This window comes from Alkaliphilus crotonatoxidans (assembly GCF_054658015.1).
The window spans coordinates 749,730-807,400 of record NZ_BAAHXS010000006.1 but is presented as its reverse complement, the minus strand read 5'-3'; the positions used below and the strand labels follow the sequence as shown (position 1 = coordinate 807,400).

The window sequence follows — 57,671 nt, the reverse complement described above, 5'->3', positions numbered from 1 at the left end:
AATCAGTCCAATGGCCCCTATGGAGTTCTTTAGTAAAAGTGAACAGCCGATTACTGTATCCATTGCGTCTGATAAGAAGCCGCCAACAATGGGAATGAATTTATCGACTGCGAATTTCGCCGTCCTGATGGTAACGCCGTCCACCGAGGCCGAGGTAATTCCCTGAATCGAAATGATCCCTACAAAGGCCGTTAAGATAAAGCCAAGGATTATGGCGGCAATTTGTTTTAGAAGCCCCGCTAATTTTGTTATTTGTATTTTTGAAGAAAAGTTATTAACAATGGACAATACTGCTGAAAAGAAAATTAAGGGCAGTACAACTGTTTTTACTACTGTACCGATAAAGCCAATGGCCCCCAGCAATATGGGATGAAAAAAAGCCGAAGCCGTTATCCCTCCCATGGCCAGCAGAAGCCCCAGCAGTACCGGCAGGAGAGCCTGCATAAAGGTCACCATAACATCAATGGTTTCTTTTCCAATATTGATGGCTATAAGAAAGCTCTTAATGGTCAAGGTAATAATCACCAGGTAGCATACACTATAGGCTAACCTGCCTACAATATCACTTTCAAAGGCGCTTTGCAGATTACTGAGCATAGCGTAGATGGTGGATAAAACAATAATTTGACCTAATAGCTTCCAGTTGGCAAAAACCTCTTTAAATAAAAATCTGAGGGCCCCCTTAATAAGCTCATTGAAGGAAAGGACTGCTTCACCCCGAACTAGCTTCAAGACAAACTCCTTTAAGTTAATTTTAGGCAAGTATTCATCCAGATCACGATTAATTGTGTCCATAATTTCCTGCAGATCACCGGTGTCTAATTTATTAATTTGGTCAAGTATAATATTTTCTGTATTCAGCTCCTCGGCTACAGCCCACCCATAGCTTGTCATGAATATGATAAACACAATGGGTAAAATAAAAAGTTTTTTCATTTTTTCACATCCTAAGGCACCATATTTATGATCAAATCCATTAATGAAACTAGGATTGGTACAGCCATTACCATAATTAATACCTTTCCTGCAAATTCAATTTTAGAAGCAATGACCCCTTCGCCGGCATCTTTGCATACCTGGGCTCCAAATTCTGCGATATAGGCTATTCCTACAATTTTTAATATGGTAGCCAGGTAAATATCGTCAATGCTGATCTTATTAGCCAATTGATTCAATATTTCGATTACTGACTGGAGCTTGGCCAGCACAAATATAAAAATCACAAAGCCCGTTACAAGGCTGATATAGATCCCCAGCTCTGGCTTTTGATTTTTGACCAAAATTGCCAAAACTGTCGCAACCAGACCAATGGCAACAATTTGAAAAATCTCCATGGAATCACATCCTTAATATAAACGAAACATGGTTTTGACGGTTTCAAATAAATTACTGATCAAATTAATCACCAACATTAATACCACCACTAACCCCACCAGGGTAGTCATCATGGCCTGTTCCTTTCTCTCGGCCTTCTCTAATACGAGGTTTAAGATCGAGACGATAATTCCGATGGCGGCAATTTTGAAAATCAAATCTACGTTCATCACCATTTGTGAATTCCTCCTAAATTAAAATAAAATTATGACGATTGTCAAACCTGCCAAAAACCCTAAATGCTTGTATAGGCTGACATTTTTATTTTGCAGGAGGACTGCCTCCTCGTAATTTTTTCTCAAGCCTTCCATTGTCAACCGAATATACTTAACTTGATTTTCCTTATCTGACGTACCTAGGTTGTTACCCAGATTTATTAATAGCTCTATATCTTCTCCCTTTAGCTCACTGCTGTTTTTTGCAATTTGCAGGCCTTTAGCCCAGGCCTCTGGGAAGGTAAAGCCATCTTTTTTAAGTAAAATTTCTGCAGTAGTATCAAACAAAATACTGATTTCTTTTTTGCTTTTGGCGGCTACTTTTTTCAGCAATATTGGCAGTGGGGTGGCGCCATAGACAATTTCCGTCTCTAACATTTGAAGGGTATGAATGAGCTGTCCCAGCAGGCGGGTTCTTTCCCGAAGTCCATTGGCTAAAATTTGCCCTACCATTCCACTGCAAATTATAATAATACAGGAAAATATAATTTTGGTTGTCATCTATGTCACCATCCTATTGGCAATCGGCTGATCGATTAGCGCCTTATAATGATTTCCTTCGAGCAATGATTCAATGGTACCAATGCCCTTCTGATTAGATAACACAATCATTCTATTAAATATTTTTGATTTTACCAGATCACCTATGACCGGTTTGGAGCGTATATCATCGAGGGATTGTCCATGTACAGTGGTGATGACTCTGGTGCCGGCCATTAACGCCTCTTGGATTGCATGAATATCCTCCATTCTGCCTATTTCATCGGTGGCAATTACCTGGGGTGACATGGATCGAATCAGCATCATCATTCCATGGGCCTTTGGACAGCCATCTAATAGATCAGTTCTAATACCCAAATCGTTTTGAGCTTCTCCCTGGAAGGAACCGCCAATCTCAGAGCGTTCATCCACCACTCCCACCTTCATGCCTTTAAAGTTCAATGGGGGTATGCCATTACTAAGATTTCTGATAATGTCTCGCAAAAGGGTGGTTTTACCACATTGGGGTGGAGATATAATCAGGGTATTATAACAGTCTGTCGGCCCTTTGATAAGGTATTCCATTACTGTGTCTGCTACCCCCTTTTTCTCTCTGGAGATACGCATATTCAGCCCGCTAAAGTCCTTCATTGTCTTTACACCGCCGGCATTATCTAAAACAACTCTGCCGACAATCCCTACCCGGTGTCCGCCGGGGATGGTAATATAGCCCTGCTTTAATTCCTCTTCAATGGCGTATAGGGAATAGTTAGATATAAACTGTAGGGTGTTTTCAATATTTTTTCTGTTTACCTTCATGGCCCTTTGAGACTCGAGGGTCAGTTCTCCCTGCTCTGTAACATAATATTCCCTTCCATCACCTAATAGCATTAGTGGACGATTAACCCTTAATCTGATTTCCTCCATCAACTGTTTAAAGGAATTTGGGATAGGGCTTACTATTTTTCGAATTTCAGGGCAGAGATATTGTTCCAGCTGCTGATGGGTTTGACTATACCTTTCTTTATCAATAAAGCTTGCCTCCATGAGAACCTGTCCCCCCTTCTTTATAATAGATATTTCAAAAGGAAATAAATTATGACCAAAACTAAAAGAAAAAACCAAAGGTCATGACCTTTGGTTTAATGGGATAAAATAAAAAAATCCAATGAAATTTTTGCATTGGATTTTTTATATTGCTTTTTAAAATTATTTTTCAATTTCCTCTACAATTTCTTCTTCATCAATGTGACAGCAGCCATCGTGGTGCTCATGATAATGGTCTTCCTCCATAATGGTAATTGTTCTATGGCATTGAGGACAGACCACTTCAACTTCATCATCCTCCAATAAATCTTCATCAACAAAAATCTCTTCTTCGCAGTAAGGGCACAATACCTCAGCAAAGTCTATATCGTCATCTTCTTCGTCAAAATCCTCATAGTCGTCAAACTCATCATCGTCATCATCTTCTTCAAAGAGTTCATCCTCTACGTCCATTAAATCTTCATCAAGGGCTTCAACGTATTCGGCTAATTCCTCCTGCTCTTCACCGATTTCAACAATAGCGTCTGCAAATTCCTCCAGGGTGTCGATAATATTCATCAATAGTTTGCCCTCTTTCGATGATTCTTTGATGTTTAAACCATCTGCCAATCCCCGCAGGTATGCAACCTTTTCAAATAAGTGATCCATTCTTGCTACCTCCTTATCTCATGTTTTTATGATCCATTTGAAAAGAAATAAGAGAACCATCATCTTTATCTTTCCAAATGTAATAAAAAAAACGCCTGTATTTTTATAATCTATAGGAAAGTTCACTTAACACAATTATATTAAAGAGAGCTTTCCAAATATAGATTTCAACAAAGTCATCCTTTAAATTCTCTGAAGGAAGACTTTGTTCTGACTAAAGGTCTTTAGGGCGTATCTGAAAACCCACTCTTAGGGCATCTTTCACCGCTTTTTTGTCCCACGAAGCGTTGCTTTTCCTTGACGTACTCCTGGTATGCCTTCAAAAAAGCGCCTTGCTTGGAACAAAAATTCAGTAAAATCTGCACCCTTCGGAGTATTCAGACACACCCTAGTTATTTTTCCTAATTTCGCTTAATTTTATGCCCTCGACATATACTCGCCGGTTCGGGTGTCTACTCGAACAGAATCACCTTCGTTTACAAACAAGGGCACCTGGATTATAGCACCGGTTTCAAGGGTAGCAGACTTGGTAACATTTGATGCAGTGTCTCCCTTGATTCCAGGCTCAGTCTCTGTTACAACCAGAACAACAAAGTTCGGTGGATCAACCTGGAAGGCCTTGCCTTGATAAAATTTAATTGTTGCTGAATCATTTTCCTTTAAAAATTTAATTGCATCCTCCACCTGATCAAAGGTTAAAGGAATTTGTTCGTAGGTTTCATTGTCCATGAAATAATAAAATTCACCATCATTATATAGATATTGCATTTCCTTTGTGTCAATATGGGCCTTGGGGAATTTGTCACTGGGATTAAAGGCCTCCTCACGAATAGCACCGGTTTTTAAATTCTTGTATTTGGTTCTTACGAAGGCAGCCCCTTTACCTGGCTTTACATGTTGAAAATCCAGTACTACATAGGGCTCTCCATTTAACTCAAATGTATTTCCTTTTCTAAAATCTCCTGCTGAAATCATTGTATCCCTCCATATAATCATTAATCATTCATAACTAGTGTGGTTAGTACCTGTCGCAATTAAATGCTAGGTACCCCTGGTTTATAGCCCGATATGGCTTCTTTTTCCACCTTACTTTTGGGAAATTCCCAGGCCTTATCTCGTCATTTAAATGACGCAGGATACTAGTTATCGTTTTAATGTATAAATTAATAGCTATTAACAATAGTTTAATAACTACTATTAGTTAATGATGAACAGACAATAAATAATTTTATACCTGCAGCTCCAGTAGATTTTTTTTGGATTTTGACAAGACCCTAAATCCACTTTCTGTGACGACAACCAGATCCTCTATTCTAACGCCGCCAAACTCTGGAATATAGATACCTGGCTCAATTGTGATAACCATACCGGGCTCCATATCTATCTCTCCTAATGAATTTACATGGGGTAGCTCGTGGATTTCAAGGCCGACACCATGGCCTAAGCCATGACCAAAGAATTCGCCATAGCCTTTTTGCTTGATAATGTCACGGGCAATTTGATCCAGTTCTTTACCCTTAATGCCGGGAGCCACTGCTTTAAGAGCGGCTTCTTGGGCTTCTAAAACTATATGATAAATTTCTTTTTGTTTTTCTGTTGCTTGGCCCAGTACAAAGCTTCGAGTCATATCAGAACAATATCCATTAAAAATACAACCGAAATCCAGGGTGATTAAATCTCCAGCTTCGACTATTTTATCTGATGCGACTCCGTGGGGTAAGGATGAACGTTGGCCTGAAGCCACGATGGATTCAAAGCTGAGGCCGGAGGCCCCTCTTTTTTTCATGAAATACTCAATTTCTAAAGCAATCTCTAATTCCCTCATACCTGGCTTAATGTAGGATAAAATATGGGAAAAGCAGTCATCGGCAATGGAGGCGGCCCTTTGTATCAGTTCAATTTCCTCCTGGGATTTGATGGAACGCAGTTTAATTAAGGCACCTTTAAGGGGAACAAGCTCTATTGCTGTTAGCTTTTCTTTATAATCTATGTATTTGCCATAGGTCATATAATCCTCTTCGATTCCCAAACGATTTAAATCTAGTTCTTTTAAGGCATCGGTTAAAGGATAGGTACGACTGATTTCAATGATTTTGTAGCCATTGCATTGCTGCTTGGCTTGAACAGTATACCTAAAATCAGTAAAAAATAGAGCTTCTTGTCGGGTGATCAGTACAGAACCGGTAGTGCCTGTGAAACCCGCTACATATCTTCTGTTTTCCGGTTTCTCAATTAAAATTCCATCAAGACTATTTTGGTGTAATAGATTTCGGATTTGTTTAATCCTTGTCTCCAAATTTCTCCCCCCTATTCCATATGGCCGATACAATGTCCTGGGATGAAAGGATCACTATAATACGGCAAGAACTTCTAAAATAGCTAATAAGCAGCTATTACCTTGTATTATATCCAACTGAACAATAAAAGTTTCAGCTTTAAATAGTGATTTTATTATTTCCAGGGTAGAAATGTTGTTCTGGTAATACAGAAATGCTTTATGCTGTCAGATATTTTACCACCAGTACCAAACCCTTCCTATAAAAAATCCTATTTAATCATAACACATTTTCTGTTCTTTGAATAGATTATAGTTTGTGTATATAATAAATATTAAGTCATTTTTTGAATATAATTTTCCATTTATTTTGTCAGCTAAATAATAAATAAAAGCTAATAATATAAAAATTATTAGCTCTAAATAAGACCCCTGGCAGTAATATTAATTGCCCTGCCTGTCGGGTAGTACAACTTTTAAAACATGTCTTTCTACCCTTCTTACCAGGGTAGTCCACCAAAATTCTTTACTCTTAATAGGTATCACCAGGATTGTCATAATCCCCATTCGGTTTCCTCCCAGTATATCAGTAAATATTTGGTCTCCTATAATGGCAGTATTGGTTATGTCGGTTCCCATCATTCTCATGGCTTTCCGGAATGCTCCCCTTCGGGGTTTAGTTGCTCGATGTATTGCCTGCAGCTTAAGTACTTCATTAAATTTTACAACTCGGTCTTCGGTATTATTAGACACCAAACAAACCTCAAAACCGGCTGTTTTAAGGCCCAGCAGCCATTCTTTTGTTTCTTCACTGGCCGACTTTTTATCCCAGGCCACTAGGGTATTGTCGATATCGATGATGAGCCCCTTGATATTTTTTTCTTTTAATAGATCTAGATTCAAGTGAAAAATAGATTCTACATATAAATCAGGAGTTAATAATTCTAGCATAGGCCACCTCTTTATTTTTACTATATATTACTATAGTATGGCCCTTTTAGTCAAAAAACAATATTTTTTTATTCACGGTAGGTTCTAAACCGCATTTTTCCCTTTACTTTAATTTCCACATCACCCATGTCGGACTTAGCTTTTTCAAGATCCTTTAGCATTTCATATTCACACTTAGGGCAATATTTATGGTGAGATGAAAGTAATAGACACCCACAACGCTGACATTCTACATTTAGAAATTCATTGGGAACTTCGATTAACCTTCCATCCTTGACGAAGTTATTCACTACATGAATAGGAATTCCAAGGCGTTGTTCAATTTCGAAGGCTGTGGCACCTGGGTATTCCCTTAAATACTCTCTGATTTGGTCAAAAATTTCTTCCACGTGCTTTAGACAGCTTGAACAAAAATCCTGTAGAGAATTTTCATGTATAATTTTTTTACACCTTCTACAGGTCTTAACCTTTATAGAGTAATTTTTCTTTTTCATAGAGGTACCTTCCTTGTCTATTATCTCATTATCATATTCCTATTAGTATGTTCATTATATCATATTACGCTGTAAAGGATTTCAGTTATTTTCTTGATTTCAGCTAATTCCTTCTATAGTACTAGATAAAGGGGCTCTACTTATGTGGACCTTTTTTGATTCGGCCTTCTTTTTTATTTTTTTCCTGATACATGGCCTGATCAGCTTCTTTAAACAGCTCCTTTACTTCTTTTTTAACCCCTTCTGTACAAATACTCCCGATACTTACTTCTAAAATAAAGGGAAGCTGTTTTTCTTTTTCCTCTATTTGTCTTCTAATTTCGAGTATTGTCTCGTCAAGCTTTTTATTATCTATTTCGGGCAATATGATTAAAAACTCATCGCCACCATATCGAAAGGCCAGGTCGATTTCTCTGATTGATTCCATAATGGCGTCTGCCACGTTTTTGATTGCTTGATCGCCAACTAAATGACCAAACTTATCATTGATTGCTTTAAGGTTATCAATGTCTAATATAATGAGGCCGTAACGGCGAAACTTTATCAGCATTTTGTTAGTGGTTATTTTTTCCCACAAATTTCGGTTATAAAGCATTGTAGCCTTATCAAGAAAGGCTTCCTCATAAAATGAATACCGGCTTTTCCACTGCTGCAAAACGATAAGCTCATACGTCTTACAGCATAAATGAACACTTTCTATTGAAATAAACCATTCCCCTTTAATTAACTCTGTAGAAGGGGAAATTTTAACTAGATCAAGGTCCTTTAATAATCTTAAGGCATATTCTTCATTAGTATTACTATAAATTAATTTTTTAGATGAATCTAATATACATGTAATAACTAAAGGATGCCCATTTTCTCTGTTTTGCATTTTTCATTCCCCTCTAATTTGTTTTTATTTCTACTTAACCAATAGGTTGTCCATAGGCAATAAATCTCCTCATCCCTCGGTGTCGTTTGACTATTAATAAAGAGGAGGATATTCCCTTTTATAAAGGCAATATAGGAATGTACGAAGGCTTCGATAGAAACTTCATTGAATTTTTTTGATTTCATACTTTCTGCTAACAGCTGCCTTAACTGATTTATGTACTTTTCCTTCCATGGCTGAATAGATGCCTTGATCTCCATTTCAAGGCAGGCCGGAGGGTAAAGGTAGTTCCTCATAAAAAAACAAAATATAAGCTTTTCTTCTTCTAAAAAATATATCAATGATTTAAAAATATGATAAAGTTTCTTTTCTAAGGGATTTTGACTTGTTTGATAATAGGACTGCTTCATGTAGGCCAATAGACTGTCTCTGCAGTATAAAAAGAGCTCCATATATAAATCCCCTTTTGTACGATATTTTCGCTCAATTTCTTGTAAGGAAAGGCCTGTCCTTTGAGCTAATTCAGTTAGGGTGCTATTATGGTAGCCTTTTTCTTCAAAGCACAGGATGGCAAGCTTTACTTGATCAATCATATTATCATTCTCCATACCTTCATAAATTAATCAAACGTTTGTTAGGTTAATTATAAATTATATTAGAAAAAAAGTTAAGGCCTTTATCTCGTATTTATCATAATAGATTTGATTTAATTGAAAAAATAATGTATTTTTCAATAATTCAGAGTTTAAATTAAATAAAAAAAGAAGAGATTATTTCTCTTCCAATCTTTTAAGGCTTGATGTCAAACTGATTATTAAAGGTCTTGACAATTTTGAATTCCATTCCAATAAAAACACCAAGAATGATATATTTCATCATCACTGGGGTCTGTTTCCAAGCTCATCCAATATAAAATATAACCACTCTGAATTGCAATAAAGGAATGGATTAGCTGTTGAATTGGTATATTCCTGATAACGCCCTTTTCAATACCTTCTGTAAATAGTTTCTTTAAATAAGGAATGCAGGATTCCATCCAGGATATGGTCTCATTTTTTAGACGATCTTTTAACTGGGTGGGCGGAAAGAAGACATTTCGCAGTAAAAACCTGCTCAGACTTTGATTATCGATATGGATTTTAATCAATCCAATAAAAAACAGATTTAACTTTTCCTCTACTGACCCTGAATCGTTTTCCTTGACTAATTTTTCAATGGCATGATTTTGGTGGGCCTGACTATCCTTTAAAAGGTCAATATAAAGATCCTCCTTTGAGGGATAATAATAGTAAAGGGAAGCGGCATTAATTCCTACTCTTTTAGCAATTTCCCTTAATGTTGTGGCCTCGTAGCCCTTCTCTTCAAAGTAAATTTGAGCGGAGTGTTTTATTCTTTCAACAGTTTCCCTTACCTTCATAGTTCATTAACCCCCGATTGTAATTACAGTTTTCCTAGAATTCCATTATACTTGATATATCCACAAATGTTAAGCTACATTGGGAAAGAGAGTATATATATGGATATAATACATTACTATATAATTATTAGGATGTCACTTTTTCAGCAGCATTATGCCAAGTTCATTCGATCACTATCTAATTGAGAAAAAAACCCTATGCTTTTTAGGAGTAACCCTTTTTATTTCAGGATCGGGTCTACTTACCAAAACACTGGGTTTAAATCATTTACATCAGGGATATGCTCAGGCAACATTTTTTACTTTTTAAATTGACGCTATGCTGGTATAAACTCTTTAATAACAAATTCACAGGCAAAAACCTCTGTTCCCTTGACCAGTTGACCCCCATAGGCATTTCCTTCTTCATCAGATAAAAGTATATGCAATTGAATAAAAGGTGATTCCTCTGTGGAGGATATACTGCCTGTTACATTTAGAATTTCCATCTGATTTGGAAAATGTCTTTCAATATATTCGCCTTTGTTTTGATTATAAAAGGCTACAGTTGCTTTGCTTGCTGATCCTGAGGCAGTAAGCTGACCTGCCCTGATCCTTTTATCCTTTACAAAATCCATTAAAAATTCGTATAAATCAGCGCCAAACGGAACCCTACCGATATAGCACTGTTTTTCATCGATTTTAATTGTCTTCATTTGATTCGCTTCCCCTTCAATATTTTCTTCGCTTTTTAAGCATAACTGCTTTTAGCGAAAGAATGCAATGATTCAATATTCCTATTTTTCAGTTTATTTCATAAAGAAATGATAAATTTTGTTATTCTATTTCTTATCATTTTTAAAGTCCCGATAGAGTAGGCTGGGCTGTATCCCCTTATTATTCTGATATTTACCACTTTTATATTTATCATATTCACCCTCTATGGCATGATAAAATATTTGACAAATTTCTACGCCAGGATAAATTTTGATTGGCTGTACGCAAAACATTTCCAGTGTCCAATAGCCATTAAAGCCGACATCACCAAAGCCTGCTGTAATATGAACAAATAGACCCAGACGGCCTATGGAAGAACGGCCTTCCAGCATGGGAACATAACAGTCGGTTTTTGTATATTCCAAAGTTCTGCCTAAATATAATCTGCCGGTCTGCAAAATTAGACCTTCGTCAGGAATAATTAATTTACTGGCCTTGTTTTCACATTTCATATCAAGACATTTATTGTCATATACCAATAATTCATGGTGTAATCTCAGGTTATAGCTATTAGGATTTAATTGAGATTCACAAAATGGTTCTATGACAATTTCCTTGCCTATTTTATTTTTGATTGCTTTTCCTGATAAAATCATTTTCTTCTCCCCTAAAACAGTATATTTATCTATTAATATTTCTACATATCTTAACCTTTTTCCTTCACAATTGATCGGTCAGCATATCCATTTTAATTGATAATATATTAATTAAAATATATTTATTTACATACTTTTCAAGAAAAGTAAATTGTGTTAAAATACTTAAGGAAAGTTTTGTCTCCTGTAAATTTTGCTCTGGTCGGCAATTTAAAGGTGGATGAGACTTTTTTAGAACTTTAAAAAGTCAGCAAGGGTACCAGATATAGGTGTCTTGCTGACTTTTTTCGATTCAAAAAATAGCCTTTAAATATTTCTAATCTTTTTAAAGTACAACTTGCTTTTTTCTAAGGAGCCCATTTCACAATATAGTTCCCCTAAAAGGGTAAATATTTCTCTGAGTTTGAGCTTACTGTTCCTTAGTTCTAATTGAGATTCTGCTTGCAATAGCTTAATCTCTGCCAGCTCCAATTTATCCTGTGATTTATAGATTGCTGCTAATGTCATTAAACCTGTAATTAATGTTGTTTCGTCCTTTTCCAGCTTAGCAGCCTCAATAGCCTCCTCTAAATAGTTTTTGGCGGTTTCTACTTCTTTAATGGCTTGATAGCCCTTAGAAACAGATAGGAAATATTGAGGAAGATCGTTATTGCTAATTTTATTTTTAAGAGAAACTGCTTTTTTTACTTGATCTAAAGCCTCTTCAGGATTGCCCAACAATTGATATAGATTAGCGGTTTCACAGTACATTCTTGCTAAATTTTCAACCGTTAAACCACTTTCTCTATTGATGAGCTTGTCATAAATTTTCTTAGCCTTTTCATAATTTCTTAAGGCTAAGTAGGTATTGGCTTCCATAAGTAGAACTTCATCAAGCTTTTTATCACTAATACCCTTTAATTCCTTATACTTGTCTATCTCTTGAAGTGCTAAATCATATCGTTTTTCATTAATATAACACCGCATTTTGTTATACAATGCTTGTGCCTTAATATCATTGCCATTTATCAGCTTAACCTCTACAGATAGGTTAAAGGCCTTGTCACTATAAAACAATGCCTGTTCCAAAAGGCCCATTTTTATATAGCAATTGGCAATTTTGATGTAAAGAAGAGCAATAGGACTGTTTTCCCTGACTTCTAAATAGTATTCAAGGGAATTAAAGTAATCAACCATTGCTAAATTATATTTATTACAATCGAAGTAATAGGTCCCTCTGGTTAAAAGTACCTCTGATTCTTTATCCCTTAATTTCCATTCCTTAGATAGGGTTAGCATTTTATTAAAAATTTCATGGACATGTTGATAATCTGATTCGTTTTTATTTTCAATAATTGGCGTTAAACCTTCCAAATAATAATTGATTATTTTTCTGGCCTGTTCTTCCTCAGACTCCAATAAGTACTCTGGCGTTACTTCTTTACCAAGATTTTTATAAAATTGATTCAGCTTATAGGCAATGATCGTTGCAGTTTTTCTATTAAGTCGTCTTTTACCATTTTCAATCATACTAATCAGGCTGCGGGTAATTTTATCATCTGTTAGTTGGTCTTGGCGTAGACCAATTTTTTTTCTAAGAAGTTTAATTTTTTTTCCAGGGCTTAATATTTCCATATATTTCCCTCCCTCCTTAAATACTATTATATATTGCACTCAAAGGGTAGTTCAAATACCCTTGAAGTGTTGAACATAATGAAATAACTCTTTGTCAGTGTTATTTTTCAAGTATTATCCAATTTCAAGATAATTATTCTATTGTGTCTTTTACTAGTACCTTGCGTCATATAAAAGATTTGCCAGGGTTAAGCTTAATTTTAAGTGACGCAGGATACTAGTATCCCGTCGTAATAAACATATAACTTCGTTGTCGTCAGACGTCATATTGCTCCATATGGTTTCCTTATCTGTCATATTCTATGAAAATTCTCCTCAGGAAACCACTCAGACTTTAACTACGACGTAGTACTAGCTTACTTTTAATTATATTAACAAATTTTTTTGTTCTTGTCTAAAGAAATTATATAATATTTTTTTGCAATAAAATATTTTATTCTATTAATCTTTAAAGAATTTAGGTTTTTCAATAGGTCTATGGTTTTACATTGTATTATTTTACCAATATTTTTTTATTATTAAGGTAACATGTTTGTATGGGTACAATTATATAGTATACTTCGACCTTTGTTATTATCAGCATTTTAACAGCACTTTGTACATTTTATAGCATAGTATAAAAAGAGCAGAAGGGAAATCATCTTCCCCTTCTGCCCTTTCTCTCTTAAAGGCTTAATTGTCTATATTTTTTAATAAGCTAATGCTGCATTAATGGCAGGTACAGCCTGCACAAGACCGTTTCCATAATGATTTGAATTTCCTAAAGGTGTTGCAGTGCTGTTAAGAATCTGTCTGATTTGGGTATTGCTTAAGTTAGGTCTTGCACCCTTTACAAGGGCGGCTACTCCCGCCACGTGGGGTGAAGCCATGGAAGTTCCGGTATAAGTTGCATAACCATTACCGGGAACGGTACTTAAAATGCTGACACCAGGAGCTGAAATTTCAACTGCTGGCCCTGTACTGGAAGAAGAGCCTCTAACGTTGTTAGAATTGGTAGAAGCTACGGCCATTACTGAAGCGTATCTTGCAGGATAGCCTACGGAATTCCCCGTTCCACTGGCATTTCCACTGTTTCCTGCAGCAGCGATTAATAGAACCCCTGCTTGATTGGCAGCATCGCAAATGTTTTGTAAAATTGTTGAGCTTGAAGGGCCCCCCAGGCTCATATTAACGATATGCATTCCATTGTTGACTGCCCATTGAATACCTTGGGCAATACCGGCATAGGTACCGCCTCCATTATTATTTAATACCTTTACGGCATACAAATCTACGTTATAGGCTACTCCAAGAACACCTATCGTATTATTTAAGGCTGCAATTGTTCCAGCTACATGGGTTCCATGACCGTCTCCATCATAGAAAGGGTTAGAATTGGCGCTATCAGTAAATACTGAGTATCCACCCCTAACGTTTAAATCAGGATGAGAACTGTCAATTCCAGTATCAAGAACGGCAACTTTAACGCCTGCGCCTCTGTATCCTGCTGCATGGGCTTGAGGAGCCTGTACTCGAGTTATGCCCCAGGGGACTGTTTGAGCATAGGCGGTAACCTCTGCATTGGGTTCTACTGCTACGACATTGGGATTGCTGGCCAATGCCTTTGCTTGGCTTGGTGTTAATTCAAGAACCTGTACGGGTAATATGTCTAGAGTTTGTTTGACCTGCTTCGCCTGAATACCATAGGATGTAGCCATGCCTCTGGCTGATACCCCTGATGAACCTTTGAACTGTACAAGATATTCCTGGGTACCCTGTTCATTTCCATACACCGCCGAAGGGATCAGTAACCCAAAGGATAATACTAAAATTAGCATAATTGATAAAAGTCTTTTCATTTGTCTTCCTCCTTTTCTATTTTGCTCTGGTCGGCAATTCAAAGGTTAATCGTTACTATCAAGTCGGTTGGTTCTCTTATGTAGCGCACACCTCCACCTCCTTATGGTTTGACTAGCAAAAATCGTTGTAGGTGGCTAGTCCCTTACCATAAATTTACACTACAAATTTATATTGCGCAAAATTCAAATTATTTCAAATATTATACTATTAGCCCAAAAAAGCCCATTTGCTTCCCTTTTCTCATGTTTACGACTTGTAACTATTGATATTATGCATTGTTAATTATATGAGCCAATAAGACCGACGAATTCAATCAGAAATAAATACAATAAAAATAAATAATTTTTTTAAAAAATTTTTGTTAACAATGGCCATAATGAGGTGTAACCGGTTGTCGTAGATGAAATATATAAAAAAACGACTCAAATTGGCTAAAGTACTGCCTCATTTGAGTCGTTTTTTTATACAATTTTAGTTGTCCAATCTTCCACATTCCAGACATCTGTTACCCAATCCTCATAGAAATCCGGTTCATGGGAAACCAAAAGAATAGTCCCCTTAAACTCCTTCAAAGCTCTTTTAAGCTCATCCTTTGCATCTACATCAAGATGGTTGGTGGGTTCGTCCAGTACCAGCCAATTGATTTCCCTAAGCATCAGCTTACATAATCTAACCTTGGCATTTTCACCACCACTTAACACCATCATTTGACTTGTTATATGTTCATTGCTTAAACCGCATTTGGCCAGGGCCTGTCGCACCTCAAAGTTTGTCAAGCCAGGGTACTCGTTCCATATTTCCTCCATGGCAGTTTGATTGTTATCACGACTGCTCTCCTGTTCAAAATATCCAGGATACAAATAATCACCAAGCTCTACCTTCCCCGAAACTGGTTTTAATTGTCCCAATAGGGTCTTTAACAGAGTTGATTTACCCAATCCATTTACTCCTCTAATGGCGACTTTCTTTCCACGTTCAAGGCTTACATTTAAAGGCTTAGTTAAGGGTTCATCGTACCCAATTACAAGATTTTCAGCTGAAAAAATGATTTTTCCCGGTGTACGGGCCTCTATAAATTGAAAAGTAGGCTTAATCTTTTCTCTGGGCCGCTCGATCCTTTCCATTTTATCCAGCTGTTTTTGTCGGCTCTTGGCTCTGCCGGTGGTGGAAATGCGAGCCTTGTTTCTGGCAATAAAATCCTCCAGGCGTTCAACCTCCTGCTGTTGACGCTCATAGGCATATTGCTGCTGTTGTTTTTTGATTTCATAGAGTTTCATAAACTGGTCATAATCACCTGAATAGCGGGTCAGGGTGGCATTTTCCACGTGATAGATAACATTTACCACTTCATTCATAAAAGGAACATCATGGGAGACCAGTATGAAGCTGTTCTCATAATTTTTTAAATAACGCTTTAACCATTCAATATGTTCTACATCCAGATAGTTTGTGGGCTCATCAAGAATGAGAATAGTTGGATTTTGGAGTAAGAGCTTTGTTAAAAGCACCTTGGTTCTTTGTCCTCCGCTGAGATCGGAAACGTCACGATCCAGCCCGATTTCCCTAAGACCAAGACCATTGGCAATTTCCTCTATCTTTGAATCAATCATATAGAAGCTGTTTCCTTCTAATATGGCTTGTATTTCACTTACATCTTCCATCATCTTCGTAAGCTCTGACTCTGAAGCATCTGCCATTCTTTCATATATTTCAAGCATTTCAGCTTCTAAATCGAACATTCCCTGAAAGGCCTCCCTTAGGGCTTCTCGAATGGTTTTTCCCTTGGTTAATACCGAATGCTGATCTAAATAACCCACCGTTACACGATTGGACCATTCTACCGTTCCTGCATCCGGCATCAGCTTTCCTGTGATGATGTCTAAAAAGGTAGATTTTCCTTCTCCATTGGCTCCCACCAGACCTACATGCTCTCCCTTCAGCAGTCGAAAGGATACTTCTTGAAAAATAGTTCTGGCTCCAAATCCATGACTCATGTCAGTCACTGTCAATACACTCATTTTATTCTCCTCTGCTTTCATCTTTAGAATCACTATATATTGTACTAAAGATGTTGTGTCAGAACAATCCCTTTTGTCATTCTTCCTTCCAGGATCAATTCAACTCTTTCTCAATAGTATTTCAAAGTCCTCAGGGGGAATAGGCTTATAGAAATAATATCCCTGGGCAAAGTCGCAATGCTTTTTCTTTAACTGAATTAATTGTTCCCTGGTTTCAACCCCCTCCGCCGTAACTGTTAGCCGCATACCATGGGCCATTGAGATAATTGCATCGGCAATAATGGCTTCATTGGAATCTTCATGAATATCATGGACAAAGGACTTGTCAATTTTAACCGTATTAATCGGCAGATGCTTCAGGTAGTTTAGTGAGGAATACCCTGTTCCAAAGTCATCAAGGGCGATGGATATGTTCATTTTTCTTAATTCATTTAGTATTCTAATGGTATATTTTAAATCCTGCATGGCTACTGTTTCTGTTACCTCTAATTCCAGCCAATGGGGTTCTAAGTTTACCTCCGTCAGAATTTGCCTTATGGTTTTAACAAGGTCTTTTTGCTGAAATTGTCTGGCAGAAATATTGACTGCCAGGGGGATTAGCTTTAATCCACTTTCTTGCCATTTCTTATTTTGCCGACAGACCTCCCTTAATACCCATTCTCCCAGGGCACGTATCATACCATTTTCCTCTGCCAATGAAATAAAATGAGAAGGGCCGATCAACCCCTTTAGCGGGTGCAACCATCGAATTAGAGCTTCACCGCCAACAACTTCATTTGTCCTCAGATCAATTTTGGGCTGATAGTAAACAATTAGTTCTTTTTTATCGATAGCATGGCGTAAATCTGTTTCTAATTTAGCTTTTTCCATAAAATCAGTTTTAAGTCTGTCATTAAAAACATAATAGCAGTTTTTACCTTTTTCCTTTGCTTCATACATGGCTACTTCAACATTTTTCAGTAGCCCTTCGGCATCTGTTCCATGAAAAGGTGACACGGCAAGACCAATACTGGTACTGACAAAGCTCTCATAATCTTTAATTAACAGTCCCATTTTAAAGGATTCTAAGATTTTATCGGCTAATGAAACAGCATCACGAATTCCCTCAATGGGTTTTAATATAACAAATTCATCGCCGCCAAAACGGCACAGGGTCCCGGTGTCGTCTAAACAGGCCTTAATTTGCTCTCCTACACGATGTAATAGTAAATCTCCATAGCTATGCCCCAGGGTGTCAATGGTTTTTTTAAAATCATCCAAATCAAGTAGAAGAACGGCAATGTTTTTGCCATTTTTCCTGCAGTTTATTAATTCCTGCTCCAACTGCTCTATAAAATAAAAACGATTATATAGACCTGTTACGGGATCAATATAGGCCAGGTGTCTTATTCTTTCCTGGGTTCCTTTCGTTTCAGTAATATCGGTATGGGAACCTGCCATACGAACTAGATTTCCCTCTTGGTCCCAAATTGACTGTCCCCGGCTTAATATCCATCGATATTCTCCGTTCTTTGCCAATACCCTGTACTCACTTCGATAATGGGAAATTTTTTTCTCAAAGTGATTTTTTAATTCCCGTTCAATATTTTGTAGATCACTAGGATGAACTAAGTTAAACCATTGGCTTTGGACATTTTCAATCTCATCGGGTTTATAGCCAAGCATTACCTTGGTTCGATCAAATACAAATGTGTTATTTTTTAAATCCCAATCCCAAATTCCATCATTCGAGCCCTCTATTGCCAGTCGATATCGTTCCTCTATCTGCTTTAAATCACTTTGGCTCTGGTTAAGGGCCTTTAGCTTTTCCCGAAGCTCCTCTTCTGTAGCAATTAATTCTTCATGGGTTGTCTCCAGCTCTTCGTAGCTTTCCTTAAGCTCTATTCTGGCAGTTTCAAATATTTTAATATTTTGTTTTATAATAAAATATAATATAGCAGCAGTAAGGAACATGTAGCTCCATCCCTTTAGGGTTTGATAGAGGGCAATTCTGCGTATGCTATCAGGGAAAATTAACAATAATATTTTATCTGAGAGAAGTATCCATGAGACTCCTAAAACAAAATAGATAATTGTTATTCTGGATGCCGTATAATGAGCATTAAAATCAATCACCCTACTATTCTGATGAATAAAATCCCTCTTTTGACCCTTTATACATGCCTTTATCCGGTTTATAAGCAGCTTCATTTCTTATTCCCCCACATTCGTTTTACATTTTTTAACCTTGAAATCACGAATATGTATAAATTGTTGTTGATTAATAGATCAATCTATGCTGCTAATAACTTAAAGTACATTTACATAATATCTCCACAATAACCTAATATTTACTTTAATTCTACATTTATTTTAGTTATCCTCTAAAAACTTAGAGAAAAATCCAAATTTGTGTCAAAAAAAGAAGCCTTGAATGTTAATTCACAGGCTTCATAGATTGATTCTTGGAGTTTCTTTATTATATTGTATGATTGTACTGCATTTTTTGCATTTTCCAGTATATCGCATAGGTTTATTTGAATTCTTTTCAAATTCACATTTTATTACATCATAGTCTGCTTCAAAACATAAGGGGCATACAAATCGATTTTCCAGTAAAATTGCCTCACGCTTAATTTTATTGATTTTTTTATGATTAACTCTGCCACTGATTTTTTCATTAGGAAAAGTTATTTTCGCCATTGGTCTTAAATCCTCCACCGCTATTTTATATCAATCAGTTTAATAGATTACTATAATTCCTTCATTAATTATAGCATATACTGTTTTTCTTGTGGAGTACGGGATGAATTCCTCAATATTACCTTGAAGAATCACCATTTCTTTTATTTAATAACTATATACTTCAAAATAGAAATTAAGCAGCTTAACTTAATGTTAATGGCTGTCATCCTTTGCGTCATGCCTTCTCCACTTCTCCATCTCCTCATACTGCCATTGATCAGGCTTAGTAACACCATAAATTACCTGGCTATGGCCAAGGGCATAACCAACTATGCTGCCAATGGTGGCAGGAACCCCCAGTCTTAAGCCTACCATTTCCACCAACATGATTGTTGCAGCAATAGGAACATTGGCAATACTGGCCAGACTGGCAGCCATTCCGGCTATTACCAGTGAAGCTGATAAGCCAATATCTCCATTGGCGGCAATGGAGGATATCATATTACCAGCGATGGCACCTATGTATAGAGCTGGTATGACAAGGCCGCCGCTACCACCAGAGGCCACTGTAAAGGAGGTTGACAGCATTTTACCAAACAGTAATAGGAGCAAAATACCAAAGGACAGATTAAAATCAATCATTTCCTGGATTACATGATTTCCGGTTCCACCTACCCTGGGCATTACATAGACAATCAGTCCTGTTAGAACACCTCCCAAGAGCGGGTGGATTTTTTGATATGGTAAGCCTTTAAAAATATTTTGAGCCCATCTAAAGATTGCCATAAATACTAATGATAGCAGTCCTGCTAATATTCCGGCTAAAATAAAAAAGGGGATATTGTAAACATTGGGCAGATAATCGGGGATAATAAACAAAGGTACAGAGCTCGACAGCATGCTGTAAATTACAAACCCCATGGTTGAAGATAGCAGTGCTGGAAAGAGGTCTGCATAGTGTAAAGATGAACGAAACAACACCTCAACTACGAATATACCACCCCCTAAGGGGGATCTAAAGATGGCACCAACTGCACCGGCTGCCCCACAGATGGTTAGTATTCTTTTATCCTCTTCATAAAAATAGTTTTTAATGATAGGCATGTTGGCTATCCCGTCGGCCAGGCCTCCCCCCATAACCAGCATGGGTCCTTCTACACCCCCACTTCCTTGAAAACCCAGGGTGATGGCAGTTGCCATTAGCTTACTGAAGAGGGTTTTCAGCTTCAAGAATCCAGCCCTTTGGTTGACTTCGCTAATATAATGGTTGGTACCAAAGCCAGCAGCAAAGGGGTCCCACAGGTATAATATAGATACCAACGCACCGCCTATCATAGGAGCAAAGACAAGGGGAACATATTGACTAATGGCTCCTGTAAAATCGATTGCCTTCTTTAAAACAACTGCTGAAAGTCCCCCGCCTATTCCTACTAAAGTAGCCACCACCAACCACTTTGTCATGTACTTTCCTACATAATGCATAATATTCTTCATCCTATTGCTCCTTTTAGTTAGCTTCCAATAATAGTATTAGATGAATTTCAGTAAAATAGTATTATATTCTATCTTACCTTTAGTTGTCAACCTTTGCCAATTTAATCGCTTCGAGGGGATGAATGAATAAAAAGCATATACACTTGCCATGGGAGGTTTTATCTAGATAGTTTATATTTCGTCCCTACAATTTTCCATTAATTTTCTTACTTATTTTAAAAACTCAATTAGTGGATTGATAATTGTTGCCCATTAGCATAGGACATAACAAAGAGTAAAATATAAGCACCTGGTTTGAATTCTCGCTGCTATTAAATAGAGGAAAAAACGGTACCAGAACAGCCTTTGCAGGCTGACAGGAAAGTTATTCCGTCCCTTGCTGAATGCTGGATAGTTTTCTACTATGTATAAACTAGAATTGCTTGACGCTTTGCGCAGTAGTGTAACTTGTATTTTAATCTATGTAAGTTGCTTATATTATTTTGTTTGTATCTAATGGTCTAAGTACATATAATTATAGTTAGTTGATTATATGCTCTTTCCATACCCGAACGATAGACATGGACTGTAGTTCAATATAGCCCAAAGCCCCTGCTTGAATAGAGTAAAGAGAATAACGGAGGTACACTATGAAAAAGAAGATTTTGATATTGGAAGACGACGAAAATTTAAGCCGTGGTATGACATTTACCTTTGAAAAGGATGGTTACGATGCAGTTTCAGCAAGTAGCATTAAGGACGGAAAACGGATATTGGAACAACATAAAATTAATCTTATCATACTGGATTTAGGGCTGCCGGATGGTAACGGACTTGATTTGTGCAAAGAAATCAGGACATATTCAAACGTCCCAATTATTATCCTGACTGTCTGTGACTTAGAAACAGACGAGGTATCAGGCCTCTTGGCCGGTGCAGACGATTATATTACTAAACCCTTTTCCCTATCCATTTTACGGGCAAGGGTTGAAGCCCTGCTCCGCCGCACGGAGGCTGAAAACCGGCATATTATCCGTTCCGGCAAATATAGGTTGGACACAAATCTTTGCAAGCTTTTCTGCGAGGATGAAGAAATATCCATCAGTGCTACTGAATATAGATTACTCTATTTTTTGATGATAAACAATGGGCAAGTGCTTTCAAAGGAACAGATATTATCTTCCCTATGGGACAACAAAGGGAATTTTGTAGATGAAAACACCCTGCCCGTCAATATCAGCCGTCTGCGAGCAAAGCTGGAGGACGATCCCAAAAATCCTCAGATCATTAGGACTATTCACGGAATCGGCTACATTTGGAATGGAGGGTTGTAGGGATGGTGACTGTCATTACCATTACAATAGCTGTCGCTCTATGCCTCCTAACTGTCCATTTCAGCCATCGTTATGTAAGAAAAACCTTTGATTCGATTGATAAGGTTTTAGACAGAGTATTAGCCAGAAATACAGAGCTCCCATTTGAGGCAGCAGCGGATAGTAGACTTTCCAAATTGACCCATAAAGCTGTTAAAATCATTCAGATGAACATAATAGATATTTCTCAAAGCAAGCGAGAGAAGGAAATTATACAAAGCTTTATTTCGGATATGTCCCATCAGATGAAAACACCCCTATCCGGCGTTGCCATGTATACCGACCTGCTGATGGAAGGGCATATTACTGAAGCCGAGGCGCAGGAATTTTTATCACGCATCAAAACAGGAACAGAAAAATTGCAATGGATGATGGACAGCCTTGTAAAAATGTCCAGGCTGGAGGTTGGAGCCATCGAATTGTCTCCCCTTCCAACAGGCATCAAACAGACTATTTCCGACAGCATCAGCGCTGTATATGCCGTAGCGGCCAAGAAAAACATTTCCATTCAGACAGCATATTTTGAAGATATTCCATTGCTGCATGACCGTAAATGGACAAGTGAAGCATTAACTAATATTTTGGAAAATGCTATCAAATATTCTCTACCTGACGGAGAAGTCAATATATCCTTGGAAACTCTGCCTATCTATACAAAAATCAACATTATTGATAATGGTATCGGAATTGCCCCCGACGAGTATAATTATATTTTTAAGCGGTTTTATCGGGGAAGAAATGCAAAGGACCTTGACGGCGCAGGTTTAGGGCTATACTTAGCTTCACTGATATTTCAAAAACAGGGCGGCTATATTCTAGTAGATTCCAAACCGGGGAAATATACGACATTTTCAATGTTCTTACAAAACTGTAAGAAATAATTTGATTTTGTTAGGAGCCTGTAAGAACTGTTGATTATGATGAAATCAATAGAGAAAGGAGGCATATTTCATGTCGGTTTTGAAAGCAGAAGCCTTAAAGAAATATTATGGAAAAGGCCCCAGCACCGTCAAGGCATTGGACGGTATTGATTTGGAAATACAGGAGGGTGAATTTGTTGCCGTTGTCGGTACGTCTGGCTCGGGGAAAAGCACCCTCCTGCATATGCTGGGCGGTTTGGACACGCCGACGGGCGGCAAGGTGATCGTGGGTGGCAAGAATATTTCGGGAATGACGGATGAACAGCTTACCATCTTCCGACGCAGGAATGTAGGCTTTGTATTCCAGCATTATAACCTTGTTCCCATTTTGAATGTTTATGAAAATATTGTCCTGCCCATTGAGCTGGACGGAAACGCTATTGATGAAGGCTTTGTGGAGAACATTATTGAAACCCTGGGTCTCTCAGAGAAGAAAAAGAATCTTCCTAATAATCTTTCCGGTGGCCAGCAGCAGCGTGTGGCCATTGCCCGGGCCTTGGCAACAAAGCCGTCCATTCTTCTTGCGGATGAGCCAACCGGAAATCTTGACAGTAAAACCAGCCAGGATGTTTTGGGCGTCTTAAAAATGACCTCAACAAAATTCCATCAGACAATGGTGATGATTACCCACAATGAGCAGATTGCCCAGCTTGCTGATCGTGTGATACGAATTGAGGATGGTAAAATCATCACTGGGGAAGGCCGGTGACGATATGAGGAACAACAATCAAGCTGCTGTAAGAAGGCTATCGAAACAAAGCTTTTTGGCAAATAAAAGCCGGAACATATTTGCGCTGATTGCCATTGTGTTAACCTCTGTGCTGATTACTGCGGTATTCACCATAGGCATCAGCCTTTCCGATGGTATGCAGCAGATGCTGATCCACAGCTACGGACGTAGTACAGAGGTGGATTTTCAATATCTTACCCAGGATGAAGCCCAGCGTGTGGCGGCGCACCCGCTGATCGAAGAATATGGCCTGTCTAGGCTGATTACGGCAACAACCGAAGGCGTATTCCGCCAGGCACAGGGCGAAATTCATACGGCTGACGAGAATTTTGCCGAGTTTACTTTCAGCAAGCCGACGACAGGCCGATTGCCCGAGGCAGAAAAGGAAATCGCCCTGATGAGCTGGATTTTGGACGCAATGAACCTGCCAAGGGAATTGGGCCAGGTCGTACATCTGGATTTTGAAGTGGCTGGAACGCCTTACAGTATAGATTTTACCGTCTGTGGGTTCTGGGACAGCGACCTAAACCTTCGGCCCTATGGAATTATGTATATTTCAGACCAACTGGCGGATAAGCTGCTGGCAGGTGTGAATCCGGCAGAAACACGTATGGGTGCAGGCTATTACGGCGTAACCAAATTGACCGCCAATATAGACGGCAAGCTGTCGGAGCTTGGTGAGAATGTCGATACTATCCTGCTGGATACCGGAATTGATGCTGAGGCTGCGGGCGTTATCTTTAACGGTGCTTACGACGCAACAAATGCCGATGCTGAAATTATCGCAGCAATGGCCTTAATCATTGCAATTATATTGATAAGCGGCTACCTTCTTATTTACAATATTTTTTACATTTCAGTTATGCGTGATGTAAGGTTTTATGGCTTGCTGAAAACCATTGGCACGACCCAAAAGCAGCTTGGACGTGTCGTCAATTTTCAGGCACTCTTACTTTGCGCCATTGGCATCCCTGTGGGGCTCCTTTTGGGCTATCTGCTGGGCATTATGCTGATTGCCGTACTGCTTGGTTTTCTCGCAATCGACTATATGGCCGCACCTCCCAATCCATGGATATTCCTGCTGGGAGCAGCCATCTCGCTGGTTACAGTGCTGGTCAGTTGCCACGGCCCCGCAAAAAAAGCCGGAAAGGTTAGTCCTGTAGAGGCGGTACGTTTTACCAACGTTGCCGCTGCTCCCACCAAGAAGGCGAAGGCAGGAAACAGCGGAGCCAAAATACACCGTATGGCGTGGTCCAATGTCTTTCGCAGCAGAAAAAAGGCGGTGCTTGTAATCACTTCCCTTTCTTTGGGGCTGATTCTGTTCAACATCTTTTATACCTACATCAACAGCTTTGATGTCATCAAGTTTCTGCAAGGGCGAATTAACGGCGATTTCCTCATTGCCGATACGGATTATTTCAATCATACCCACCTTTATGAAGCAAACCATACCTTAAGTAAAGATGTGCTGCTAGCTGTCGAGAAGCTTGACGGTGTGCAGGAGGTTGCCAAGGTCTATTATGAAAGCGGCTGGGCTCCCGTAGAAGGTAAAATTCGGGACGGCTTAATCCATTACCTGCGCAAAGAATTAGAATCTGATGGAGCTCCACAGACCAAACAGGAAATTGAAAAAACCATTCAAGATGCACTGTCCCAATGGGATTATATAAACCCTCAGGTCTACGGCTTTGAAAGCTATTGGCTGGATAAACTGGAGGAAAACATGGTTGAAGGGACCTTTGACCGAGATAAATTTTTGTCTGGTGATTACCTGCTGCTGGGATTTGATGGAGAAGGTATGGTAAAGGTCGGAGATACCGTCATATTTTCTTTGGACGGTGAGGATGGCCAGAAACGCAGCTATAAGGTCATGGGGAGAGTAAATGCCAGCGCACTCTATTCTTTAAGCGTCCATTATCGCATAATGCCCAGTTTTTCCGTTTATCTGCCCTCTTCCGAATTTGAAAGCCTTGAAAACCCCAATATTATGTCGGCTACGGTCATGGCAGATCAAGCTTACGTTGATAATCTTCAGACAGAGATCGGGGCACTCCTCGCAAATAATCCCCAAGTGGACTTTCGCTCCCGTGCCGATTATATTGCCGAGATGAAAAGTGATAATCAGCAGTTCGCCCTCATTGGCTTTACACTATGCGCTGTGATTTTGCTGATCGGTATCTTGAATTTCGTTAACACCACCATGACCAACATTTTTTCCCGCAGACAGGAGCTTGCCATGCTCCAGAGCGTGGGCATGACCGCCAAGCAGGGCAAAAAGATGCTTGTATTGGAAAGCATATATTATATAGTCTTAGCCCTACTGGTCTTTGTAACGATGGGCTATGCAGTCAGCTACTTTGCCGTTAACACTGTAACACAGGGTAGCGCCGCATACACCTATCGATTCACCTTTGCGCCTCTTTTTATCTGCTTTCCATTATTGCTGCTATTGGCCTTTATATTACCAATTCGTATGTATAAAAGCATTTCAAGGGATAGCGTAGTAGAGCGGCTAAGGGAAAAAGAGTAGAGCAAGCAAATATTATGGCAATTGGAGTAGTTATTATGCAAAAGTATAAAAAAATATCGAACATCCTGCTATGCATAGGTGGCATATCCGTTATTCTTGCTGTTGGGTTTCTATGCTATGCATTGGGGCATCACAGAAGCTTCGTTTCCTTGGGGATTGGAAATTACTTACTTGATTTATGCAATGTACTTAATAACTAATTTTATTATATTTCTATCAGCCTTTGATTCCATCGTTGCCCTCCAAGCTCGTCTATTTGGAGGGCATTTTTATGCGATCTTTGTATCTTCGTCAAGCAAAGTAAGCAATGAAATTAAAATAAGATTATTATTCAAGTGATGCCAGTATTTTATCAAAATCCTTTCTCATTGAGTCTTTGGAATTCAAAGCCCTTCGTATTTCCTTCAGTCCCATCGTGTTTTCCTCAGTATTAAGCCAAAGCTTTAAATAACCTCCTTCCCCATATTTTTTTAGAATATGCTCATAGATCCGCTGAAACTGCTGATCGGTGTCATATTCAGGATTGTGATGAAGCCCGTATTGAATAGACCTTAATAGAATGGTGTGATAATCGATATTGCGATCGGCCTCTGCCACAATTTTTCCATAGATACTTCTGGGTTCGTATTTGTTTGAAGCTCTATGATCTTCTACAGCTTCTTTCATAAGTAAAATCTCGTCTTGACTAAACCATTGGGTAAGATTTTCATCCATCGATAATATTAATCCTGAGTTTTTTTCATGGTCTTCCCGTCCCTTTTCAAGGCCAATATCATGATAAGCCGCAATCACATAGACAAGATTCCAATTGACGTCATAATCCTGGGCTATTTCAAGACTTCTGTTGATTACTTTGTAGACATGACTTAAATTATGGGCTTTATCAAACTTTACATATTTAGGAATGATGTTATTTTCTACATATTCTTTAAGCTTCTCTTCAATGTGTGTCATTTCGTTTCCCCCTTATCTCTCCTACTGTTTAAAGGTTAATTATATCATTTGAAGTTCTTTTAAGAAACAGATTCATCCCGATGTTTTTGTTAAAGTTGGATTTAACTTACCTTTACTACCTTTTCTATGTGCATCATTTATTTTACTCAAGCTTTTATTCCTTGAACAATACCATTTTTCAAGTATAATTTAATTAACAAAAAATCTTTTGAAAAAGGACGGCTGATAATATGAATTTAAGAAAATGTAAGGCTAACGAGCTGGATCAATTGGTGGAGCTATGGTATCAGGTTTCATTAAGGGCCCATGACTTTATACCGGCAGAATATTGGTATAATGCCAAAAAGGATATGATGGAAAAGTATATGCCTATGGCAGAGACCTATGTCCTGGACGAAGATAATGAAATTGTTGGTTTTGTTTCAATGGTAGATAATTATTTAGCGGCTATTTTTATATCATTGGAGTGGCAGGGAAAGGGGTGTGGCAAAAATCTATTGAACTATATCAAAGAAACCAGAGATGAGATAAGCTTAAAGGTATTTGTAAAAAATAAGAAAGCCTGTCAATTTTACTTAAAAAACGGCTTTCAAATAAAGGAGGAATTAGTAGATGAAGATTTAAATGAAGCAGAATATGTTATGGTTTGGAATAAGTAGCTGGGGCTGGGCCCCAGCCAGAGTTTCAAATGTAAAGTTATATATCCTATTCAATTTCTAGGTAATTCCTATATATCTTTTCCGCTAAGGTTAGTCTAATTAGCAACTATGGGATTAATATTTAGCATTTTATCATCTGGAACCTGAATGTAACTCTTGGGGACCCTCCCTACAATTACCGTCTCTGCCAAAGGAACATAGGTGGTGACCTTGATATTGTTTGTACTAAAGGGTACAATTACCCTTACATCGGTTGTTACAATTAGAAATATACGGTGGCGTGTTTGATTAATACCCGATTGTTCAAATTCAGTTCCAAAATTTACATCTACCATCCCTAAGGGAGTAACAGTCAATTTGATTTTGGGGCCATATTGTGCTAATAATTGACTACCCAATGCATTTCCCAAGGGAATACGATCAGAAGTAGTTCTGATCTGCTTTAAATGCTCTTGAATAGTTAATGCTACATCAGAGGCAATCTTATTCATATACATAGTATTAGCCTGCATCATAGTAATATTGCCTTCATGATCCTCCTTAATGGAAATCAAATCCTTATACTCTATCCCCTGTTCCAAAACAAAGCTCATCGCTTGATTAACGGCCCTTGTTGTTAGTTCCTGGGCCTTTAAATCCCCTATGGCCTGTACAGTTGGGGTAATTTCACGATCTATATATATAAAGCCAATGATTGAAGTACTCATTAAAAAGATAAATATAAACAGTATCTTATATTTTAGTACCTGTTTCCTTCTCGTGATATACAAGCAAAACACCCCCTTGTATCAATATATGTTTGGGGGGGGTGAATTGTGTTTTATATTTATATATATATCGCTTAGCAAAGAATATAATCATTTATTCAAACATCGATATTTGATGATCTACTAACGAAACCACTTTTACGATTCCTTAGAAACTCACCCTCCCTAATATACCCGTCACCTACCAGAATTGGAGCATCTTTATTGTGTTCCTTGATATTGGCTGTTACCTTAGCTTGATTAAAATTGGCGTAACAATAAAGACATTGATTCGTGCAGGTATTATATTGTCCTATGTCAACACTGGAAGCATAGCCGCAATGGAGCCTTTGGTTTGTATCCTTATTAACCAGTAGAGGAGCGCCAATTATTCTTCCTATCTGAGTTGCATCAATACACCGGCTGGGCTGTATACCCAAATGCTCCAGAGAAATTGCTTCAGAGCAGGACTTAAGGCAATCTTCTTAGATAGAAAGCTATTTGAGAACAGCCCTTAGGGCTTTAATTTGATTTAATACTTTTTGGTATTCAAAATCTAAAGCCTGTAGCTCATTGGGCTTCGGGCCCATACTAATTTTACCTATTAATTCACTCAATTGGGTTTCCAGTCGCATAAGCTCCATTTTTTTCTGCTGCTGATCCTCAGGGCATTTTTTTCTAAGTCTTTCAAGGTATTGGGTATAATTTCCCTCGAAATAAGTTCCTATTCCCTTTTCAATCAGCAATAATTTTGTAGCAACACGATCAATCAATCTACGGTCATGGGAGACAAACAATAGTGTTCCTCCATAATCAAGCATGACCTCCTCCAGGGCTTCCAGAGAATAAATGTCCAGATAGCTTCCCGGTTCATCTAGTATTAAAAAATTAAATTCACTGCAAAAAAGCTTCGCAAGCTGTACCTTAACCCGTTCACCGCCGCTTAATACATTAACAGTTTTATAGACCTGATCTCCCTTAAGAAGTAATCTGGCCAGTAAAATTCTAACATAGGTTTCAGGATAAACACTCTCCTCCATAACATTTTCCAATATGGAAGCATTTTCATTAAGGTTTTTTAAATTTTGATGAAAGTAGCCAATTTTTGCGCTAGGGGCAATATAAATTCCTTCATATCCCTGGGTGATCAAATTGATCAAAGTCGTTTTTCCACAGCCATTATTACCCATCAATGCAACTTTATCACCATTTTTAACTAGCAGATTAATATTCTTTAATAGTATTTTATCTGGGTAGGAAAAGCTTATATCCTCCATTCTGATTATATATTTACTTTTTAGCATCTGCTCCTCCAAAAGATCCATTTTGCTCCTTTGGGGCGCTAAGGGCTTTTCTTTTACTTCAAGCTGTTGAATCCTTGATTCAATTGCCTTGGCCGTCTTTTCAATTTTAGTCTTTTTAGCATTCACTCCCCTCTTATGAAGCCTGGCCTCAGAATTACCCATACGCTTAGGGGTTTTTCTCATGGTCTTTGACTTTTGGCTTATTTGCTGCTTTACATCATATAAACGCTTTTTCTCTTTGATATAATCTTCATATTCCCTTTGGCTGCGGGCTAGGTCTGCCTCCTTTTGAAGAAGATATTGACTGTAATTTCCACTATACCCTTTAATCCTTCCCCCTTCAATTTCAATGATTTTGTTGCACAATTGATCTAAAAACCCTCTATCATGGGATATGACCACCAGCGCTCCGGTAAATTCTCCAAGGCGTTTTTCCAGCATCTCAATTCCTTTAAAATCTAAATTGCTGGTTGGTTCATCGGCTAAAAGAACAGCAGGCTGTTGCTTTAGGGCATGGTCGATTTTTATTCGGGTTTTTTCGCCGCCGCTTAATTGATCTTGATCAATACTTGTGTCAAATTGGCGAATATAACCTATCTTTCCCAAAATTTTAATATCACCTTCATGATTTTGATCTTCACCGGCTAAAATATTCATTAGAGTTGTTTTGCCTGAACCATTCAATCCTACCATTCCAATACGATCGCCTTCATAGATGGTGAGGGAATCAATTTTAAAAAGCAGCCTGTCACCAATTTCCTTTTTTATATTCTTTGCATCTATTAAAAGCATAAAAAAACCTCCCTTTTTCTAGAGAGGATAATTTGACATTGCCCTAAATATAGGTTTCTATTTTGGAAATTCCATAGAAATAACCTATATTGATAGATTAAACGACTGCTGCCGCGCAATCAAAAAAAGTTAATAAAAATTAAAAATAAATTTAATTTTATATTCAAGGCAACGCAAAAAGGCATAATTTATATGCTATCCTATCTAGAACTGTGTTATTGATTTTATAAAAACAGACCCAGTAATTAATAGGATTATTTTTGCATTGCTCCGACACACAACCTTTCATTTAATGATAATTATAGTATATGTCAAAAGTACTTTCTTTACAAGCTTTTTTACTGAATATATGCCTTTAAGCCGGGAACAAAAAGATATTACAATCAGTCTAATAATTAACCTATGGTATTGTTGGGAAATTTTGTATATAAATCTGCAATTTCCCCCATACTTAAAATAAAACAGATTATAAATAAATGTGGTATAATGTTTAAGGGATCATAGATTATTATTTCGTTTAACAAGGTTTCGTAATTGTGTTATAATTATCTTGCCTTTATATGCTGTTGACTTGAGACGCTACTCTTATTTAGATGGAGGTAAATTTATGTCAGATAAAAGACCAACAAATGAACAAAGGGTGAAAACCAAAAAATCTAAAAATAAGAAGATAAGTATCCTGAGGGTGATATTAGTTTCCATCATCTTTATTGGTATTATCGGTACCGGGGCTGTGATGGGAATTGTGGCGGGAATTATTAAGGATACGCCTCCCATTGACCCCTCTAATATCTATGAAAGGCTTGAAGAAAGCTCCTTCATATTGGATGCTAACGGAGAAGTAATTGAAAAGATCCAGAGCGACAATGTAAGAATTATTGTGGAATATCAGGATATTCCCAAGCATGTTCGAGATGCCTTTGTGGCCATCGAAGATGAGCGTTTCTGGACCCATAATGGAATTGATCTTAAAGGGATTATGCGTGTCATCTGGACCAACCTGACTAGCGGTACAAGGCATGGAGCCAGTACAATTAATCAGCAGCTAGCCATTAACCTGTATCTTTCAAGGAACGATAAAAGCTATACCCGTAAAATTAAGGATATGTACTACGGTATTCAACTAGATCGCCAGCTGTCAAAGGAACAGATACTTGAGGCCTATTTGAACACAATTAACCTGGGCGGGGTAGCCCATGGGGTACAAGCTGCATCCCTCACTTATTTTTCAAAGGATGTCAGTGAGTTGACCATAGCAGAAGCCGCATTAATTGCAGGAATTACCCGTTATCCTTCCAGATATTCTCCTATTAAAACCCTTTACAAGGAAGATGTATCTGAGGATGATTATATTTTAGATGATTCCAATTCAATCTATACAATTGTTTTTAATGAGCTTTCATTAGATAGGCAAAAAACCGTATTGAATGTAATGAAAAGAGTAGGTTCTATTACAGAAGAAGAATATGAGGAAGCCTTGGCTGAAGATATAAAGGCAAGTCTTAAACCTAATCGTCTTAACACAGAAGATATTTCCTCTTACTTTGGTGACCTTGTTAAAAAGGATGTAATCAAGGCTCTTGAGAACATTGGCTATTCCAGGGAAGAGGCTCAAAACATGCTGTATTCCGGCGGATTAAAAATTTACAGTACAATGGATGTAAGGGCTCAGAAAATACTGGAAGAGGAATATGAAAATCCTGATAACTTTCCAGGTACTTTGAAGGATTCCGAAGGAAACCTGATTCGTGATGAGGAAGGTAATATTCAGCCTCAATCTGCCATGGTCATTTTAGATCCCTATACTGGTGAAATTAAGGCATTAGTTGGTGGTCGAATGACCTCTGGGCAAAAAATACTCAATCGTGCCTTAACACCACGTCAGCCCGGTTCATCCATCAAACCCATTGCTGTTTATACAGCGGCTGTTGATCGTGGCATGACAGCAGGTACTGTAATTGATGATATTCCAGTATACTTTAATCGAGCAACCCCCAATACGCCCTGGCCTAACAACTGGTACAGTGCCCGCTATTATGGCCTGATGACCATGAGAGAATCGATCCAGCAATCCAGTAATACAGGTGCAGTCATTTTTGCCAGTATGCTTGGCCCCAATGATAACACCTCTATTCAAACAATGCTTGAGTATATGAAAAATATGGGGATTTCAACGGTAGTTACTTCCGATAACCCTGTTACCATTAACGGCAAGCGATATACAGATGAAAACTATTCAACTGCCCTGGGCGGTATGACAAGGGGAGTTACACCTTTAGACTTAACAACTGCCTATGGTGTTTTAGCCAATGATGGTGTAAAAATCGAGCCAATTACCTTTACAAAAATATATGATCGTAATGGTAAGCTGCTAATTGAAAATAAACCAAATACTACCCGGGTTGTAACACCTCAGGTGGCCTATGTTTTAACGGATATGCTCAAGAGTGCCGTAACATCAGGTACTGGTTCGAGGGCTAAACTAGATAATAGTAATAGCCATATTCCTGTTGCCGGAAAAACAGGAACGACTTCTGACCGAAAGGATGCCTGGTTTGCAGGCTATACACCCTATTATGCCGCCTCTGTTTGGATTGGAAATGATATGCCTAAGCCTTTGGTCGATGGTAGTGCGGTGGCCGCCAGACTGTGGCAGAAGGTTATGGCGAGAATTCATGAGGGCTATAGCCCTAAGGGATTTGAAGAGCCTGAAGGAATAGAGCGGGTTGCCATTTGTACAAAGTCTGGTAAGCTGGCAGGAGAATATTGTGCCCTTGACCCAAGGGGAAGCACCGTAAGAACAGAGATCTTTGTAAAGGGAACAAAACCAACGGAGGTATGTGATGTCCATGTGCTGGCTGAAGTCCACGCCCCCACAGGAAAATTGGCAACTGATCTGACTCCCCCCTGGGAAATTGAAACAAAGGTATTTGTTAAACGACCTGTACCCTACTACCCAGAAGCGCACAACGGTATAACACCAAGGGATTATATCTATGAGCTGCCAAGAGAATATTATGATCCTTTGGTAGACTATCTGGATGTATCGCCAAATCCTCCAGACTATAATAATGAACCAGACAATGGGTCAGAGGATACCGTCGATACAATTATCGATACTGAGCCTAATAATAATGATGAGGGGCCGAATAATTTAAGAAATCGCAGAAACCAAAATAACAATAATCAAAATGACGGCAATTAAGTTAAAAAAAGCTGCAACCAATGGGTGTTGCAGCTTTTTCTTTATCATTTTAATTGACATAATATTAATATTGTGAACCTTTAATTCTATGTCATCCTCTTATAGCGATTCAAAATTTCTTCAAGGGCCCTGGTTACCACTGGACCGCCCTTCTTGATGTCATCTTTTCCATGCATTTTACCAACGTCACCTATTCCAATGACCAGCGGTCTTTTAGGGGATGAAGCAATCACATCCACTGTATCTCCATATAACACCCGGTCATAGGTAGGATTGCCATCCTTGTCAACGGCCTCATCTATTAAATTCCCCATAGCATCAATGGAAAAATCCACTTTAACCCCCTCCACCTCTTTTGTATTGGAGGCCACGGCTATAATTCCCATCACTTCCAAATCAGGGTGATTCATCAGTTGCTCTAAGGCCCTTTCTCCAATTCCCCTATTGACGTTTCCTTCATCATCGGTCATCACCACCACCGGGTCATAAAGGGCCTCCTTAATTAATTCCACAATTTCTTCTGCTGTTAAAGGGGTTGGGTTTCCGCCAGATTGAGATATACATCGGCCGCCAATGTTTTTTACAGCCCTCTCAATGGTCTTTTGGGCGCAGGTATCCCCATCAGTAACAATAATTACCTTTCGTTTATTTGTGTTTCCCATAAGTTCACCCTCAATTCTAAGGTTTTGTTTTTGGTGTAAATAAAAGTGCCATTACATAGCCAAATACAACAGCGGCAGAAATTCCTCCCGAGGTAGCCTCTACTCCCCCTAAAAAGGCTCCTAAAAATCCCCTGGTTTTGACCCCCTTAATGGCTCCCTTCGCCAGAGAATACCCAAAGCCAGGTAAGGGAACCGTGGCTCCTGCTCCGCCAATTTCTACTAGGGGCTCATATAATCCCAGGGCAGTCAAAATGACCCCTGCCGTTACAAAGATCACCAATACGTGGGATGGAGTCAGCTTTGTGGCGTCCATCAGTATTTGACCAATTACGCAGATTAACCCGCCAATGATAAAAGCGTATACATAGCTCATTGCTTCTCCCTGCCTTTAGTTCATTTTTTTACTGATTATACTGACACCATGGGCAATGGAAGGAATTGATTCCCCTTGCTGGGCACTGGTAGGAGAAAACAGGGCTCCTGTTGAAACCAATAAAATACGGTTTAAATTCATGAGCTTTAGTTGCTTGAATAAGTAACCGCAAAGGACTACAGCAGAGCATCCGCAGCCACTTCCTCCCCCGTGGGTATCCTGTTTCATACCATCAAAAATTTTAATGCCGCAATCAGTAAAATTTTTATCTACCTGAAAGCCTTGTTTTTTGATTAAGTCAACGGCTAAATCCCTTCCATACTTGCCTAAATCCCCTGTAATAATCAAATCGTAATCCTGAGGGCTCAGGCCTGTATCATTAAAATGAGTGACAATGGTATCTGCTGCTGCAGGAGCCATGGCTGCTCCCATGTTATTGGCATCAACGATACCGTAATCAATAATTTTCCCTGGGGTAGCATGGGTAATAAAGGGCCCTTCATTGCGGTTACCCAAAAGGGCTGCACCTGCCCCTGTCACGGTCCATTGAGAGGTTAAGGGCCTTTGATTTCCTAATTCCAATGGAAATCGAAATTGACGCTCTGCCGATGAAAAGTGACTGGATGCAGTGGCAATAACATAATCTGAAAAGCCTCCGTCGATGGCCATCGCCGCCAGGCTTAAAGACTCTGCCATGGTGGAACAGGCTCCGTAAAGGCCAAAAAAGGGAATTTTTAAATCCCTTACAGCGAAGGAGGTAGACATAAGCTGATTTAAAAGGTCTCCCCCAAATAAATAATCGACATCAGCAATATTTATGCCCTCCTTTGAAATTGCCAATTTAACTGCTTCCTTCATTAATTTACTCTCAGCCATTTCCCAGCTGTCTTCACCGTAAAGATCATCATCAATAATTTGATCAAAATAGTCCCTTAACGGTCCCTGTCCCTCTTTTGGACCAACTATCGAAGCAGTTTTAATAATGGCTGGTGGATTTAAAAATTGAATTGACTGACTTCCTATTTTTTTGACCGCCATAAGAACCCCCCTTACCTATTAAGAAAATAATAGATCATCCCCACAATCACTGAAGAGGTAATGCCGTAGACCAACACTGGCCCCGCTAGAGAGAACATTCTGGCCGCTACACCAAAAACAAAGCCTTCACGTTTAAATTCCATGGCAGGGGAAACAATAGAATTGGCGAAGCCTGTAATGGGAACAATTGAGCCTGCACCGGCCCGCTTGCCAATTAAGTCATATATGCCGATTCCCGTCAATAGTGCCCCTATAAAGATCATCACCAAGGTTGTAGCGTTGGTGGCCTCTAAATGGGTTAAGCCTAACCTGGATTCAATTTGATTATGAATAAACTGGCCGACAGTACAAATTATACCGCCGGTTATAAAAGCCCAAAGACAATTTTTTATATAATTAGGCTTTGGTATGATCTTTTCTACCTGCTCTTGGTATTTCCTTATTTCTGATGTAGGATACTTTTTAGCCACGGGCTTCACCCCTATTAACGAATTTCGTTGACAACCTGATGGAGCTTTAAATCTTCTAAATCAAGCCCCTTACTTTTTCTTATCTTGATTCGAATGATTATATCTTCTCTATTTTTTCCAACTTCCGGTGAAAATTGTTTTTGGTAATAGCATTGCTTATTGAACATAAAATCCCTCCTAAGGAGTTACAAGCCATTGAATAAATGAACCCAATACCTTTCCCAAAATGAGGGAATAGAGAATATAAATCACATATCCCTCCAGACGAAAACGCCTTACAACCACTGGAATCACATTCATCACCTCTGCCAGGGCCGAGGCCAGTAGACCGACAAAGGTTCCAATAAAAAAGCCGACAATGATTACGGTAATTGCACCGAGTCCTAGAATATGGTCGCTCAAAGACATATAGGCAGCTAAAACAGCACCACCTATAATTACATTTTCATATAGGGTAATATATTGATAGGTTTTAGTTAATTGTGCCAACCGGGGAATGATATCCAATAGGGTTAAGAGGGCTACAATACCGCTTCCCACAATAATGCCATTGGAAAAGCCCAGAAAGATGACCAATACCTTACTCATTTTGATCCCTTCTTAATTAAATCAAATTTGGCATCATTCCCCTTTAGATAGGCGTCCATATTTTGCTGATACATATAAATTTCTACCTCCAAAGGACTGGGCTCTTGATTAATTCGTTTCTTAAATACATGATTAAAAAAAACCGACATGCCGGCACCGATTCCCAAGCTGTAGGGAATCTGCAATAAAAGCGGCGATTCGGTTTCGACACCGGTAACAATTTTATAAATTCCTTTATGGGCCTGCCTCATGTCAACGTCGGAATGGAAATTAATAATGGCAGTAATTGAACCCATAAATAAAAGAAAGCAAACCAGTGCCAGCCGAATATACAAATATCTATCGGTTTTTTGATCTCCATCAACAAAATTAACCAGCATCTCTGAAGAACCCAGGGTAAAGATACGATATTGGGGATATTTTGCTTTAATCATTTCAATAACACTGAGCATCTGGATTGTAAATCTGGTAGGCCCTTGAGGGCTATTGTCTGTCAGCTTGATTTCTTCTATTAATTTCTTATCCTCAGGGCTTCCGTAAATTTCAATTAAATCCTTTAAATATACGCTCTGACCCAATTGAATCCTGGCCTTATCCTTAAATTGAATATAAATTTCTCGTTGTTCCACAGCAATCCCCCCCATAATAAGAAGTATGATAAACCAGGTCTGCCTTTTCAGGCGGTTCTTTGGGGGCCCTGGTATTAAAATAAAACCAGGAGCTCAATATAAGGATCATGGCAAACAATATAATCTTAAGCTTATGTTGAAGTATTTTTTTAATCATTCTTAATTCACCTGCCTTGATCATATTATTTGCGAAAAATGATATTTAATTCTAATATACTTTCGCAACCAAAATAGACCTGTGCAATCTGACAGCATAAAAAAAGATGACATTAAGCCATCTTCATTAAGTCTTTCATCGACTTTAGTATTTTTTTCTCAATTCTAGAAACCTGTACCTGGGAAATACCTAATACTTCAGCAATTTCAGTCTGGGTCTTGTCTTTGAAATACCTCAAAATAATAATTTGTCGCTCCCTTGGCTCCAGCTTGGCAATAACATCCTTTAGTAGAATCCGGTCTATTACTTCATTATCCTCCGGAGAATCGGTTTCCCCAATTTTATCCATTAAATGGATAGGTGCCCCATCATCGTGATGAATGACATCATAAAGATATTCCGGATGGGAACTGGAATCCAGGGCCATAACAATTTCTTCCTTTGAAATTTTTAGGTCATCGGCAATTTCCTGCAACGTGGCTTCCCTTCCCAATTCCCTTGTTAAGCGTTCTTTAGAATATTTAATTTTAGAAGCGGTCTGCTTTAAGGATCGAGAAACCTTTATGATTCCATCATCCCTTAAAAACCGCTTAATTTCACCCAATATCATCGGTACAGCATAGGTTGAAAAACGTACATCAAAGCGGGTATCGAATTTATTAATGGCCTTAATTAAGCCTATACACCCCAGCTGAAAAAGATCTTCCTTTTCATAGCCTCTATTATTAAAGCGCTTAATAACGCTTCTAACCAAACCTAAATTATGACTTACTAAGGTTTCCTGTGCTGCTGTATCCCCCTGCTGGGCCTTTGCGATGAGTTCCATCGTTTCTTCATGCTCTAAAACATCAATTTGTTCCCCTGATAACCCTGTAATATTCATTTTATCGACCCCTTACTCTACCTTGAGGCTTTTGAAATTTTTTACCATTCTTATTTTTGTTCCCTTATTGGGCTCAGAATATACATTTACTTCATCCATGAAGGTTTCCATTACTGTAAAGCCCATTCCAGAACGCTCCAGCTCAGGTTTGGAAGTATATAGGGGCTCCATTGCCTGAGAAATATCACTAATTCCTTTTCCTTCATCCTCGATGAATATTTCCAATTGTGTATTTCTAATTGTACAAATCACCCGTACAATTCCCATGGAATCTTCATATCCATGGATAATTGCATTGGTTACAGCTTCTGATACGGCAGTTTTAATATCAGCTATTTCTTCTAGCGTTGGATCAAGCTGAGCAGCAAAGGAAGCCACCACGACCCTTGCAAAGGCCTCGTTTTGAGATTTACTGTCAAATTCCAGTTTCATGTGATTTTTATAATCCATTTATAACACTCCTTTACATGCGATTAAGGGCTTCATTTAAATTGTCATATTTCTCTACAATTTTATAGAGACCCGATAATGTAAAAATTTTATCTACCTTCTCCGAAACCTTTATAATTGCAACCTTTCCGCCAAGCTTTGATATATTTTTATAACGTCCCATAATTACACCAATCCCAGAGCTGTCCATAAAACGTAAATTGCTCAAATCAAAAATTAGATTTTTAATACGTTTTTGTTCAATGGCCTCATCTAAATCGTTGCGTATTTCTTCAGAAACATGATGATCAAGCTCTCCATCAAGCTTCACGATTAATTTGTTGTCAATAATTTCGTAGTTTAGTAACAACTTGTCCCCTCCTCTTCTGTAGTTTAATCCCCTATAGATTCTACTAATTTGAAGTGAACTCCTTCATAGAAAAAACACTAGTTTTGTTATATTTTGAAGGCCATTGTGGTGTAAATAAGCAGATCATGCCGTATTTTGTTGTATTAAAGAAAAGTAAAAAAATAACATAATAAATACAGAGGAATATTGTATACATTATACATAATTTATGGTAGAATACTATTAAAGATAATAATTTTCATTTAATTTAAAGAACTACTATATCCTTAAAAGGAGTGATTAAAATGGAATATCCAAACAGCTTTATTAAAGGAAAATGGACCCAAGAGGTCGATGTCAGGGATTTCATTCAGCTTAACTATACCCCCTATGATGGTGACGGCTCCTTTTTAGCAGGACCTACCGAAGCTACTAAAATGCTTTGGCAGCAAGTTTCTAAATTGATGGATCAGGAACGAAAAAACAAGGGTACCCTTGATGTCGATACTGAAATTGTATCAACCATTGTTTCCCACAGTCCAGGATATATTGATAAGAACCGTGAAAAAATTGTAGGACTGCAAACCGATAAGCCCTTAAAAAGAGCTATTTTACCCTATGGTGGTATTCGTATGGTTGAAAACGCTTGCCAGGCCTATGGCTACCAGCTATCGCCTGAAATTAGTGAGACTTTTCATCGACACCGTAAAACCCACAATGATGGTGTATTTGATGTTTACACCCCTGAAATGCTGGCAGCCCGTAAGGCTGGTATCATCACCGGCCTGCCCGATGCCTATGGTCGAGGCAGAATTATTGGTGATTATCGAAGGGTTGCCCTTTATGGCATAGATTTTTTGATTGAGGAAAAGATCCAGCAAATAAAATCCCTTGATGTTGAACAAATGACTGAAGAAGTAATCAGACTTCGGGAAGAGCTGGCGGAACAGGTAAAGGCCCTTAAGGAATTAAAGGAAATGGCAAATGACTATGGCTTTGATATATCAAGGCCTGCCGCTAATGCCCAGGAAGCTGTACAATGGCTCTATTTTGGATACCTGGCAGCAGTAAAAGAACAAAATGGAGCAGCCATGAGCCTGGGACGAGTCTCTACCTTTTTAGATATTTATTTTGAAAAGGATATTAAGGAAGGTATCTTGACTGAAGAAGCAGCTCAGGAGCTGATGGACCACTTTGTCATGAAGCTCAGAATGGTAAGATTCTTAAGAACACCCGAATATAACGATCTTTTTAGCGGAGATCCCGCATGGGTAACGGAATGTTTGGGGGGGATAGGACTTGATGGCCGCCACCTGGTGACCAAAACCTCCTTCCGTATCTTAAATACCCTATATAACCTAGGCCCTGCCCCAGAACCAAATTTGACCATATTATGGTCTACAAAGCTGCCAAAGAACTTTAAGGATTTTTGTGCCAAAGTTTCAATTGATACAAGCTCAATTCAATATGAAAACGATGACTTAATGCGTCCCCATTGGGGAGACGATTATGGAATTGCCTGCTGTGTTTCAGCCATGAGAATCGGAAAGCAAATGCAATTCTTTGGCGCCCGATGCAATTTAGCTAAGGCTCTGCTTTACGCAATCAATGGAGGAGTTGACGAAAAAGCAGGTATTCAGGTGGGCCCTAAGTTTGAACCCATTACCACAGATATACTTGACTATGAAGAAGTCATGGAGAAGTTCGATACCTTTATCAATTGGCTGGCAAAGCTATATGTAAACACCTTGAATGTCATTCACTATATGCATGACAAGTACGCCTATGAAAGAATTCAAATGGCCCTTCATGATCGTGATGTATTAAGAACCATGGCCTGCGGAATAGCCGGTTTGTCAGTTTGCACCGATTCCTTAAGTGCGATCAAGCATGCCAAAGTAAAGGTTATAAGGAATGAAGCGGGCTTTGCTGTAGATTATGAAATAGATGGCGATTTCCCTAAGTATGGTAACAATGACGATCGGGCCGATTCCATTGCTGCATCCCTTGTAAAGAAATTTATGGATGCCATTAAAAAGAACAAAACCTATCGTGATGCCCTGCCTACTCAATCGGTTTTAACTATTACCTCAAATGTGGTTTATGGTAAAAAGACAGGTAATACACCGGATGGCCGTAAGGCTGGCGAACCCTTTGCACCGGGAGCGAATCCCATGCATGGAAGGGATGAAAAGGGAGCCTTGGCTTCTCTGTCCTCTGTGGCAAAGCTGCCCTATCATCATTCATTAGACGGTATTTCCTATACCTTCTCCATCATACCCAAGGCCTTAGGAAAGACACCAGAGGAGCGAATCAATATTCTCGCTTCCCTGCTGGACGGCTATTTCTCACAAAATGGGCATCACATCAATGTTAACGTATTTGAGAGGGAAACCCTGTTGGATGCTGTAGAGCATCCCGAGAAGTATCCCCAATTAACCGTTCGAGTTTCCGGATATGCTGTTAATTTTATTAAACTAACCCGAGAACAGCAAATGGATGTAATTAATAGAACTTTCCATGGTGCTATTAGCTCATAAAGGAATTAGAAAGGTAGGTGATGACCCGTGTCCATTAAAGGCAGAATTTATTCAATTGAAACCTTTGGTACTGTAGATGGACCAGGAATCAGATATGTTGTATTTCTTCAGGGTTGTCCCCTTCGGTGCCAGTATTGTCACAATCGTGACAGCTGGGACCCCAAGGGGGGGACAGAAACCACTGTAGAGGAACTGGTTAATGATATTAAAAAATATACTCCTTTTATGCAGGCCTCCGGAGGTGGTGTCACCCTGAGTGGCGGCGAGCCTACCCTTCAGCTTTCCTTTGTGACCGCCCTGGCAAAGGAGCTGAAGGCCCTGGGAATTCACGTTGCTTTAGATACCTCAGGCTTTGTAGCCTTCGAAGCCGTAAAGGATCTGATCAACTATGTTGATTTGGTTCTACTGGACCTAAAGGAAATGAATCCCACAAAACATCGGGCTTTGACCTCGGTTGATAACCAAAAAATACTTGATTTTGCCCAGGCCATGTCCAATCACAATATTCCCCTCTGGATTAGACATGTGGTGGTTCCCGGAGTAACCGACAGCAAGGCGGATTTAGTCAGCCTGGCCCAATATCTTCAAGGCCTGAAAACCGTAGAAAGGGTTGATTTACTTCCCTATCATTCTATGGGAAAGTTTAAATGGAAAAGGCTTGAACTGGATTATCCGCTGGAAGCGATACCAGATGCAACGGATTCAGTTATTCAAAAAGCTGCTTCCATCCTCAGGGAGTATGGTCTTAATACAAAAAGCAGTGTAGTTGCTTAACCGCACTGCTTTTTTCATGCTTAGCGCTTTTTCACCCCTAAAACACTGCTTAAAATCATATTGACAACACTGATTAAAATTGAACCAACAACCGCATCAAGAAATCCTCTTACTTCAAAGCCGGAAACCAGGCCTGCTGCCAGCTTTAACACGATACCATTAATAATAAAGGTAAATAATCCCAGGGTCATTACATTAATTGGTAAGGTAAATAATAAAAGCAAAGGCTTAATTATGGTATTTACAATTCCTAAAATAGCGGCAGCCAAAAGGGTGGCTTCAAAACCGGTTACGTTAATGCCAACCATTAAATAGGCTATCACATAAATCGATAAAGCACTAACAAACCATCTAGCTAAAAATTTCATTGAGGGTCCCTCCTTACATATTTACTGCGTTCTTATTTGCTACAGACTTATTCATATTCATACCCCTATTTCTGTGCTATACTATCATTATAGTAGGTTTCAGCACATTTTACCAGTCTACGGATTAAATTCTAGTGCCCTGCGACATTCAGGTTATGATTACCCCTGGTGAAGCTTCCCCATAGTGTCGCTGTCGCCAATCAGGCACTGGGGCGGATGAAATAGCCCCGGGGAATAACCCCAATTTTAAATGCAACTAAGTACTAATTTTTATAAAGGAGGATTCATATGATTACAATTGGAATTATCACTGCCAGCGATAAGGGTTCAAGGGGAGAAAGAAAAGACATTAGCGGCCCCCTTATTGAAGACATTTTAAAGGATATAGGCGGTACGGTAAAGGATTATGCCGTTGTTCCCGACGAGCGTGCTGCACTGGCGGAAAAAATGATTTACATGTGTGATGAATTAAAGCTTGATTTAGTGTTAACCACAGGTGGTACAGGCTTTTCCCCCAGGGATGTAACCCCAGAGGCCACCCTGGACGTAATTGACCGCTTGGTTCCCGGTATACCTGAAGCCATTCGAATGAAAAGCCTTACTATAACACCAAAGGCCATGCTTTCCAGGGCTGTGGCGGGAATTAGAAAGCAAACCCTTATTATCAACCTGCCAGGTAGCCCCAAGGGGGTTAGAGAAAGTCTCGAGGTGGTTTTACCGGCCCTTTCCCATGGTATTGGTATTCTTAAGGGAATAGAAGGGGAATGTGGAACCCATTAAATATAAAAAATAATATATTATACCCTTCTATTTTGCATGATTGCAAATATTTACGATACTGTATTAATTCAATAACCTTATTTTACTTAAATCCGAAATGCCTACATTGTTTCAGGCATTCGGATTTTATTTTTTTGTAAGAAAATCCAGCCCTTCCTACTATTATATGCATAAGTAATTTTATGGTGAATCCTGTTGAATTTTTATGGCATACATCCCCTACTACTGGAAATAATACAGTAAGAAGCTATTTCAAGATTATTGTTTTAAGGAAAGAAGGTGAATGCTTTGTCAAGTCAAAAGAAGAAAAAGCTTAGCCCTACCCAGCAAAAATATCAGGCCTTTGCCAAGGCTAGAGAGCCACAACGACCTGTATTGATCAATTGCCTAAGGGCCTTTTTAATTGGAGGCATTATTTGTGTAATCGGCCAAGGGATCCAGATGATCTACATAAAATACTTTAATTTCACAGAAATTACGGCTTCCAATCCAACCACAGCGACACTTATTATTGCATCGGTTTTACTTACGGGCCTGGGAATCTATGATCACCTGGCCCAATGGGCCGGAGCCGGAACAGCAGTTCCCGTAACAGGATTTGCCAATACCGTAGCCTCTGCGGCCATCGAGCATCGTAGTGAAGGTTACGTTTTGGGGGTTGGGGGCAATATGTTCAAAATAGCAGGTTCGGTTATTGCCTATGGTGTATTTTCCGCCTTTGTGGTGGCATTAGTAAAAATAATTATAAAAGGATAGGTGATTACTTTGCAACAGGGACATCAAACCTGGGTCTTTAAAAATAAGCCTGTCTTGATTGCTTCAGCCGCCGTCGGGGGCCCCTTTGAGGCTCAAGGGCTCCTTGCAGATGACTTTGATATATTGCATGAGGACATCTGGCTGGGCCAGGACAGCTTTGAGAAGGCTGAAAAGAGACTATTGGAAGAAGCCTGTGAAATTGCCATTCATAAGGCAAATATGAAAAAAGAAGACATACAGTATTTTATCAGCGGAGATTTAATGAATCAGATAATCAGCAGCAGCTTTACAGCCAGAACCCTGGGGGCCCCCTATTTGGGAATATTTGGTGCTTGCTCCAGCGCTATGGAAGGTCTTGCCCTGGGCTCACTGCTGGTGGACAGCGGTGCAGCCGGCAATGCATTGGCAGCCGCCTCTAGCCATAATGCTGCAGCAGAAAAGCAATATCGATATCCTACTGAATATGGTGCGCAAAAACCCCCTACGGCCCAATGGACCGTTACTGGAGCTGGAGCCGGGCTGGTGGCAGCCACCGGCGATGGTCCCAGGGTAATCGCCGCTACCATTGGGAAAATAGTAGACATGGGACTTTCAGACCCCTTTAATATGGGCTCAGCCATGGCTCCTGCAGCAGTCGACACCATCTTGACCCATTTTAGAGAAATGGATGTTGACCCAAACTATTACGATTTAATTGCAACGGGCGATCTGGGTCGAATCGGTCATCGTATAGCCAGTGACCTATTAAGTGACCATGGTTTGACCATTCCGGCCAATAAATTTACTGACTGTGGTCTTTTAATATATAAGCCTGAGCAGCCGGTATTTGCAGGTGCCAGTGGATGTGGCTGTTCCGCCACTGTGACCTATGGTCATTTATTAAAGCGTGTGCGAAAGGGCGAATTAAAGAGAATATTAGTAATTGCCACCGGCGCATTGCTTTCTCCAATGTCGTATCAGCAAAAAGAAAGTATTCCCTGTATTGCCCATGCTGTGGCAATCGAAGCATAAGGAGGGATTTTAATATGGAACAATTTATTTGGGCCTTTATTGTTGGCGGCGGAATTTGTGTAATTGGCCAAATCCTTATGGATGTTTTCAAATTAACCCCTGCCCATACCATGTGTACGCTGGTGGTGACCGGGGCTATTCTAGGGGGGCTGGATCTGTACGAGCCCCTAATTAAATTTGCCGGTGCCGGTGCCTCGGTACCGATCAGCAGCTTTGGTAACTCCCTGGTAAAAGGTGCCTTGAGTGAAGCTGAGCGCAGCGGAATCATCGGGGTATTGACAGGTATTTTTGAAGTTACCAGTGCTGGTATTTCATCGGCAATTATTTTTGGTTTTTTAGCATCGTTAATATTTAAGCCCAAGGGTTGATATGAAGGGAGGTGATTTTAATGACAGTAGGAACCCAAATGCAGCAAGCCATCGCTGGTATTCAAAGTGCGGCGGCAACATTAAAAACTTTTTCACTGGAAACCCAGGATCAAAATGCTCAAAAGGAATTCCAACAGATTGCTCAAAACTTAGAAAATGCTTTACAAACATTGAAAAACAGACAACAATATATTGAGCAACAGGAACCACAGTTCAGGCAGTAATCAATTAAGTCTTTAAAAATTTAAAAAATTCTATTGGTTTTGTAATTCGATCGAAGGATGATAAAGCCAGCCCGGTGAAACTTCATTGGGCTGGCTTTAACCTCGTTAACCATATAGGTTCTTCACGCCTTCAAATGGGGCTCCAGTTTTTCTATGACTTCCCCTACGATCTTTGCAAACCGGTTGTAATTTTCCTTCCATTGGGGATTCTTTGTTTCAAGATGATAGGATATAAAATCCGCCTCAATTTTCTCCAAGGTTGCCATAAGTAAGTCCTTGGCCGAGCTTTGAGGAAGCTGTAGTGCATCATCATAACAGTCTACATACAGCTCCCCCATGGAATCCACCTGGGCTAAAAACACATTCTCTAAATTAACACCTATTATCTCAAGCTGGGTACGAAGCCAGTCACGATTTAAGCCCCTTGTGGCCAACGGCTCATCAAGAATATTGCCGTCTAATATGACTGTCTGGGGTTCCTTTCCGGAATCCACCTCAATTCGGCAATCATAGGGGGTTAAAGGCTGCTTTTCCCGCTTGGGCATTACTGTAATGTCTCGATTAGCCTCCATAATTGCAAATTCCACGTCAGCCAGATTAAAGATATTTTTTCTCCTTAGCTGTGAAAGAAGCTCTTCCCCCGTTAAACCGGCACTATGAAGATTTTCCTCCATGATCTTGCCTGCTTTAATCACTACCACCTCTTTACCATAAAAATGGTCGTGGGCCCATTTTGATTTTTGAATTGCATATTGAATAGCAAAGGTGGCTAAAAACCAGATAACGATGGCCGAAGCCCCTAATCTCAGATCAACCACATTTAATGCAACCATTGAAATCATTCCCGCCAATACAAGAACTGCAATTAAATCAAAATAGGTCATCCCCGAGACTGATTTTCTTCCGGCCAAAGGAGCTAAAAAAAGTACTGCACCAAATAACACAATAATCCTTACAAACAATGAAAGCCATTCTTCCACTTTACTTACCTCCCAACTGTTTAAAAGCCTTTAAACTGAGGTTCTTCCCGTTCAATTTGCCCAACCCTTTTTTCCACCTGTCGGGTAATTCTCTCCAGCTTCTCGTGACAATCAGAAAATAATGCCTTTATTTCTGGATCAGGATGATATTCCCCGTACATTTTGATGGTGGCACAGGCTCCCTTTAATGAAGCGTAGGTTTGCTTAACTTGAGATGCTACTGTCATTTCGATCCTCCTCTTTCTTGTTGTTAAATATTAATATTCCCACACCCTTCTACCTTTATAAGTTTTTTTGATGAATAAGTAGTACTTGTAAAGAACAAAGTCTTCCTTGCCTACTCTGTTGAATTCTATATATGGAAACTTCTCTTTATTTAATTATTTTAGTAAGCGCCTTCCCCTGCTTGCCGGTTAGCGTGACCATTGAAATACAGTAAAAGAGAGATATCATTGCTGTACTTGTATTTAGTAGTATAATTATCTTATACTTTGCAAATTTACAGAAAATCTCTAACTTTTTTGGAACTGCCGCAAGTTACATTGAAATGGCAAATCGGCGGTACGGAATATTCTATTTCGAGCAGTTATGATGGAAAATGCAGGCAGAATATTCACATCAGCTATGATTCGGCAGGGATTCTACCAGAACTAAATAACACGATACATGAAGAAGTGGCGTAGCTTTTATGCTACGCCACACTTCGCTCAAATACTGTTTTACTAAGAACTGACTAATGAGACTAGATTTAATTTTGATTAAATTTTATTCAGCGGTAAATACAATTTCTTTAGAAAGCCCCTGTTGCAGTTTCAGATATTCAGACTTTGTCATGCTGGGAGTAAAATTATTTAGAATTTCCCTTGCTTGTCTGGCATCATCATATAGCAGGTCTATAAGGGTTAAGGCGATTAGCTTAGCCGGCAGCAAATAGGCAAGCTCCTTGTCAACCACCTTAAATTCCCTGGTATGAAGCTCCCCTGTGACCCCTCCGATAAAGGGATGCAGTGTTGGCATTAAATGGGACAAATCACCAAAGTCAAAGGATCCTCCCAATTCTCCGCCTACAGCTACCTGCTCCGGAGCAATCAGGGTAGCCGCATTTTGATGGCATAATTCATCCAGAGGCTGATGGGTTAATAAGGGTAAGTATCCTGGTATTTCATTAATTTTCAGGGTTGCTCCCACTGCCATGGCCCCGGCCTTTAAAGAGCGATTCACCTTGTGATTAGCGTCTAATATCCCAGTTAATGTACGCCCCCTTACATAGGCCTCCATACGAACATCTGCCGGAACCGCATTGACAATGTCGCCTCCCTTGGTTAGAATAGGATGTACCCTGATTCGATCCTTCTCCATAAAGGTTTCTCGTTGAGCATGGATATTATTAATGGCCAGAACCGCAGCATTCAGGGCATTAATTCCCTTTTCAGGGGCAGCACCGGCATGGGATTCACTGCCTATAAATTGAATTTTTTTACCCAGAAAGCCATTCCCTTCAGCTCCGATTAAGATATTTTTTCCTGTGTTGTTCATGCTTAAAGCATGAACCATCATGGCCATATCCACCTGATCAAAATAGCCACGATAAATTAATTCCTGCTTTCCACCAAAGAACTTTATTTTCCCCTGTTCCTTTAGCCTTGATCGATATTCCAGCTCGATAAATTCCTCCGCCGGTACAGCAAAAAAATCTACCGCCCCTGCCAGCTCATCACTTACCCCGCCTTTAATGAGTCCAATGGCGACTCCCAGCATGGCGGCAAGCTGCATATGATGCCCGCAGGCGTGGACAGCCCCAAATTCATCGGCATTTGGGTGTTCCATACAAATTACTGCATCCAGCTCCCCCATCACAGCAATTCTTGGCCCCCTATTTTGATTATTTAAAGTGGCTCTACAGCCAGTGAGGGCTACTTCCCTTTCTACTGTAAGCCCCAGGGCTTCCAGCTCCTTTTCTACCCTATAGGTGGTATGATTTTCTCGATAACCTAGCTCTGGCTTGTTAAAAATTTGTTCTGCAAAGTCTATTATTTTATCACAATTTTCATCAATGGCATGAATAACCTTTTCCTTAAGAATTTCCTTAGCTCCCATTTTATCTACCCCTCTTCCCAGGTATATTTACCATGAGGTTGTTGAATATTTTGTATGCCACTAGGCTTAGCTTAAAGCGGGATTTAATATTTCAACAACCTATATCATAATATAATTGGTTATTCTACAAAGAATTGTTAAATCCTCTACATACCTTTAGACAAATCTCTCATATTGACAAATCATCGTATAATCTTTCGATTTACGAGCCTTAATCCTTCTAAATGACTCAGTTCTTCATCAGAGGGATTTTCTAAGGTTTTAAAATTATAGCCTTCTGCCATTAAGGTTTCAATAATCTTTGGCAGAATTTCTAATAACAATTCATTTTTGGTCACATCATGGAATAATACTACTGCAGTATCCTTTCCCTTTATTCCCTCCAAAACATTACTTAACATTTTTTCTGAATCAGAAGCATCAGGCCCTGTATCCCCTGCCGTTACATTCCAGTCAATATAGTAATAGCCTTTATTTATAATATCTTCGGTAAGGGCAGGCATGAAGGCTTCACCACCATACTCAAAGGAGCTGTGGTTGCCAGATCCACCAGGAAAACGGAACAGCACAGGGGCAGGTTTACCCAATATCTCTTCATAGGTCTTACGGGCCCGGTCAAAATCGTCATAGAAGCTGTCAAAGGTGGAATAGATAGCATAATCATGGGAATAGGAATGGGGCAAAACAGCATTCCCGGCCTCCAGGGTTTCCATTGCAATTTCTGGATTCCGTTCCAGCATTTTTCCAATGACAAAGAAGCTGGCATTAATATCATAATGATTTAATATTTCTAACACACGGGGTGTCAAGGCGGTTGGCCCATCATCAAAGGTTAAGTATACTGTCTTGCCGGTCATCACGGTATCCTGCCTTGACTTATTGTCTTTCTCAGTCCCTTCCGGGTCAGGCTCTTTTATATTTTCAGCTTCATTTTCCTGAATAGGCTCATCAACGGGTTCATTCTCATTCCCGATGGGTTCTTCCAAATCATCTTCTGCATTAACTTCATCTGCTAAATTATTTTGCTCTAAATCCCTTAAAAAGCCCTGAGTATTACCTCTAACAGCCAGGATCGTTACCAAAAAGAAAACGACCAAGCCTGTTACGATTAGTTGTTTACTAATTTTCACCAACAATTCCTCCTGTCACAAATATACGTTCTACAATACATTATAATATACCTTTGTAAAGAAACCCTTAAGAAATAATTAAAATAAAACAATCATTGCAATTTTACCTCGGGAATAAATGTAATTTGTCAGGGCAAAATAAAGATATTTCAACGGGATTTAAAAACAAATAAGACAGGAGGATTCAAATGTCAAAGGAAGATTTGACCAAAAGCCTTGAAAATATTAAACCCAACCCCTATTGGTTGGCTTCAACTGAAACCCCTGAATACCCTACCCTGACAGAAAATATTGATGTTGATGTGGCCATTGTGGGCGGAGGAATGGTGGGTATTACTGCAGGCTACCTATTGAAAAAAGAGGGATTAAAGGTAGCAATCCTTGAGGCGGATGGCATTTTACAGGGCACCACAGGCCATACTACCGCCAAAATCACATCACAGCATGGGTTAATTTACGATAAGATCAAGACCGAAATGGGAGAAGAAAAGGCTCGGCTTTATGCTGAAGCCAATGAATTTGCCATACAATTTATTGCTGATCTAGTAGAGAAAGAACAGATTCGGTGCGATTTTCAATGGACCTCTGCCTATGTCTACACCCATTCAAACCAGTATATTAGAAATATATATAATGAAGCAGAAACTGCTTCAAGTTTGGGGATTAAGGCAAGCTATTTAGAGGAGATTCCCCTCCCCTTTTCTGTAAAGGCAGCTCTGCGCTTTGATCGACAGGCTCAATTTCATCCTCGAAAATACCTATTACACCTGGCAAAGCAGATTCCAGGGGATGGCAGCCATATTTTTCATAACACCAAGGCCGTCGATATTCAAGAAAAGGATGCCACTGTAGTTTACACTGAAAAGGGCCCCCAGGTAAAGGCATCTAAAGTAATTGTGGCGTCCCACTACCCATTTTTTGATAAGCCAGGTCTGTATTTTGCACGGGTATATCCTGAACGCTCCTATGTTTTAGGGGTAAAAATTAAAGATGATTTTCCAGGAGGCATGTATATTACAGCAGAGGATCCCGGCCGATCCCTTCGTTCCCAGCATCATCATGGAGAACAGTTAATCCTGGTGTCTGGAGAGCACCATAAAACCGGCCATGGAAAAAGTACCCTTAAGCATTATAAAAATCTATTACAGTTTGCCCAGGATACCTTTCAGGTGGAAAATGTTCTTTATCGCTGGTCTACCCAGGATTGCATGACCCTTGACGATGTACCCTATGTTGGTAAATTAGCCGCCACCACCCCCAATACCTATGTCGCCACAGGCTTTGGTAAATGGGGAATGACCAACAGCACAGTGGCTGCTATACTTCTAAAGGATTTAATCACTCAGGGAGATAATCCTTGGCTTGAGGTATATAACCCCTCTCGCTTTACCCCAAAGGCCTCAGTCAAAAACTTTTTGATTGAAAATGCCGATGTAGCCCTTAACTTTGTAACAGGAAAAATTGTACCAGGAAGCCTCGTGGATGATATCAAGAAAAATGAAGGAAGGGTCATTCAATGGGAGGGTCAACGGGTCGGGGCCTATCGTGACCAAGAGGGTGAGCTGCATTTAGTTGATACAACCTGTACCCACCTTGGATGTGAGCTGGCCTGGAATGATGCTGAAACTACATGGGACTGCCCCTGCCATGGATCTCGATTCACCTGTGATGGAGATATTGTTGAAGGCCCTACAATAAAGCCCTTAACAAAATTAAAATAATTAGGCCTCTATTACCCGTACGGCTCTTAATTTAATCAATGGATTCCCTTTTAAGCCCTCTCAATAGAGGGTGATTTTTTTTTATTCTATTAGGGAAGTTCTCGCCTATCACAACTAAATTAAAGAGAATGTATACAGATTTTAATAGGATCATTTTTTTATCTTTCAAGGGAAGACTTAATTCTTTGAATAAAATATAAAAACCCATCCCCTGCAACCTGCAAGAAATAGGCTTTTCTAGTAATTTTATGGAGCTGATGATGGGACTTGAACCCACGAACCTCTTCCTTACCAAGGAAGTGCTCTACCTACTGAGCTACATCAGCATTTCTTTTTTTATTATGCCCCCCGGACACTAGATTATTATATATTAATTTTTTATGATTGTAAATAGTGTTTTTAAAATTTTTTTATCTAAATTATAATTTTTATGTCGGAATAAATGGTATTATTTTGAATTAATTTTAAAAACAACCAGAGTTTTGCAAATGAGCTTACAGTTTCCTTCAATGCAAAACGATATTTCTTTATTTTCTCCAATTATTATATTATATTTTGCAATATTAATATATATAAATTTCATTTTTAAACAAAATGACGTTGACTAAATTAATTCTTGCATATACAATAATATGAAACAGCGATTTTTAATTGTCATGAGGGAGGTTGTATAATGGAAAGAGAAATTAAGATTTTGGATACTACCTTGAGAGACGGTGAACAAACGGCTGGGGTGGTCTTTGCCAATGAAGAGAAGATATTTATTGCAAAAATGCTGGATGCTGTTGGCGTTGATCAAATTGAAGCAGGTATTCCAGTGATGGGTGAAAATGAAAAGGATGTAATCAAAAAAATTGTCAAAAGCAATTTAAAGGCCAGCATTATGGGCTGGAACCGGGCGGTGATTCAGGATATTCAAGAATCCATTGATTGCGGTGTGGATGCAGTAGCTATTTCTATTTCTACCTCAGATATTCACATTAAGCACAAGCTGAATTCAACCCGTGAAAGGGTAATTGAACAAATGGTGAATGCTGCGGAATATGCCAAAAAGAATGGCTTGTATATATCCGTCAATGCCGAGGACGCCTCTCGGAGTGATGAAGCTTACCTTATTGAATTCATTAAGGCTGCCAAGGAAGTCGGGGCCAATCGTATTCGATTTTGCGATACGGTAGGAATCTTAAATCCGATATCAACCTTTGAAAAAATTAAAATGATTAAGGAACAAGTTGATATTGACATAGAAATGCATACCCACAACGATTTGGGAATGGCCACAGCCAATGCCATAGCAGGAGCCATGGCCGGGGCAAAATATCTGGGGGTTACCGTTAATGGCATCGGAGAACGGGCCGGAAATGCTTCTTTAGAAGAGGTAATTATGGCAGTTCACACCTCCATGGGAGCTAAGCCCAATTATGACATCAGCAAATTGAAGGATTTATGTCACTATGTTGCAAAAGCCTCTGACCGAGTCATCCCCAAATGGAAGTCCGTCGTGGGTGATAATATATTTTACCATGAGTCAGGAATCCATGCCGACGGTGCCCTTAAAAATCCCCTTACCTATGAAATCTTTAACCCCGATGAGCTTGGGCTGGAACGAAAAATTATCATCGGAAAGCATTCGGGAACGGCAGCGATCAAAAATAAACTGGCAGCCTATCATATTCATATCGACAGCAGTATATCCTATGCCCTGCTGGAAAAGGTACGCAATACATCGGTGGCTGTGAAGCGTTCCTTAACAGATATGGAGCTTTTAGATCTTTATCAGGATACGATTAACGAAATGAAAATTAAAAAAGAAGCATAGGAGGAAATAAAATGAAAAAGAGTCTAACCTATAAAATTCTTGAAGATCACCTGTTGGAAGGAACCCTGGAGCCGGGAGAGGAAATCTGCATTAAGATCGACCAAACCCTAACCCAGGATTCAACCGGAACCATGGTCTATCTACAGCTGGAAGCCATGGGAATTGATGAAATTCAAACGGAACTCTCTGCCGCCTATGTTGATCATAACACCCTGCAAACCGGATTTGAGAATGCTGATGATCATGAATTTATTAAAAGTGCTGCTGCCAAATATGGTATTATTTTTTCTAAACCTGGAAATGGTATATGTCATCAGCTTCATTTAGAAAACTTTGCCAAGCCAGGAAAAACCCTTATTGGCTCTGATAGCCACACCCCCACCTGCGGCGGCCTTGGAACCCTGTCTATTGGTACCGGAGGCCTGGATGTGGCCGCTGCCATGGCTGGCGGAAAATATTTTTTAAAGGCACCAAAAGTATACAATATTCAGCTGGAGGGCAGCCTAAAGCCTTGGGTTTCTGCCAAGGATGTTATTTTATATATATTAAAAAAGCTGAGTGTTAAGGGGGGAGTTGGCAGCGTAATTGAATATACAGGCTCGGGTCTGAAGTCACTTTCAGTAACCGATCGGGCTACCATCGCCAATATGGGAGCCGAATTGGGGGCCACTACCTCACTTTTTCCCAGTGATGAAGTTACCCTCCAGTTTTTAAAATCTCAGGGCAGAGAAGGCGACTGGATTCCCCTCTCGGCTGACAAAAATGCTGATTACCATGGCGGTTTGGTCATTGATTTGGGTGAAATTACCCCGTTAGTTGCCAAGCCCCATAGTCCCGATAACGTCGATATGGTTGAAAATGTCAAAGGTTTGAAGGTGGATCAGGTGTTAATCGGCAGCTGTACCAACTCGTCCTATCGGGATTTGATGAAGGTCGCCGCCATTTTAAAGGGTAAAAGGGTTCATCCTGATGTTAGCGTAGGAATTTCACCAGGCTCCAGCAGCATATTAAAAATGCTGGCTGATAATGGCGCTCTGGCAGACCTGATTGCAGCAGGTGTTAGAATTTTGGAATGTACCTGCGGGCCCTGTATTGGAATGGGTCAATCACCTAAAAATAACGGGGTTTCCCTCAGAACCTTCAATCGAAATTTCTGTGGAAGAAGCGGTACCAAAAGTGCTGAAATTTATCTGGTCAGCCCTGAAACTGCTGCTGTTTCTGCCATTACCGGCACCCTGGAAAATCCCGAAGCCCTGGGGGAAGCCCTTACTATACAGGATCCAGTAAGGTATTTTAAAGGCTGCCATTATTTTATTTTTCCAAAGGAAAAAAGCAACGAAATTAAAATGGGCCCTAATATTAAGCCCTTCCCTGTGAATGACCGCCTACCTGATACAATCGAATCAAGGGTCATTTTAAAGACAGGTGACCATATTACCACCGATGATATTATGCCTTCGGATGCTAAACTGCTTCCCTATCGTTCCAATATTCCCTACCTGTCAAAATATTGTTTTCAAACAATTGATGAGGGCTTCTGGGAAAAATGCCAAAGCCATGGGGGCGGCATCATTATTGGTGGAGAAAACTACGGCCAAGGCTCTAGCAGAGAGCACGCCGCCCTGGTGCCCCTCTATCTGGGCATTAAGGCCGTTATCGCCAAGTCCTTTGCCAGAATTCACAAGGCCAATTTGATCAACAGTGGAATACTTCCCCTGGAATTTATGGATCAATCAGATTACAGCACCATTAATGATGAAGATGAGCTGGAAATAGTCAATCTTTTTTCTGCCCTTAAGGGAGGCGGAGCCATTAAAGTGAAAAATACCAGTCAAAACTATACCTTTTTAGTAAAATTTGTTGGTTCCCCCAGGGATGTGACCATACTAACCTCAGGAGGCTATTTAAACTACATCAAATCCAGTTTGGAGGTGGCCGAAAATGCGTAAAATTACATTGATTCCTGGTGATGGTATTGGTCCGGAGGTCATACAGGCTGTCAGGGAAGTAATCAATGCCGCCGGTATTAATATTGACTGGGAAGAACAAAATGCCGGCGAAACGGTTTATCAAAGGAGCGGTAAGTTTATACCCGATCAACTCCTTAAGAGCATTGAACAAAATCGAATTGTCCTTAAGGGCCCCATTACTACCCCCATCGGCAAAGGATTTAAAAGTATTAATGTTACCCTTAGGCATCAGTACAACACCTATGCCAATGTACGGCCGGTAAGAAGTATTCCGGGTCTTACCTCTCCCTTTCAAAATGTAGACCTGGTCATTATAAGAGAAAACTCTGAGGATCTTTATGCCGGAATAGAATATATGGCCGCCGATGGTGTAGCCCAGTCCATTAAAATCATTACCGAACATGCTTCTACTCGAATTGGCGAATACGCCTTCCAGTATGCCCTTAAGCATGGCCGTAAAAAGGTTACCGCCGTACACAAGGCTAATATCATGAAAATTTCTGACGGATTATTTCTTGATTGTATTCGCAGGGTTGCTGCAAAATATCCATCCATACAATATGAAGAAGTAATTGTAGACAATATGTGTATGCAGCTGGTGATGTATCCTGAAAGATACGATGTTTTGGTGCTGCCTAATCTCTATGGTGATATTATTTCAGATCTAGCGGCAGGACTTGTTGGGGGATTAGGGGTTGTTCCCGGAGCCAATATCGGTGAAAAAATCGCCATATTTGAAGCTGTCCATGGCAGCGCTCCAGATATTGCCGGTAAAGATCTGGCTAATCCCACCGCTTGTATTTTATCGGCGGCCATGATGCTAGACTACCTGGAGGAAGCAACGGCCGCCCATAAAATACGTCAGGGTGTATTCAAGGTAATTGAGGCAGGCAAGGCCATTACAAGGGATCTGGGGGGAAATGCCACCACCACCGAAATGACCCAGGCCATTTGTCAGGCCATTTCTGGTCAATCATAGTTTACAAGAAGTTAAAAAGTGAGACTTCCTTGCTGTAAGGAGGCCTCACTTCTTTAAAATACGGATCATTTTGATTCTATTTTTATCAATGTCCTCCACCTTGAAGCTGATCCCCTCGTATTCCACTACCTCCCCCAGTCTAGGAAATCTTTCCAACTGTCCAATCATAAATCCGCCAATGGAATCGAAGTCATCAGACTCGATCGATATATCCAACAGCTCCATTACCTGGGTAATTTTCGTACTGCCTGCTACTAAATATTCATTTTCACTAATCGCCCTTACCTCAACTTCATTTTCATCATATTCGTCCTGAATTTCCCCTACGATCTCTTCTATCAAATCCTCTATCGTGACAATTCCCGAAGTTCCTCCATATTCATCCAATACAATGCACATATGGGTGCGATTTTTCTTCATCTCCTTAAAAAGTGTACTGATCTTTTTAAACTCAAAGGTAAAGCTGGCCCTTCTCATATAATTCCTTATATTAAAGTTACTCGAAAGGTCTTCAACTAAAATTAAATCCTTAACATTCAAAATGCCAATAATATCGTCAATGCTCTTCTCATAAATAGGATATCTGGAAAACTGCTCTTTTTTTACCGTCTCCAATATTTCCTCCAGA

General features: G+C 39.5%; 57 protein-coding genes, 1 tRNA gene and 1 pseudogene (2 of these 59 cut by a window edge). 17 read left to right on the top strand and 42 right to left on the bottom strand.

Going from position 1 to position 57,671, the window contains the following annotated elements:
• The 21 genes from spoIIIAE to ACYQ1I_RS15730 all read right to left on the bottom strand — a co-directional run.
• A protein-coding gene (gene spoIIIAE / locus ACYQ1I_RS15830) for a stage III sporulation protein AE (protein WP_459767041.1) crosses the window boundary here: on the bottom strand, nt 1–936 show its 5' portion. It extends 237 nt beyond the left edge of the window; only the first 936 of its 1,173 coding nucleotides appear in the window; the start codon lies at nt 934–936; its stop codon lies off the left edge, out of view.
• Between the two features lie 11 nt (nt 937–947).
• Nucleotides 948–1,334, bottom strand: a complete 387-nt coding sequence (spoIIIAD, locus tag ACYQ1I_RS15825) for a stage III sporulation protein AD (protein WP_459767039.1) — start codon at nt 1,332–1,334, stop codon at nt 948–950.
• 12 nt (nt 1,335–1,346) lie between these two features.
• Nucleotides 1,347–1,550 (bottom strand): stage III sporulation protein AC, encoded by a 204-nt coding sequence (gene spoIIIAC / locus ACYQ1I_RS15820; RefSeq protein ID WP_459767038.1) that lies wholly within the window; start codon nt 1,548–1,550, stop codon nt 1,347–1,349.
• An 18-nt stretch (nt 1,551–1,568) separates the two neighbouring features.
• Complete coding sequence (gene spoIIIAB / locus ACYQ1I_RS15815; RefSeq protein ID WP_459767036.1) at nt 1,569–2,090, bottom strand: stage III sporulation protein SpoIIIAB; 522 nt, start codon at nt 2,088–2,090, stop codon at nt 1,569–1,571.
• Nucleotides 2,091–3,116 (bottom strand): stage III sporulation protein AA, encoded by a 1,026-nt coding sequence (gene spoIIIAA / locus ACYQ1I_RS15810; RefSeq protein ID WP_459767034.1) that lies wholly within the window; start codon nt 3,114–3,116, stop codon nt 2,091–2,093.
• A 162-nt stretch (nt 3,117–3,278) separates the two neighbouring features.
• Nucleotides 3,279–3,764 carry a CD1247 N-terminal domain-containing protein gene (locus tag ACYQ1I_RS15805; RefSeq protein WP_459767032.1) on the bottom strand — a complete coding sequence of 162 codons (486 nt, stop codon included), beginning with the start codon at nt 3,762–3,764 and terminating at the stop codon, nt 3,279–3,281.
• 417 nt (nt 3,765–4,181) lie between these two features.
• Nucleotides 4,182–4,739 (bottom strand): elongation factor P, encoded by a 558-nt coding sequence (efp, locus tag ACYQ1I_RS15800; RefSeq protein WP_459767030.1) that lies wholly within the window; start codon nt 4,737–4,739, stop codon nt 4,182–4,184.
• Nucleotides 4,740–4,992: 253 nt separating this feature from the next.
• Nucleotides 4,993–6,060 carry a M24 family metallopeptidase gene (locus ACYQ1I_RS15795; RefSeq protein ID WP_459767028.1) on the bottom strand — a complete coding sequence of 356 codons (1,068 nt, stop codon included), beginning with the start codon at nt 6,058–6,060 and terminating at the stop codon, nt 4,993–4,995.
• Nucleotides 6,061–6,483: 423 nt separating this feature from the next.
• Entirely contained in the window at nt 6,484–6,990 is a 507-nt protein-coding gene (locus tag ACYQ1I_RS15790) for a YqeG family HAD IIIA-type phosphatase (protein ID WP_459767026.1), read from the bottom strand.
• A 68-nt stretch (nt 6,991–7,058) separates the two neighbouring features.
• Nucleotides 7,059–7,484: a hypothetical protein gene (locus tag ACYQ1I_RS15785; RefSeq protein ID WP_459767025.1), complete on the bottom strand. Its 426-nt coding sequence runs from the start codon at nt 7,482–7,484 to the stop codon at nt 7,059–7,061.
• 136 nt (nt 7,485–7,620) lie between these two features.
• On the bottom strand, nt 7,621–8,358 hold the full coding sequence (locus ACYQ1I_RS15780) for a diguanylate cyclase (protein WP_459767023.1): 738 nt from the start codon (nt 8,356–8,358) through the stop codon (nt 7,621–7,623).
• Nucleotides 8,328–8,951, bottom strand: coding sequence for a TetR/AcrR family transcriptional regulator (locus ACYQ1I_RS15775; RefSeq protein ID WP_459767021.1), 624 nt, complete (start codon nt 8,949–8,951; stop codon nt 8,328–8,330). The genes ACYQ1I_RS15780 and ACYQ1I_RS15775 overlap by 31 nt, the downstream gene beginning before the upstream one ends.
• A gap of 221 nt (nt 8,952–9,172) precedes the next feature.
• Entirely contained in the window at nt 9,173–9,775 is a 603-nt protein-coding gene (locus ACYQ1I_RS15770; RefSeq protein WP_459767019.1) for a TetR/AcrR family transcriptional regulator, read from the bottom strand.
• A 317-nt stretch (nt 9,776–10,092) separates the two neighbouring features.
• Nucleotides 10,093–10,470 carry a PPC domain-containing DNA-binding protein gene (locus ACYQ1I_RS15765; protein ID WP_459767017.1) on the bottom strand — a complete coding sequence of 126 codons (378 nt, stop codon included), beginning with the start codon at nt 10,468–10,470 and terminating at the stop codon, nt 10,093–10,095.
• A 126-nt stretch (nt 10,471–10,596) separates the two neighbouring features.
• Nucleotides 10,597–11,127 (bottom strand): dCTP deaminase, encoded by a 531-nt coding sequence (gene dcd / locus ACYQ1I_RS15760; RefSeq protein ID WP_459767015.1) that lies wholly within the window; start codon nt 11,125–11,127, stop codon nt 10,597–10,599.
• A gap of 306 nt (nt 11,128–11,433) precedes the next feature.
• Nucleotides 11,434–12,741 (bottom strand): tetratricopeptide repeat protein, encoded by a 1,308-nt coding sequence (locus tag ACYQ1I_RS15755; RefSeq protein WP_459767014.1) that lies wholly within the window; start codon nt 12,739–12,741, stop codon nt 11,434–11,436.
• Nucleotides 12,742–13,430: 689 nt separating this feature from the next.
• A complete protein-coding gene (locus tag ACYQ1I_RS15750; RefSeq protein WP_459767012.1) occupies nt 13,431–14,579 on the bottom strand; it encodes a S8 family peptidase in 1,149 nt (382 codons plus the stop codon).
• A gap of 462 nt (nt 14,580–15,041) precedes the next feature.
• Complete coding sequence (locus tag ACYQ1I_RS15745; protein ID WP_459767010.1) at nt 15,042–16,598, bottom strand: ABC-F family ATP-binding cassette domain-containing protein; 1,557 nt, start codon at nt 16,596–16,598, stop codon at nt 15,042–15,044.
• 99 nt (nt 16,599–16,697) lie between these two features.
• Complete coding sequence (locus tag ACYQ1I_RS15740; RefSeq protein ID WP_459767008.1) at nt 16,698–18,788, bottom strand: putative bifunctional diguanylate cyclase/phosphodiesterase; 2,091 nt, start codon at nt 18,786–18,788, stop codon at nt 16,698–16,700.
• Between the two features lie 240 nt (nt 18,789–19,028).
• A complete protein-coding gene (locus tag ACYQ1I_RS15735) occupies nt 19,029–19,280 on the bottom strand; it encodes a hypothetical protein (RefSeq protein WP_459767007.1) in 252 nt (83 codons plus the stop codon).
• 195 nt (nt 19,281–19,475) lie between these two features.
• On the bottom strand, nt 19,476–20,756 hold the full coding sequence (locus tag ACYQ1I_RS15730; protein WP_459767005.1) for a chloride channel protein: 1,281 nt from the start codon (nt 20,754–20,756) through the stop codon (nt 19,476–19,478).
• Between the two features lie 629 nt (nt 20,757–21,385).
• Between ACYQ1I_RS15730 and ACYQ1I_RS15725 the strand changes: the two genes are divergently transcribed.
• The 4 genes from ACYQ1I_RS15725 (at nt 21,386) to ACYQ1I_RS15710 (ending at nt 26,288) form a co-directional block, all read left to right on the top strand.
• Nucleotides 21,386–22,069 carry a response regulator transcription factor gene (locus ACYQ1I_RS15725; RefSeq protein WP_459767003.1) on the top strand — a complete coding sequence of 228 codons (684 nt, stop codon included), beginning with the start codon at nt 21,386–21,388 and terminating at the stop codon, nt 22,067–22,069.
• Between the two features lie 2 nt (nt 22,070–22,071).
• Nucleotides 22,072–22,989 carry a sensor histidine kinase gene (locus ACYQ1I_RS15720; RefSeq protein WP_459767001.1) on the top strand — a complete coding sequence of 306 codons (918 nt, stop codon included), beginning with the start codon at nt 22,072–22,074 and terminating at the stop codon, nt 22,987–22,989.
• Between the two features lie 70 nt (nt 22,990–23,059).
• Nucleotides 23,060–23,737 carry an ABC transporter ATP-binding protein gene (locus ACYQ1I_RS15715; RefSeq protein ID WP_459766999.1) on the top strand — a complete coding sequence of 226 codons (678 nt, stop codon included), beginning with the start codon at nt 23,060–23,062 and terminating at the stop codon, nt 23,735–23,737.
• Nucleotides 23,706–26,288, top strand: coding sequence for an ABC transporter permease (locus ACYQ1I_RS15710; protein WP_459766997.1), 2,583 nt, complete (start codon nt 23,706–23,708; stop codon nt 26,286–26,288). The genes ACYQ1I_RS15715 and ACYQ1I_RS15710 overlap by 32 nt, the downstream gene beginning before the upstream one ends.
• A 327-nt stretch (nt 26,289–26,615) precedes the next feature.
• Here ACYQ1I_RS15710 and ACYQ1I_RS15705 read toward each other — a convergent pair whose 3' ends face one another.
• Nucleotides 26,616–27,242 (bottom strand): HD domain-containing protein, encoded by a 627-nt coding sequence (locus ACYQ1I_RS15705; RefSeq protein WP_459766995.1) that lies wholly within the window; start codon nt 27,240–27,242, stop codon nt 26,616–26,618.
• Nucleotides 27,243–27,472: 230 nt separating this feature from the next.
• On the opposite strand from ACYQ1I_RS15705, the gene ACYQ1I_RS15700 reads away from it, so the two are divergent.
• Entirely contained in the window at nt 27,473–27,901 is a 429-nt protein-coding gene (locus ACYQ1I_RS15700; protein ID WP_459766993.1) for a GNAT family N-acetyltransferase, read from the top strand.
• A 95-nt stretch (nt 27,902–27,996) separates the two neighbouring features.
• Here ACYQ1I_RS15700 and yunB read toward each other — a convergent pair whose 3' ends face one another.
• The 3 genes and pseudogenes from yunB to abc-f form a co-directional block, all read right to left on the bottom strand.
• Nucleotides 27,997–28,680 (bottom strand): sporulation protein YunB, encoded by a 684-nt coding sequence (gene yunB, locus ACYQ1I_RS15695; RefSeq protein ID WP_459766991.1) that lies wholly within the window; start codon nt 28,678–28,680, stop codon nt 27,997–27,999.
• 86 nt (nt 28,681–28,766) lie between these two features.
• A pseudogene (locus ACYQ1I_RS15690) lies at nt 28,767–29,111 on the bottom strand (DUF1848 family protein); the annotation flags it as partial.
• A 33-nt stretch (nt 29,112–29,144) separates the two neighbouring features.
• Nucleotides 29,145–30,743, bottom strand: a complete 1,599-nt coding sequence (abc-f, locus tag ACYQ1I_RS15685) for a ribosomal protection-like ABC-F family protein (protein WP_459766989.1) — start codon at nt 30,741–30,743, stop codon at nt 29,145–29,147.
• Nucleotides 30,744–31,350: 607 nt separating this feature from the next.
• Between abc-f and ACYQ1I_RS15680 the strand changes: the two genes are divergently transcribed.
• Nucleotides 31,351–33,948 (top strand): transglycosylase domain-containing protein, encoded by a 2,598-nt coding sequence (locus ACYQ1I_RS15680; RefSeq protein WP_459766987.1) that lies wholly within the window; start codon nt 31,351–31,353, stop codon nt 33,946–33,948.
• Nucleotides 33,949–34,034: 86 nt separating this feature from the next.
• On the opposite strand, the gene spoVAEA is transcribed toward ACYQ1I_RS15680, so the two are convergent.
• The 10 genes from spoVAEA to spoIIAA form a co-directional block, all read right to left on the bottom strand.
• A complete protein-coding gene (gene spoVAEA, locus ACYQ1I_RS15675) occupies nt 34,035–34,610 on the bottom strand; it encodes a stage V sporulation protein SpoVABEA (protein ID WP_459766985.1) in 576 nt (191 codons plus the stop codon).
• A 16-nt stretch (nt 34,611–34,626) separates the two neighbouring features.
• Complete coding sequence (spoVAE, locus tag ACYQ1I_RS15670; RefSeq protein WP_459766983.1) at nt 34,627–34,983, bottom strand: stage V sporulation protein AE; 357 nt, start codon at nt 34,981–34,983, stop codon at nt 34,627–34,629.
• 15 nt (nt 34,984–34,998) lie between these two features.
• Entirely contained in the window at nt 34,999–36,021 is a 1,023-nt protein-coding gene (gene spoVAD, locus ACYQ1I_RS15665; RefSeq protein WP_459766981.1) for a stage V sporulation protein AD, read from the bottom strand.
• An 11-nt stretch (nt 36,022–36,032) separates the two neighbouring features.
• Nucleotides 36,033–36,491 (bottom strand): stage V sporulation protein AC, encoded by a 459-nt coding sequence (gene spoVAC, locus ACYQ1I_RS15660; RefSeq protein ID WP_459766979.1) that lies wholly within the window; start codon nt 36,489–36,491, stop codon nt 36,033–36,035.
• 14 nt (nt 36,492–36,505) lie between these two features.
• Nucleotides 36,506–36,658, bottom strand: a complete 153-nt coding sequence (locus ACYQ1I_RS15655) for a hypothetical protein (RefSeq protein ID WP_459766977.1) — start codon at nt 36,656–36,658, stop codon at nt 36,506–36,508.
• Between the two features lie 10 nt (nt 36,659–36,668).
• The gene (locus tag ACYQ1I_RS15650; RefSeq protein ID WP_459766975.1) at nt 36,669–37,079 is read right to left on the bottom strand and encodes a stage V sporulation protein AB; all 411 of its coding nucleotides are present in this window, start codon (nt 37,077–37,079) and stop codon (nt 36,669–36,671) included.
• Complete coding sequence (locus ACYQ1I_RS15645) at nt 37,076–37,708, bottom strand: stage V sporulation protein AA (RefSeq protein WP_459766974.1); 633 nt, start codon at nt 37,706–37,708, stop codon at nt 37,076–37,078. The genes ACYQ1I_RS15650 and ACYQ1I_RS15645 overlap by 4 nt, the downstream gene beginning before the upstream one ends.
• A gap of 269 nt (nt 37,709–37,977) precedes the next feature.
• Nucleotides 37,978–38,748: an RNA polymerase sporulation sigma factor SigF gene (sigF, locus tag ACYQ1I_RS15640; RefSeq protein ID WP_459766972.1), complete on the bottom strand. Its 771-nt coding sequence runs from the start codon at nt 38,746–38,748 to the stop codon at nt 37,978–37,980.
• 12 nt (nt 38,749–38,760) lie between these two features.
• The gene (gene spoIIAB, locus ACYQ1I_RS15635) at nt 38,761–39,198 is read right to left on the bottom strand and encodes an anti-sigma F factor (RefSeq protein ID WP_459766971.1); all 438 of its coding nucleotides are present in this window, start codon (nt 39,196–39,198) and stop codon (nt 38,761–38,763) included.
• Between the two features lie 13 nt (nt 39,199–39,211).
• Entirely contained in the window at nt 39,212–39,547 is a 336-nt protein-coding gene (gene spoIIAA / locus ACYQ1I_RS15630; protein ID WP_459766969.1) for an anti-sigma F factor antagonist, read from the bottom strand.
• Nucleotides 39,548–39,831: 284 nt separating this feature from the next.
• Here spoIIAA and pflB point away from each other — a divergent pair, with 284 nt between their 5' ends.
• Nucleotides 39,832–42,066: a formate C-acetyltransferase gene (gene pflB / locus ACYQ1I_RS15625; RefSeq protein WP_459766968.1), complete on the top strand. Its 2,235-nt coding sequence runs from the start codon at nt 39,832–39,834 to the stop codon at nt 42,064–42,066.
• 27 nt (nt 42,067–42,093) lie between these two features.
• Entirely contained in the window at nt 42,094–42,840 is a 747-nt protein-coding gene (pflA, locus tag ACYQ1I_RS15620) for a pyruvate formate-lyase-activating protein (protein WP_459766966.1), read from the top strand.
• A 20-nt stretch (nt 42,841–42,860) separates the two neighbouring features.
• On the opposite strand, the gene ACYQ1I_RS15615 is transcribed toward pflA, so the two are convergent.
• Nucleotides 42,861–43,208, bottom strand: coding sequence for a phage holin family protein (locus ACYQ1I_RS15615; RefSeq protein ID WP_459766965.1), 348 nt, complete (start codon nt 43,206–43,208; stop codon nt 42,861–42,863).
• 288 nt (nt 43,209–43,496) lie between these two features.
• Between ACYQ1I_RS15615 and ACYQ1I_RS15610 the strand changes: the two genes are divergently transcribed.
• The 5 genes from ACYQ1I_RS15610 to ACYQ1I_RS15590 all read left to right on the top strand — a co-directional run bounded on the left by ACYQ1I_RS15610 (nt 43,497) and on the right by ACYQ1I_RS15590 (nt 46,347).
• The gene (locus ACYQ1I_RS15610) at nt 43,497–43,988 is read left to right on the top strand and encodes a MogA/MoaB family molybdenum cofactor biosynthesis protein (RefSeq protein ID WP_459766963.1); all 492 of its coding nucleotides are present in this window, start codon (nt 43,497–43,499) and stop codon (nt 43,986–43,988) included.
• A 288-nt stretch (nt 43,989–44,276) separates the two neighbouring features.
• Complete coding sequence (spoVAC, locus tag ACYQ1I_RS15605) at nt 44,277–44,744, top strand: stage V sporulation protein AC (protein ID WP_459766962.1); 468 nt, start codon at nt 44,277–44,279, stop codon at nt 44,742–44,744.
• Nucleotides 44,745–45,755, top strand: coding sequence for a stage V sporulation protein AD (spoVAD, locus tag ACYQ1I_RS15600; protein ID WP_459766960.1), 1,011 nt, complete (start codon nt 44,745–44,747; stop codon nt 45,753–45,755).
• 14 nt (nt 45,756–45,769) lie between these two features.
• Complete coding sequence (gene spoVAE / locus ACYQ1I_RS15595; protein WP_459766959.1) at nt 45,770–46,123, top strand: stage V sporulation protein AE; 354 nt, start codon at nt 45,770–45,772, stop codon at nt 46,121–46,123.
• Between the two features lie 20 nt (nt 46,124–46,143).
• Entirely contained in the window at nt 46,144–46,347 is a 204-nt protein-coding gene (locus ACYQ1I_RS15590; RefSeq protein ID WP_459766957.1) for a DUF1657 domain-containing protein, read from the top strand.
• A gap of 122 nt (nt 46,348–46,469) precedes the next feature.
• Here ACYQ1I_RS15590 and ACYQ1I_RS15585 read toward each other — a convergent pair whose 3' ends face one another.
• The 4 genes from ACYQ1I_RS15585 to ACYQ1I_RS15570 form a co-directional block, all read right to left on the bottom strand.
• On the bottom strand, nt 46,470–47,327 hold the full coding sequence (locus ACYQ1I_RS15585; protein WP_459766955.1) for a DUF421 domain-containing protein: 858 nt from the start codon (nt 47,325–47,327) through the stop codon (nt 46,470–46,472).
• A gap of 20 nt (nt 47,328–47,347) precedes the next feature.
• Nucleotides 47,348–47,554 carry a DUF1657 domain-containing protein gene (locus tag ACYQ1I_RS15580; protein ID WP_459766954.1) on the bottom strand — a complete coding sequence of 69 codons (207 nt, stop codon included), beginning with the start codon at nt 47,552–47,554 and terminating at the stop codon, nt 47,348–47,350.
• Nucleotides 47,555–48,092: 538 nt separating this feature from the next.
• Nucleotides 48,093–49,424 carry an amidohydrolase gene (locus tag ACYQ1I_RS15575; RefSeq protein ID WP_459766952.1) on the bottom strand — a complete coding sequence of 444 codons (1,332 nt, stop codon included), beginning with the start codon at nt 49,422–49,424 and terminating at the stop codon, nt 48,093–48,095.
• Nucleotides 49,425–49,606: 182 nt separating this feature from the next.
• Entirely contained in the window at nt 49,607–50,554 is a 948-nt protein-coding gene (locus tag ACYQ1I_RS15570; protein WP_459766951.1) for a polysaccharide deacetylase family protein, read from the bottom strand.
• A gap of 188 nt (nt 50,555–50,742) precedes the next feature.
• Here ACYQ1I_RS15570 and ACYQ1I_RS15565 point away from each other — a divergent pair, with 188 nt between their 5' ends.
• Nucleotides 50,743–52,275 (top strand): FAD-dependent oxidoreductase, encoded by a 1,533-nt coding sequence (locus ACYQ1I_RS15565; RefSeq protein ID WP_459766949.1) that lies wholly within the window; start codon nt 50,743–50,745, stop codon nt 52,273–52,275.
• A gap of 249 nt (nt 52,276–52,524) precedes the next feature.
• Here ACYQ1I_RS15565 and ACYQ1I_RS15560 read toward each other — a convergent pair.
• Nucleotides 52,525–52,601: transfer RNA gene (locus ACYQ1I_RS15560), tRNA-Thr, on the bottom strand.
• 347 nt (nt 52,602–52,948) lie between these two features.
• Between ACYQ1I_RS15560 and nifV the strand changes: the two genes are divergently transcribed.
• Genes nifV through ACYQ1I_RS15545 form a run of 3 tightly spaced genes read left to right on the top strand, consistent with a single transcriptional unit; the run spans nt 52,949 to nt 57,043 of the window.
• Nucleotides 52,949–54,094, top strand: coding sequence for a homocitrate synthase (nifV, locus tag ACYQ1I_RS15555; protein WP_459766947.1), 1,146 nt, complete (start codon nt 52,949–52,951; stop codon nt 54,092–54,094).
• An 11-nt stretch (nt 54,095–54,105) separates the two neighbouring features.
• Complete coding sequence (locus ACYQ1I_RS15550; protein WP_459766945.1) at nt 54,106–56,043, top strand: aconitate hydratase; 1,938 nt, start codon at nt 54,106–54,108, stop codon at nt 56,041–56,043.
• Nucleotides 56,036–57,043 carry an isocitrate/isopropylmalate dehydrogenase family protein gene (locus ACYQ1I_RS15545; protein ID WP_459766944.1) on the top strand — a complete coding sequence of 336 codons (1,008 nt, stop codon included), beginning with the start codon at nt 56,036–56,038 and terminating at the stop codon, nt 57,041–57,043. The genes ACYQ1I_RS15550 and ACYQ1I_RS15545 overlap by 8 nt, the downstream gene beginning before the upstream one ends.
• Before the next feature lie 45 nt (nt 57,044–57,088).
• On the opposite strand, the gene ACYQ1I_RS15540 is transcribed toward ACYQ1I_RS15545, so the two are convergent.
• On the bottom strand, nt 57,089–57,671 hold the 3' end of the coding sequence (locus ACYQ1I_RS15540) for an HlyC/CorC family transporter (protein WP_459766943.1). The gene runs 665 nt beyond the window's last position; the window shows 583 of its 1,248 coding nt (coding positions 666–1,248); the start codon falls outside the window, past its right edge; the stop codon is at nt 57,089–57,091.

Bases quoted from the DNA above. Each gene is read 5' to 3' on its own strand.
- spoIIIAD (WP_459767039.1), bottom strand. From the start codon at position 1,334: ATGGAGATTTTTCAAATTGTTGCCATTGGTCTGGTTGCGACAGTTTTG.
- spoIIIAC (WP_459767038.1), bottom strand. From the start codon at position 1,550: ATGGTGATGAACGTAGATTTGATTTTCAAAATTGCCGCCATCGGAATT.
- spoIIIAB (WP_459767036.1), bottom strand. From the start codon at position 2,090: ATGACAACCAAAATTATATTTTCCTGTATTATTATAATTTGCAGTGGA.
- spoIIIAA (WP_459767034.1), bottom strand. From the start codon at position 3,116: ATGGAGGCAAGCTTTATTGATAAAGAAAGGTATAGTCAAACCCATCAG.
- ACYQ1I_RS15805 (WP_459767032.1), bottom strand. From the start codon at position 3,764: ATGGATCACTTATTTGAAAAGGTTGCATACCTGCGGGGATTGGCAGAT.
- efp (WP_459767030.1), bottom strand. From the start codon at position 4,739: ATGATTTCAGCAGGAGATTTTAGAAAAGGAAATACATTTGAGTTAAAT.
- ACYQ1I_RS15790 (WP_459767026.1), bottom strand. From the start codon at position 6,990: ATGCTAGAATTATTAACTCCTGATTTATATGTAGAATCTATTTTTCAC.
- ACYQ1I_RS15785 (WP_459767025.1), bottom strand. From the start codon at position 7,484: ATGAAAAAGAAAAATTACTCTATAAAGGTTAAGACCTGTAGAAGGTGT.
- ACYQ1I_RS15780 (WP_459767023.1), bottom strand. From the start codon at position 8,358: ATGCAAAACAGAGAAAATGGGCATCCTTTAGTTATTACATGTATATTA.
- ACYQ1I_RS15775 (WP_459767021.1), bottom strand. From the start codon at position 8,951: ATGATTGATCAAGTAAAGCTTGCCATCCTGTGCTTTGAAGAAAAAGGC.
- ACYQ1I_RS15770 (WP_459767019.1), bottom strand. From the start codon at position 9,775: ATGAAGGTAAGGGAAACTGTTGAAAGAATAAAACACTCCGCTCAAATT.
- ACYQ1I_RS15765 (WP_459767017.1), bottom strand. From the start codon at position 10,470: ATGAAGACAATTAAAATCGATGAAAAACAGTGCTATATCGGTAGGGTT.
- dcd (WP_459767015.1), bottom strand. From the start codon at position 11,127: ATGATTTTATCAGGAAAAGCAATCAAAAATAAAATAGGCAAGGAAATT.
- ACYQ1I_RS15755 (WP_459767014.1), bottom strand. From the start codon at position 12,741: ATGGAAATATTAAGCCCTGGAAAAAAAATTAAACTTCTTAGAAAAAAA.
- ACYQ1I_RS15750 (WP_459767012.1), bottom strand. From the start codon at position 14,579: ATGAAAAGACTTTTATCAATTATGCTAATTTTAGTATTATCCTTTGGG.
- ACYQ1I_RS15745 (WP_459767010.1), bottom strand. From the start codon at position 16,598: ATGAGTGTATTGACAGTGACTGACATGAGTCATGGATTTGGAGCCAGA.
- ACYQ1I_RS15740 (WP_459767008.1), bottom strand. From the start codon at position 18,788: ATGAAGCTGCTTATAAACCGGATAAAGGCATGTATAAAGGGTCAAAAG.
- ACYQ1I_RS15735 (WP_459767007.1), bottom strand. From the start codon at position 19,280: ATGGCGAAAATAACTTTTCCTAATGAAAAAATCAGTGGCAGAGTTAAT.
- ACYQ1I_RS15730 (WP_459767005.1), bottom strand. From the start codon at position 20,756: ATGAAGAATATTATGCATTATGTAGGAAAGTACATGACAAAGTGGTTG.
- ACYQ1I_RS15725 (WP_459767003.1), top strand. From the start codon at position 21,386: ATGAAAAAGAAGATTTTGATATTGGAAGACGACGAAAATTTAAGCCGT.
- ACYQ1I_RS15720 (WP_459767001.1), top strand. From the start codon at position 22,072: ATGGTGACTGTCATTACCATTACAATAGCTGTCGCTCTATGCCTCCTA.
- ACYQ1I_RS15715 (WP_459766999.1), top strand. From the start codon at position 23,060: ATGTCGGTTTTGAAAGCAGAAGCCTTAAAGAAATATTATGGAAAAGGC.
- ACYQ1I_RS15710 (WP_459766997.1), top strand. From the start codon at position 23,706: ATGGTAAAATCATCACTGGGGAAGGCCGGTGACGATATGAGGAACAAC.
- ACYQ1I_RS15705 (WP_459766995.1), bottom strand. From the start codon at position 27,242: ATGACACACATTGAAGAGAAGCTTAAAGAATATGTAGAAAATAACATC.
- ACYQ1I_RS15700 (WP_459766993.1), top strand. From the start codon at position 27,473: ATGAATTTAAGAAAATGTAAGGCTAACGAGCTGGATCAATTGGTGGAG.
- abc-f (WP_459766989.1), bottom strand. From the start codon at position 30,743: ATGCTTTTAATAGATGCAAAGAATATAAAAAAGGAAATTGGTGACAGG.
- ACYQ1I_RS15680 (WP_459766987.1), top strand. From the start codon at position 31,351: ATGTCAGATAAAAGACCAACAAATGAACAAAGGGTGAAAACCAAAAAA.
- spoVAEA (WP_459766985.1), bottom strand. From the start codon at position 34,610: ATGGGAAACACAAATAAACGAAAGGTAATTATTGTTACTGATGGGGAT.
- spoVAE (WP_459766983.1), bottom strand. From the start codon at position 34,983: ATGAGCTATGTATACGCTTTTATCATTGGCGGGTTAATCTGCGTAATT.
- spoVAD (WP_459766981.1), bottom strand. From the start codon at position 36,021: ATGGCGGTCAAAAAAATAGGAAGTCAGTCAATTCAATTTTTAAATCCA.
- ACYQ1I_RS15655 (WP_459766977.1), bottom strand. From the start codon at position 36,658: ATGTTCAATAAGCAATGCTATTACCAAAAACAATTTTCACCGGAAGTT.
- ACYQ1I_RS15650 (WP_459766975.1), bottom strand. From the start codon at position 37,079: ATGAGTAAGGTATTGGTCATCTTTCTGGGCTTTTCCAATGGCATTATT.
- sigF (WP_459766972.1), bottom strand. From the start codon at position 38,748: ATGAATATTACAGGGTTATCAGGGGAACAAATTGATGTTTTAGAGCAT.
- spoIIAB (WP_459766971.1), bottom strand. From the start codon at position 39,198: ATGGATTATAAAAATCACATGAAACTGGAATTTGACAGTAAATCTCAA.
- pflB (WP_459766968.1), top strand. From the start codon at position 39,832: ATGGAATATCCAAACAGCTTTATTAAAGGAAAATGGACCCAAGAGGTC.
- ACYQ1I_RS15615 (WP_459766965.1), bottom strand. From the start codon at position 43,208: ATGAAATTTTTAGCTAGATGGTTTGTTAGTGCTTTATCGATTTATGTG.
- ACYQ1I_RS15610 (WP_459766963.1), top strand. From the start codon at position 43,497: ATGATTACAATTGGAATTATCACTGCCAGCGATAAGGGTTCAAGGGGA.
- spoVAE (WP_459766959.1), top strand. From the start codon at position 45,770: ATGGAACAATTTATTTGGGCCTTTATTGTTGGCGGCGGAATTTGTGTA.
- ACYQ1I_RS15590 (WP_459766957.1), top strand. From the start codon at position 46,144: ATGACAGTAGGAACCCAAATGCAGCAAGCCATCGCTGGTATTCAAAGT.
- ACYQ1I_RS15580 (WP_459766954.1), bottom strand. From the start codon at position 47,554: ATGACAGTAGCATCTCAAGTTAAGCAAACCTACGCTTCATTAAAGGGA.
- ACYQ1I_RS15575 (WP_459766952.1), bottom strand. From the start codon at position 49,424: ATGGGAGCTAAGGAAATTCTTAAGGAAAAGGTTATTCATGCCATTGAT.
- ACYQ1I_RS15565 (WP_459766949.1), top strand. From the start codon at position 50,743: ATGTCAAAGGAAGATTTGACCAAAAGCCTTGAAAATATTAAACCCAAC.
- nifV (WP_459766947.1), top strand. From the start codon at position 52,949: ATGGAAAGAGAAATTAAGATTTTGGATACTACCTTGAGAGACGGTGAA.
- ACYQ1I_RS15550 (WP_459766945.1), top strand. From the start codon at position 54,106: ATGAAAAAGAGTCTAACCTATAAAATTCTTGAAGATCACCTGTTGGAA.
- ACYQ1I_RS15545 (WP_459766944.1), top strand. From the start codon at position 56,036: ATGCGTAAAATTACATTGATTCCTGGTGATGGTATTGGTCCGGAGGTC.